This is a genomic window from Streptomyces sp. CLV115 (genome assembly GCF_038448545.1).
Taxonomy (GTDB): Bacteria; Actinomycetota; Actinomycetes; order Streptomycetales; family Streptomycetaceae; genus Streptomyces; species Streptomyces sanglieri.
In genome coordinates, this window is record NZ_JBCEWQ010000013.1 from 1 (window position 1) to 56512 (window position 56512).

Here is a 56512-nt window from a genome sequence, read left to right on the forward strand (position 1 = left end):
GAGGGTGGGCTTCCCATCGGCAGGGAGGACGGGCTGCTGGAGCTGCGCGGTTGGGTGCTGGCCGGGCACTGGTTCGGATACGGCGTGACAGCCACCCCCGATGGCCCGCGTCGCGTCGTGATCCTCGCCCGACGCGCGTTCACCCGCCCGCCCGGTGTCGAATGGGTGGCGTTGCTACGGGAGGCCACCGGGTGGACCGAGCCCGACCGGTGCGGCGTCGACTGGGCCGCGACGGAGACAGCGCTGTGCACCGCCCTGCCCGGTGACTACAAGGACATTGTCGACGCCTTCGGCGCGGGCAGTTTCGACGAGTACCTGGACCTGCTGGTACCGGGCGCGCTGGGCACGGATCTGATCTCCTGGGGCCAGGACATGGCACGGCACGCCGACCTGTACCGGCCATACCCAATCCACCCCGCACCTGGCGGCGTGCTCCAATGGGGAACCTCCGAGCAGGAGCTGACCTTCCACTGGCTGACCGGACCGGCCGATCCCGACAACTGGCCGGTTCTGGTGCAGTACCTGGGCGGTGAGTGGCAGCGCTTCGACTGCGGAACCGGCGAATTCGTGCTGCGCCTGCTCACCGACCGCACCTCGCCGTTCGCGTTCCCGCCCTCCGCCGGACCGTTCCCCCATTGGTTCGCTTCATGGGAGCTGCCGGAGCGCTGAGCCCTTTCCAACCCGGATGTCAGCGCCGCTGACCATGCTCGGCGAAGCGTCTGGGCCGACAGGACCGACTGCGGATCTGCTGGTCATGACCTCGCTACAGATTGGTGCGTGCAGTCATCAGCAGGCCGAGAAGCAGCGCAGGTATGAGGCTGGAAAAGGCTCACTACTACAGCCTTTCCTTCGGATCGAGGTAGATGGTGGCTGCCTCGTCGTAGGTCGGCGGTCCTTCTGGCGTCAGGGAAGAACTTTGTACTTCAGCTTGTAGAGAGCCCCTGCACCTTCAAACTGCTTCTGAAATTCCCCTTGACCGGCTTCATCAGCCCGGAGGAATACTGTCCCGAGAGAGAAAGAAGTCCCATCATTCACTGCATGTAGGGCAACTTCAACTTCGCCGTGGGCCTCGGCGAACGGCAGGAAGAGATCCATGTCTTCCAGGTCCCACACTTCGCCTTGCTGCACGGTAACTGTGCCATGGTCAGGCAAGAATTGGACGCCCCCAACTCGACTCATGACTACCCGGTCTTCCCCGTCAGGGTCCTGGGACTTCACCACGCTGAGCTGCAAGAGCTTACCGAGGGGAAACGACATGAGATCCTCCAACTGATCTCGAACGATTCTCTGGCTGTTTCGAGCAGCAGCTTGGCATAGATCCGCGATCAGGGATTCAGAGGAGTTGCAAGTGGCCGCTTCGACGGCTCCGCACAAGATGTGACGGAGCACCGTCGAGTTCCGTACTGGGACGATCCCGCCCTCCGAGGTGCGGCCGTCGCCTTCGCTCCTCTCCCCATATTCCCTCTGCAATCCCCTCCCGGCAACTCGCCATCGGCCTGAAAATGAATCACCCGCAGGAACGCGACGGAAATGGTGCTCCCGCGCAGGCATTGCCCATCATTTGCAGCGTGTGACGGGACCTCACTCTTGCCGCCGGCCTGGTCCGCTCCACCACGGCGGACATGCTGGTCCTGGCCGGCCGGGAGCTCCTCTGGGTGCCGCTGTGGAGAGCCTTCACCTCCACCGGCGCCCATCACCCAATACCGTCGGGTCAGAACTGCCGCCGTCCGCAGTCTCGACCCCGACCGGCTTTCGTTCACCGACACTCTGCGCGCGGCCCGCCGCAGCGTCACCGCCGCACCCGGCGTCTTTTCCCCCTGAGCACCTGATCACGGCCCTGACCCGGCTCCGCGACGACCTGCTGACCGCGCTTCTGCCACCACGCCGGCTCGGCAGCCAGACCCGTGGCGTCAAACGCAAGATGTCCAACTACCTGCTCAAACGGCCCGAACACCGTACCTGGACCCAGCCCGTCGGAGCAGTCGCCGACGCCGTCACCATCACCCGGCCGGATGACCGGCATCGCAAAGCAACGGCATGCCTCTGGGTGTCGTCCCGCGGCGGTGCACGGGAAGGTGCAGAGAGTTACTCCAGGCACCACTCGTAACAGTGGCCATGGTGCCACTCGCAGCAGGCGTGGTGTGCCGAACGCACTACGTCGTCGTCTCGGTCGTAAAACTCTGTGATGATCCGGCCGTCCTCAACCCGTGACAGCCCCACTTGCTTGGTGAAGTCGACCTTCAGTATTTCAAGTTCGCGCCTCATGCAACGCACCGAATATCTGCGGGCGGCTTCGGGGTATTGAGTGAAGACCTTGTCGATCTCGGCAAAGAATTCAGGGTCGCGCTCAGGTCCGCATGCAGGCTTCGTGTTCACGGTCACCCTCCGTACCAGTAAGTACTATCCTGTGATCTCTCGGCTTTGAAGCAGGTGCCACTTCGCCCATTCGGCCCTGTGACGGCCAGGCTTCAGATGGGCAGGTCGTGGTCGATGAGTGGGTGCCGGCAGCTGACTCGTTTGCATCTCCCCTGCGGGCCGCCGCCCTGAAAGTCGGGGCACGGGCAGGACAGACAGGGGATGGCGCCGTCTGGATCGGGATCCCAGCCGTTGTTCGTCAGTCGCGCTCGGGCGGCTTCTTGGATCCTGCGTATGTGGTCGTCAAGTCTGCGGAAGTCGACCTCGTTTTCTTCGAAAGCGTTCTTCTGGGCGTCCGTTGGGTCGTACTGCTGCACGTTGCCCTCCCACGGTGAGTGGCGGCGACGGGTGTTTCGCCCCTACCTCCACGTGGCCCGGCGGCGCCTGCTCGCATGTCGTGCTTGGTCGGCAGGCCCGCAGCGGGCGCGCCGGGTTCAGCCCGGCAACCTGTAGCTGAGTGTGAATTTGCCGTGGTGCTGCGGGATCTTGCTGCGGAAGAATGCATCTTGGAAGTTGGGGCTATCTTGGGTGATAGCAATCTCCAAGGCTTCGAGCTCCTCGACCACAAAATTCCCCCCGGGGTCCAACTGCTGATAAAGGAAGGGTTGGAACGGGTCCTCGGTGCCCAGCTCGATCGTCAGGGTCGTCTGGATCGGTACCTTCAGGTCTATCGCGGCAGTTTCGTTGCTTTCGACCCTGTCCTCGAAGACCTTCTCACCGTCGACTCGGAGGACGATCGGCTCCTCCACCTGTTCGAGGAACTGAGCGAACACATCTGAGAATTTTATGTTCGTCATCAGGTTCTCCTCTTGTGACTATCGCCGCTCGCTGGGGGGATTTGCGGCGTGAACGATGTCAGCAAGGCCCTGCTCTTTCAGCATCGCGCAGGGGGGCATGCCCCGCAACGCAAGGTCCCTCGCGAGGGCGGCCAAGAGTGCGGGTCCGGGGATTGCCCATGTCTGTACTCCGGGCCTCGCCCAGATCGCCCGCCGGCTTCGGCACGCCCAAGGACGGCGACATTGAACAGGCCGCTTTCTTCCCTCTGCCTGACGCACTGAAGCTGCTCGGTGAGCTGGACAGCGCGACGCAGCGGGATCCCATCGTTGGCTGTCTGCCCGGGGCCATCGCGCCGGGGACCACCTGGCTGTACCGCAACCGGGGTAAGGAAGAGACGCTCGTCGCCCGCTGGTGACGCAGACAGTGGCCACCACATGAAGATCACGATCTGCAGCTGGAGCAGTAGGACTCAGGGCCCGCACCGGCGCGCCTCGGTGCGGGCCGAAGTCGTCGGCTCAGGCCCCCACGGTCACCGTGAAGCGGTGGGGATTGCCGTCGTTGGCGGCGCCCGAGACGTCGGGTTCGCCGTCGGGGCGGACGTCGTCGTAGGGGAAGGCGTAGCCGATCGGGGTGTTCGCGTGGACGACGCGGGACCAGTGGTTGGTGGCCGGGTCCTGGTAGTAGTCGGCGGTCGAGGTGCCGTTGGGCTGGTCGGGGTGGGTGAGCATCAGGGAGCGGTTGAAGCCGGAGGCCAGGCGGGCCAGGAGGGCCTTCTTGTCGTCCGGGTCGCCCGGGTTGTTGGCGAACGGGCCGTGGTTGCAGGTGAAGACGTCCTTGGAGACGGGCTTGGTGAAGGTGTGGCCGCCCTCGAAGGTCAGGACGTCGCCGTTCACCCTGCCGGTGCGTACTCCCCGGCCGCCCTGGAGGTCGATGCGCAGGTCGGTGGAGCGGTACTTCTCCCAGACCCGGTCGATGTACGACGTGAACACGTCCCGGAACGGCATCTCGTCCGGGCGGTCGAAGAACGGTGCCATCAGGTTCTGCGGCGAGATCACCCGCAGTACGTTGCCGTCCGCCCCGCGGATCACCAGCTTGTCCCACGGCTGGCCGTCGGCGGCGGCCTGGGCGGTGAGGCCGTCCGCGATCCGCTGCACCGCGCCGTCCGGGAGCGGCGCCACCGTGTGCGTCGCGTCGCCGGCCAGGGTCAGGCCGATCGGCAGCGCGGTGACCAGGTCGACGTAGCTGATGTTCGCGTACAGCTGTTGCGGGTTGAAGGTGAACTCGCAGAACGACCACGTACGGCCGTAGTTGGCGTCGGTGGACGTCGCGAACGCCGGCTCGACCAGGGCGGGGCCCGGGTTGAGATAGAACGTGAGCGTGTCGTCACGTACGAAGTACACGCGGGCGCCGTACATCTGGGGGAGTGTGAGGACCACCGGAGCCCCACCCGCCGGGTTCAGGGGGATGGCGCAGTCGACGGGCAGTGGGGTCTGCGGCGCGGCGGGGGAGTCGGGGTGGTAGACGCTGCCGTCGGCCCGCAGCAGGACCCAGCGGTCGGTGCCCTGCTCATGGCCGGTGACGTAGGCGTTGACCCTGCCCGGCAACGAACGGTTCTCCAGGGCGAGTTCACAGGTTGCCGGGGCGGCGGAGGCGCTCGGGCTCAGGGCGCTGCCCCAGGCCGGGTAGGTGAGGGCGGTCGCGGTGGCGGCGGCGCCGCCCGTCAGGAACAGTCTGCGCGAAATCACGAGAGGACTCCCGAGGTGTGTGGGGGGTCAACCACTCTCGTGAGGGCCGCATCCGGCGTCAATACTTATGACTGAGAGCGCTCTCAGAAACGGGAAGTCTTCACAACTCGACGTAGTACGGGGGAGGTTGTGGCCCGGCGCACCGGGCCGCAACGCGATCAGACCGTAGCGTCCAGGAACGCGGTCCAGGCAGCGGGGGGAACGGTGAGGACGGGGCCGTCGGTCACCTTGGAGTCGCGGATGTGCACGGCGGCGGGGTGGGCGGCCACCTCTACGCAGTCGCCTCCCTGGTCGCTGCTGTAGCTCGACTTGTGCCAGTCGTAGGCGACTTCGAGGCAGGCGCCGCCCTGGTCGCTGCTGTAGCTGGACTTGAACCAGGCGAGGGTGGTGGTACGTGCGTGGGTCATGTCTCTCCAAGCAGTTCGTCCAGTAGGCGTGCGCTCGCCTCGACGGAAAGCGCCTGCGAACGCAGCATCCCACATTTCTGCTGGAGCACACTGACGACGGCGGGGTCGTCGTGCAGGTAGCTCGTCAGCTGCCCCTCCACGTAGGCCAGGTGGTCGTGATCGGGGGTTTCCAGCAGGACCATCGGCCCCGCCAGCCCGGCATGCTTCGGGAGTGTCATCGGCATGATCTGGAGTCCCAGGAACGGGAGTTCCATGCACTGACGCAGATGCCGGATCTGCTTCCGCAGCATGGCGGGGTCGCCGATCTGGCTGCGCAGAATGCTCTCCTCCAGCAGGAAGTGGAGCATGGGGCGGGGTTTGCGGTTGAGGAGCTTCTGCCGATCGAGTCGGTCTGCTACCCACTCCTCCCGCTCGTCCTCCTCCAGTGGCGGGTAGAGGCAGGAGAAGAGGAACCGGGCGTACTCCTCGGTCTGGAGCAGCCCCGGCACCACCTGGTTCTCGTACCAGAGCAGCGTCACCGCCTCCTGTTCGTAGTCCACGAAGTCCTGAACGAATGCCGTGAACCGCTCCTTCTGCGGCACCTTCGACACCGCGACCTGCAACGCCCCTTTCGTGTCCAGCAGTTCGTCCAGCTGGACCGCGAAGTCCCATTGCAGCGCTCGGCGCCCCTGCTCGATCGACGCGATCGTGTCGTCGCCCACCGAGCACCGCTCGGCCAGTGCCGCCTGGGTCAGTCGGGCCGCCTTGCGGAACATCGCCAGCTGGGCGCCGATCAGGTGCCAGGACGTGATCCGCTTGCTCTTCATCTTTGCCGGTTGCATGAACTGCCTCTCCCCGTCACGAACCTCGAATGACCCGTCAGGAGTCGTACAACGGAGATGTACGACTCCACGCGCTGCTCAACCGTAGTGACTATGTGTGACTTTGGAAGCGTGAACGAGACAACCCAACTCCCCCACTGCCGCGAGGTGTTCCACCGTCGCGAACGCCGGTCCGTCCCGCTCGTACGACAGTTCGTGCGGGACGCTCTCGTCGACTGGGCGTGCGAGGCCCGGATCGACGACGTGTTGCTCTGCGTGAGCGAACTCGTCACCAATGCCCTGCTGCACGGCGTCCCGCCCGGCCGTGGGTTCCGCCTCCGGATCCGCCTGGAGCCGGCCGACGGGGCCTTGCGCATCGAGGTCCACGACAGTGGCGACGGGGAGGTCCGGGTCGCGGATTCCTGGGCGGCCTCCGACGAGGAAGGGGGCCGTGGGCTGCTGCTGGTTGCGGCGCTCGCCGACAAGTGGGGGGTGGGGGAGCGGAACCCCGGCAAGGTGGTGTGGTGCGAGTTCGAGGTGCCGACGGGGGCGGGGTGCGGCATGTCGGCGAGATAGACCCGGGGGCCGAGATACAAGATCGGCGCGGTCTACCGGTTCCGGTCGTGCGTGGGCTATTCCTGGAACTGCGGCCCTCGACGGGGTCGTTTCCCGTGGAAATGAAGGAGCTCTGCCGTGGACGGCTGGTACGTGGACGACCGCTGCACCAACTGCCACGTCGCCCGACAGTTCGCACCCGAGCTGATCATCGAGGAGGAAGGGGCGTCGCGGATCCTGCGGCAGCCGGACGACGATTCGGAGAACCGGCGCTTACACGCCGCCGCCTTCGCCTGCCACACCCGCTCGATCCGGCCCGCGTCCGGACAGCCGGACCCCTCGCTCGACCCGTTCCCGATGGCACTGGACGACGGTGTGCTGGTGTGCGGGCACAACTCGACGCACACCGCCGGTGCCAACTCCTATCTGCTCCGGCGGCCCTCCGGCACGGCCATGATGGTCGACACCCCGCGCTGGAGCCCCGGGCTGGCCGAGCGGTACGTCGCGGCCACCGGACCCGTCACCGACGTACTGCTCACCCACCGCGACCACGTCGCGCACGGGCGCCGCTACGCCGACCACTTCGGTGCCAGGCTGTGGATCCACGAGGGCGACCTCGACGCGGTTCCGGACGCGGACCAGGTGATCCGGGGGCTCGACCCGGTGGAGATCGGCGAGGGCGTCGTTGCTCATCCGCTGCCCGGTCACACCCGGGGGAGCGTGCTGTACCTGGCGGACGACCGGTACTGCTTCAGCGGCGACAGCTTCTACTGGTCGCGCACGACCGAGGACCTCGAAGTCGCGGAGAGCGTGACCTGGTACTCCATCGAGGAGCTGGCCGCCTCGCTGGCGCGGACGGCGGGGAAGCTGCGGTTCGAGTGGGTGCTGCCGGGGCACGGCGACCGGTGCCGACTGGACGCCGACGAGATGTCCCGGCGGCTGGAGGCGCTGGCGGAACGTACGGGACTTCTGCGGCCCCGGCCGATTGATTTCACGGCTCTGCGCTGGTGAGGACGTTCACTCGCCCGGCGTCCACAGGCGCAGCTTCTCCGGGTTGCGGACCACCCAGATCCGGGTGGCGCGGCCGTCGCAGATGTCGAACGCGGCCACGGTGGCGGTGATGCCCGCGTGCTGGGCGACCAGGCCGGGCGCACCGGCCACCGTACGTTCCAGGAGCCGCAGCCCCGGAGCCCTGTCGGCGATCGCGATCATGTACTGGGCGATGAGCGCGCCGCCCTCCACCGGGCGCAGCACGGTGCCGACCAGGCCGCCGCCGTCGGCGGTCATCACCGCGTCGGGGTCCAGGATGCCGACGAGAGCCGTGATGTCCTTCGCCTCCCACGCCTCCTTCACGTGCCGCACCACCTCGGCCTGTGCCGCAGCCGCGCCCACCGGGGCGCGCTCGGCACGTACCCGCCGCCGGGCCGAACTCGCCAGCTCCCGGCAGGCGCCCGGGGTGCGGCCGACGATCCCGGCGATCTCGGGGAAGGAGTAACGGAACACGTCGTGCAGCACGAAGGCGACCCGCTCGGCGGGCGTCATCGACTCCAGGACGACGAGGAAGGCCATGGTCACCGACTCGTCCAGGGTGATCCGGTCGGCGGGGTCGGCGGCGTCGCCACCGGCCCCGCCGGCCCACTCCCCGCGGTCGGGCAGCGGCTCGGGCAGCCAGGCGCCGACATAGCGTTCGCGCCGGGCCCGCGCCGAGCCGAGCACGTCCAGACAGATGCGCCCGGTCACCGTCGTCAGCCAGGCGCCGGGAGAGACGATCGCCTCCCGTTGGCTCCGCGACCGCGCGTACCAGCGGGCGTACGCCTCCTGCACGGCGTCCTCGGCCTCGGCCAGCGTTCCGAGCAACCGGTAGGCGATGTTGATCAGTTGGCGCCGTTCACCGGCGACCTCCGCCGCGCCCCACTCCGGTACAACCCCGGCCATGACCACTCCCCCCGAGCCCGTCGCCGTTCTCGCCTTGCATTTCGCGGCGCTGCGTCGTCGGGCTGGTGAGACCTTATCGATCCACTGCCTGCGGGCGGACAAGGGGACGGCATCATGACCACGCGGACGACGACCGGGGCGACAGCGACGACAGCGACGACAGCGGCAACAACGGAGACGACGGACGTGGCACCGCGCGGTGCCCGGTTCCTGCGGGTGGCGGTCGCGTTGCAGACCCTGACCATCTTCCTCCAGGCGGTCAGCGCCGGGGTGCTGCTCTCCTCGTCGCACGGTGAACTGCTGCACGGCATCGGGGCGCGCGTGATGTACGGGGCCTCGATGCTGTACCTGCTCGCCGCGGTGCTGGCCTGGCGGCCGGGCGGCGGCTCGCCCCGGCCCATCGCGTACGCGTCCGGCTTCCTCGTCCTCGCCTCGGCACAGGTGGTGCTCGGCATCGCGCACATTCCGTCGGTCCATGTCCCGCTGGGCGTCCTGATGTTCGGCCTGAGCGTGCTGGTGCTCGCCCGCCAGGACACGGGAGCGGCACGTGGCAGGGGCCTGTCCGGCGGATCGGGGCAGGACAGGATCTAGCACCCCGGCCGGACCCCGATCTTCGCGGAATCGACCGTTCCTCGGGGGACCGGCCGCACTTCCGCAGCGATCGGCCGTCCGGCATTGCGGTCCATGACGCGCGAGTCCGCCCGCCGTGCCGGGCGCGGTCACCCCGTGGAGGCCATGATCGGGGCGAGACAAGGGGGCGGCCCGAGCGAGCACCTGGAGGAGCGATCGTGGGCACGAACGAGCGGAGGGACACGGCAGGGCTGCACTGCCTGGTCACCGGGGCGTCCGGGTACATCGGCGGGCGTCTCGTACCGGAACTGCTGCGGGCGGGCCACCGGGTGCGCTGTCTGGCCCGCACTCCCCGCAAACTCCGGGACCACCCCTGGGCGGGTGACGTCGAGACGGTACAGGGCGACGTGACGGACACGGGCTCGGTCGCCGCCGCCATGCGCGGGATCGATGTCGCGTACTACCTGGTGCACGCACTCGGAACCGGATCCGCGTTCGAGGACACCGACCGCCGTGCGGCCCGGATCTTCGCCGAACAGGCACACGCCGCCGGCGTACGGCGGATCGTCTACCTGGGCGGGCTCACCCCACCGCACGTGCCCGAGAAGTCGCTCTCCCCGCATCTGCGCTCCCGGGCCGAGGTCGGACGGATCTTCCTCGACGCGCCCGTGCCCGCCACCGTGCTGCGAGCGGCGGTCGTCATCGGCTCGGGCTCGGCCTCCTTCGAGATGCTGCGCTATCTGACCGAGCGACTGCCGGTCATGGTCACCCCCAGCTGGGTGCACACCCGCACCCAGCCCATCGGGGTACGCGATGTCCTGCGTTATCTCGTCGGCTCGGCCACCATGCCGGAAGACGTCGACCGGGCGTTCGACATCGGCGGGCCCGATGTCCTCACGTACCGGGAGATGATGTGCCGTTACGCCACCGTCGCCGGACTTCCCAGGCGGCTCATCGTGCCGGTTCCGGTGCTCACGCCGAGACTGTCCAGCCACTGGGTCGGCCTGGTCACCCCGGTGCCCGCCGCCCTGGCCCGCCCGCTGACGGAGTCGCTGCGCCACGAGGTCGTCTGTCAGGAGCACGACATCGCCCGGTACGTGCCCGATCCGCCGGGAATGCCGCTGCCGTTCGACGAGGCACTGGCCCTGGCACTGCGGCGGGTGCGGGAGGCCCAGGTCGCCACCCGCTGGTCGTCCGCCGCCGTACCGGGGATGCCCAGCGATCCGCTGCCCACGGACCCGGACTGGGCCGGAGGAAGTCTCTACCAGGACGAACGGCAGCTGTCGGTCGACGCGTCCCGAACGTCACTGTGGAAGGTGATCGAGGGGATCGGCGGCGACAACGGCTGGTACTCCTTTCCGCTCGCCTGGGCGGTCAGGGGGTGGCTGGACCGTTTCGTCGGCGGCGTCGGCCTCCGCCGCGGACGGCGCGACGCCGAGCACCTGCGGGTCGGGGACTCGCTGGACTTCTGGCGGGTCGAGGAGATCGAGCCCGAACGGCTGCTGCGGCTGCGTGCGGAGATGCGGCTGCCGGGCCTGGCCTGGCTGGAGATGTACGCCGAGACGGACTCCGAGGGCCGTACCCGCTACCGGCAACGCGCGCTGTTCCACCCTCGCGGTCTGCTGGGCCACGCCTACTGGTGGTCCGTGTCCCCCTTCCATTCCGTGGTCTTCGGCGGCATGGCCCGTAACATCACCCAAGCGGCCGCCAAGGGCATGAGTGCGCACGGAGGCCCGTCGCACGGTGACCACGCCCGGAGCTCCCGTCGATGAGCCGGGTGGCGCCGATCGGCACCACCTCATGCCACCAGGAGTGACGCCATGACCGTCGCGGTCGTCCTGTTCACCTCGGACCTGCGTCTGCACGACCACCCCCCGCTGCGCTCCGCGCTCGCGGCGGCGGACGAAGTGGTGCCGCTGTTCGTACGCGATCCGGGTGTTCACGCGGCCGGCTTCGACACGCCCAACCGCAACGCCTTCCTCGCGGAGTGCCTGACCGACCTCGACGCCTCGCTGCGCCGGCGCGGCGGCCGGCTGGTGGTGCGCACGGGGCCGGTCGTCCGGGAGGTCCGTGCGCTCGCCGCCGAGTGCGGTGCCTTCGAGGTGCACATGTCCGCGGGCGTCACCGGATTCGCCCAGCGCCGGGAGGAGCGGCTGCGTGCCGCCCTCACCGAACAGGGCGTCGCGCTGCGGGTGCACGACGGTGTGGTCACCGCCGTCGGCGCGGGGGTGGTCACACCGGCCGGCTCCGACCACTACGCCGTGTTCACCCCCTACTTCCGGCGCTGGTCGCAGGAGCAGCTGAGGAATCCCTGCCCGGCGCCACGCACGGTGCGCGTCCCCGACCCGGTGCGCGGCGAACCGCTGCCGTCCCGTGACGGGCTGTCGGACGTCTCCCCCGGTCTCGCGGCCGGAGGGGAGACGCGGGGGCGTGAGCGGTTCGCCCGGTGGGTGCGCAGCGACCTGTCCGGGTACGAGGACGGCCACGACGACCTGGCGGGCGACGTGACCTCGCGGCTGTCACCGTACCTGCACTTCGGATCGCTCTCGCCGGTGGAACTCGTCCAGCGGGCCCGCACGCACGGCGGGCCCGGCGCCGACGCGTTCGTGCGCCAGCTGTGCTGGCGCGACTTCCACCAACAGGTACTCGCGGCGCGTCCGGCGGCGTCCGCCGAGGACTACCGCACGCGGCACGACCGGTGGCGGACCGAGGACGAGGCGGCCGACGACATCGCCGCATGGCGTGCGGGCCGCACCGGATACCCGGTCGTCGACGCGGCGATGCGTCAACTCCGGTACGAGGGCTGGATGCACAACCGGGCGCGCCTGCTGGCGGCCGGCTTCCTGACCAAGACCCTCTACGTGGACTGGCGGATCGGCGCCCGGCACTTCCTCGACCTCCTCGTGGACGGCGACATCGTCAACAACCAGCTCAACTGGCAGTGGGTCGCCGGAACCGGCACCGACACCCGTCCCAACCGGGTGCTCAACCCGGTCGTCCAGGGCAAACGCTTCGACCCGCAAGGAGCGTACGTACGCCGATGGGTGCCCGAACTGCGAGACGTGGCAAGCAATCGCATCCATGAACCGTGGCGGCTGCCCGAGCGCGAACGGGCGCACCTGGACTACCCGGAGCCGCTGATCGGCCTCGCGGACGGCCTGGCACGGTTCAGGCACGCCCGGGGCCTGGACTGAGCCGCCGGGGGCGTCGCCGGACAGCGGGTTCCGAGGCCTTCCCGGCGATCGGCCCCACAGTAGCCAGGAACCGTCCCGGTTGTCGCGGATCAGCCCGGGGACGGCGGGGAGGCCGCCCTGTGGCGGGTGCGGTACGCGCGTGGTGTGGTGCCCGTCAGCCGGGAGAAGTGGTGGCGCAGGCCGGCCGGGGAGGTGAAGCCGCAGCGGGCCGCCACCTGCTCCACCCCCTCGTCGGTGTCCTCCAGCAGTTCGCGGGCCCGCTCCAGCCTCCGCCGCAGCAGGTACTGGGCCGGAGTGGCGCCGGTCTGTGCGTGAAAGCGGCGGTTGAGGCTGCTGACGCTGATACCCGCGTGTGCGGCGATGTCGGCCGGGGTCAGGGGGAGGTGCAGCCGGGCCTCCAGCCAGCGCAGCGTCGGTTCGATACCCGCGCTCTCCGCGAGTTCGCGGTCGATGGTCTCCTGGACGCGGTCGCCGTGGGACAGGAGCGGGGTGAGGAGTTCCCTGGATGTCTCACCGGCCACCCGCTCACCGTGGTCCTGGGCCAGCAGGCGCAGGCAGACGTCCATGCCGCCGAAGATCCCGGCCGAGGTGAGGAACCGGCCGTCGGTCACGACCGTGCCGATCGGGTCGACCTCGATACGGGGGTGGCGGTGGGCCAGCTCCTCGGTGTGGCGCCAGCCGGTCGTGGCGCGGCGGGCGTCGAGGTGCCCGGTGGTCGCGAGGGTGAAGACCCCGGTGCCGATCGCGCCGATGCGGCAGCCCCGTGCCACCGCGGCCCGGAGTGCCGCGAGCACCTCGGGCGCGGGCTCGTCGCGGGGGCCCTCGTCGTCCTGGCCGGGGATCAGGACGACGTCCGCGTCGGCGAGGCCGTCGAGCCCCCACGGGACGGCGATCCGGAGCGGGGCCGGTGCGCCCGTGGTGGTGAGGCCGGGGGCGGCGCAGAGGCGTACCTCGTAGTCGGCGCCGGGGTGGCAGGCCGTCGCCGTCCCGAAGACCAGCCCGGGGGTGGTGAGCTGGTGTCCGGGGAGCCTGTCGGGCACCAGAACGGCAATTACGGACATATTTCAGAATCTATCCGAGAGCGACATCAGGACGGGGCCCGGGACGGCCGGGGCGTACCCGGGCGGCCGGAGGAAACTCCGCCCGCCCGGGTACGTGGCGCGTCAGCGGTGCGCGTGGATGGTCTTGTCGATCCACTTCGAGTACGCGGGAACGTTGGTGTACATCCCGGGGCCGGTGCCGCAGGTCGGGTCGGTGTCGCCGTCACCCGACGTGGCGCCGGCCAGCTCCCAGCGTCCGTCCCGGCCGCGCTGGATCTGCGGGCCGCCGGAGTCGCCGAAGCAGGCCATGGCGCCCGGTGTCTTGCTGATCGTGCAGATCCGGGTCCTGTCGGCGCGGCCGGGTGAGCACTCGTTCACGGCGCCGATGCGGGTGTCCAGCTGCTTGAGCCTGTCCGGGAACACCGCGTCGGGGAGGTGGTCGGTGTCCAGGACGGTGCCGAAGCCGAGCAGGCGCGTCGGGGTGCCGGGAGCGCCCACCTTCTTGGCGATGCGGATGGGCTTCTCCTTGACCGGGCGGTCCAGCTCGACGAGCGCGATGTCGTTCGTGCTGGGGTCGGACTCGACGTCGTAGGCGGGATGCGTGACGGTCCGCTTGATGTGGCGCACAGTGCCGCCGGACTCGCGGTCGGCGGACCCGATGCGGACGATGCCGTCCAGCGCCTTCGGGTTGACGCAGTGGGCCGCCGTCACCAGCCAGCGTGAGGTGATCAGCGAGGCGCCGCACTGGGCGTGCACCTCGCCGGCCCACTGCGGCAGCGTGGCCATGAACGGGTAACGCTCCGTGGCCTCCTGCCCGTTGACGATGGCGTTGGCGCTGCCGGACATGGCCGTGACGCAGGCCGTCGCGGCCAGGGCGACGGCGGCGAACCGTCCCGCACGGCGGGAGCGGGACTTGCGGGGCCGGGACGGGCCGGGGGACGATGAACTGCGTGTGAACACGGGTGATTCCTTCGTTCCGATGCGCGTCGTGCGCGTGATGGAGGTGCGAAACCGGCGTCCGGGAGCTCTCTCGCTTCCCGTGCCGTGCGACACTCATCCTCCGGAACGGCACCGTCCGGAAAAAGCGGTCCTGATGTCACCCTCGGCTAAATTCTGGACATGTCAGTGATCGCCGTCCTCGCGCTCGACGGGGTGCCGGGCCATGAACTCACCGGGCCCGGAATGTGCTTCGGCACCGCCGCCCGGCACCACCCGCATGTCGCGTACGAGCTGCGGTACTGCACCGCTCCCGGCTTCCGCGGTACCGGCTCCCCGGCGCCCTTCGGCATCGACACGCCCTGGGGCCCGGAAGGGCTGGTGGGCGCCGACACCGTACTGCTGCCCGGACACGCCGGGTTCCGCGACGAGCCGGACCCCGAGGTCGCGGACGCGCTGAGGGCCGCCGCGGACCGGGGCAGCCGCATCGGCGCGATCGGCACCGGGACGTTCACCCTCGCCGCCACCGGGCTCCTCGACGGACGCGGGGCGGCCACCCGGCGACAGTACGCGGCGGAGCTGGCGCGGCGCCATCCCCTGGTCGACGTCGATCCCGAGGGGGCCGTCGTGGACGCGGACCCGTTCCACAGCGCAGCCGGGGTGCTCGGCGGCCTCGACCTCTGCCTGCACCTGATCACCCTGGACCACGGCACACCGGTCGCCATCGAGACGGAGCGGCAGGTCTTCATGCAGCTCCACGCGCCCGCCGGTGCCGAGGAGACCCCGGCCGTCGCATCCCGGCACCGGGCCGGCCCGCACTCCTTGGGGCCCACACTCCGGTGGATGGACGCCCACCTCGGCCAACCCCTGACGCTGAGCGACATCGCCGGCCACGCGGGGCTCACCGTCCGCGGCCTGAACCGGCGCTTCAGGGCCGAGACCGGGCTCTCCCCGCTCCAGTACCTGCTGCGCGCCCGCGTCCAGGCCGCGCAGCGCCTGCTGGAACGCGGGGACGAGCCGGTGGAGCGGATCGCCGCGCGGACCGGGCTGGGCACCCCCGCCAACCTGCGCCACCAGTTCCAGCACCACACGGGCACCAGCCCGCGGATCTACCGCACCGCGTTCCGGTCCCTCGTGGCCGACCTGACCTGGGCGGAAGGCAGGAAGCCCGAACCGGCGGAGCCCGAAGGGCCGGGCGGCGCCGACGGTCCCCGCAGCTGAAGACGCGTACCCGGCAGGACACTTGCCGTCCACTTGGACTTACGCGACGCGGTTGTTGGACTGGAGCGCTCCGAGTCGTCGCAGGTCGTTGACGGTGTCCGGTCACGGGGACTACTCAGAGCACATGTCGCGAAGATTCACTTCGGCGGGCGCTGTCGCCGCCGCCTCAGCCGCCGTCCTGGCACTGGTGGGGACCGCGCTCCCCGCCACTGCCGCCGCTCCCTCGCCCGCCGCGGTCGGGCCGTCCGTGCCCGCGGGTGCCACCGTCATCGGGTCCGCGCAGCTCTCGGTCGCCGTCGCCGACGACTTCCCGCGCGTCCTCGCGTACACCGACCGGGCCACGGGCAGCCAACTGTTCGGCAGCACCCGGCCGGTCACCGCCGTGACCCTCAACGGCACCGCGCACCCGGTGAAGCTCAAGGGCGCCCCCCGGGTCACCGCATCGGCCGCCCGCTACACGCTGACCTTCACCGACCTGCCCGGCATCGAGATCGACGCCTCGCTGTCCGTCTCCGGCCGCGCCACCACCTTCAAGGTGACGGCGGTCCGCGACACCGAGGCGTTCCGCGTCGGCACCATCGACATCCCGGGCCACGACCTGGTCTCCGTCGGCTCCACGGACACCGGCGGGGCCACCGCCTTCACCCGGCTGGACAACGACTCGACGAAGACCGCCGACGTCTTCGCGAAGGTCACCGCGGACACCGCCGCCGACAAGGCGCCGGTCGGTGCCTCGTACGCGTTTCTCAACACCGGTTCGCTCGCCGCGGCCGTGGAGTCCAACTCCTCGTACGACAAGCCGTCCGGCGCCACCGGCGGCGACGACGCCCGGTTCTGGCACCAGGCCCGCAAGGACGACGACGGCGGCGTCCGGGTCGGCGTCTGGTCCGGCCAGTGGACCTACCGGGGCGACGGAGCACCCCGGCCGGAGAGCGGGAACGACCTCCCCTGGGCGAAGGTCGTCGTCACCCCCGACGCCAACGGCGACAAGTCGGTCGACTGGCAGGACGGCGCCGTCGCGTTCCGCACCATCGGGGTCGAGGCGCCCGGCAGCAAGGACACCCCGGACCGGGTCGTCACCCACATCCCGTTCAACTTCGCCAGCCAGGCCACCCACCCCTTCCTGCGCACCCTCGACGACGTCAAGCGGATCTCCCTGGCCACCGACGGCCTCGGGCAGATGGCGCTCCTCAAGGGATACGCCTCCGAGGGCCACGACTCCGCCCACCCCGACTACGGCGGCGACTACAACAAGCGGGCCGGCGGGCTGAAGGACCTCAACGAGCTCCTGAAGGACGGCAAGAAGTGGGGCGCCACCTTCGGCGTCCACGTCAACGCCACCGAGGCGTACCCGGAGGCCAGGGCCTTCGACGAGAAGCTCGTCGACAAGACCAGGCCGGGCTGGAACTGGCTGGGCCAGAGCTACTACATCGACCAGCGCCGCGACATCAACAGCGGTGATCTGGCCAAGCGCTTCCAGCAGCTGCGCGACGAGACGGACCCCAATCTCAGCCTGCTCTACATCGACGTCTACTACTCGCACGGCTGGATCGCGGACAAGACCCTGCAGTCCGTACAGAAGCAGGGCTGGAACGTCGCCACCGAGTGGGCCGACAAGTTCGAGCGCGGCTCGCTCTGGTCGCACTGGGCCAATGACCTCGACTACGGCGGCGCCACCAACAAGGGCCTCAACTCGAAGATCATCCGGTTCATCCGCAACGGCGAGAAGGACGTCTGGAACAACGACCCGGTCCTCGGGCAGAGCGCCATCGAGGAGTTCGAGGGCTGGACCAACGAGACCGACTGGAACGCCTTCTCCAGCAACATCTGGCAGCGCAACCTGCCCGCCAAGTACCTCCAGCACCAGAAGATCACCCGCTGGGACGGCAACGACATCACCTTCACCGGCGGTGTCCGGGGCACGGTCGAGGACGGCAGGCGGACGTTCTACGACCACGGCCGCAAGGTCCTCAGCGGCACCGACTACCTGCTGCCGTGGGACGGGGGGAAGAAGCTGTACCACTACAGCGAGTCCGGCGGTACGAGCAGCTGGGCGGTGCCGTCCAACGGCACGTACACCGTCTACCGGCTCACCGACAACGGCCGGGTCAAGACCGGCACGGTCAAGCCCGTCGACGGGAGGATCACGCTGACCGCGAAGGCGGGGCAGCCGTACGTCCTCTACCCGAAGCAGGCCCCGAAGGCCGCCGACCCCAAGTGGGGCGAGGGCACCCCGGTCGACGACCCGGGCTTCAACGACAAGGCTCTGACCGCCTGGTCGAAGACCGGCACCGTCGCACGTGAGACCGACGCCAAGGGCCTCACCAGCGCCCAGCTCTCCGGCAGCTCCACCGCCGCGCTCTCGCAGCGCATCGACGGCCTCGCCCCCGGCAGGCGCTACACCGCGTCCGCGCTCATCGAGGTCGAGCCCGGCAGGAGCCGGCACACCACGCTTTCGATCGGCGGGAAGTCCGTCTCGGTGGACCGCTCCACCGCGAAGGACTACGTCGCCGCGTCCGAGCGGCACGGCACGTACTTCCAGCGGGCCAAGGTGAACTTCACCGCCCCCGCGAACGGCCGCACCACCCTGCGCATCGAGGCGGCCGACGGCAGCTCGGCGAGCGTCCGGGCCGATGACGTACGCATCGTCGCCAACGCACCGGAGACGAAGAAGAACACCGTCTCCTACGAGGACTTCGAGGCCGTCGACCAGGGCTGGGGCCCCTTCCTCAAGGGCGACGCGGGCGGCTCCACCGACCCCCGCACCGTCATCTCCCAGCTGCACGCCCCGTACACCCAGGCCGGCTGGAACGGAAAGCTGATCGACGACGTGATCGGCGGCAAGGAGTCCCTCAAGTCCCACGAGGAGAACTCCGGACTCGTCTACCGCACCGCCCCGTGGACCGTGCCGATGACCGACGGGCACCGCTACAAGGTCGAGTACGACTACCAGTCCAGCCACGCGGGCGCCTACGAGTGGGTCGACGGCTACGACCGGATCACCGCCGACGGCAAGCCCGACCAGGTCGAGACCCGGACCACCGCCATCGGACAGCAGCGCACCACCGGCCACTTCGCCGAGACCGTCACCGCGGGCTGCGGCGACACCTGGACCGGGCTGCGCAAGCGCGACGACGCCCCCGACGGCGCCGACTTCGTGCTCGACTCCTTCACCGTGACCGACCTCGGCCCGGCCCCCGACTCCGAGCAGGCCGCCTGCGGCACCCTCGGCGTCGAACCGGCCGCCGAGACCCTGGAGCCGGGCACGGCCAACACCGTCAAGGTCTCGTTCACCAACTACGAGGCGACGGCGGCGACCGGTGTCGCACTGAGCCTCACCGTCCCCGAGGGCTGGCAGTCGCAGCCCACCGGCGCCGTCTCCTTCGACTCGGTCCCGGCGGGCACCGAGGTCACCGGCAGCTGGCGGGTCACCCCGCCGGTGGACGCCAAGTACCAGACGTACGGCCTGAGTTCCGAGGCGAAGTACACGGTCGGCGGCGCTCGGCGCACGCTCGGCGCGCAGACCTCCGTACGGACCCTGCCGCCGCCGCCCACCACCGACAGCTGGGCCAGCGACCTGGACTGGACGGCCTCCGAGAACGGCTGGGGCCCGGTCGAGAAGGACCTCTCCAACGGTGAGACCGGGACCGGTGACGGCACCCCGCTGACCGTCGGAGGCACCGTCTACACCAAGGGTCTCGGCAGCCACGCACCGGCGAAGGTCCGCTACTACCTGGGCGGGAAGTGCACCTCGTTCACCGCCCAGGTCGGCGTGGACGACGTGCAGAAGAGCGCCGGCAGTGTGCAGTTCTCCGTCACGGCCGACGGCACCGAGAAGGTGAAGTCGCCCGTGCTGAAGGCGGCCGACAGCGCCTGGTCGCTGACGGCGGACGTCACCGGAGCCAAGTACGTCGAACTGGTCGTCGGTGACGGCGGCGACGGCAACGGCAACGACCACGCGGACTGGGGCGACGCCCGCTTCCACTGCGGCGGCTGACACGACGCGACGCGGGACGGGTGCGGCCGAGGGCCGGCCCGTCCCGCATCACGCGTGCGGTGGCGCCCCACCGCTCCGTGATGCCGGATGGACATTGAGTCACCGCAAGTGTGTCCGAGGACTGGGATCCGTCCCCGCCACGCGCGTATTCTCGTGCGGCATGGGGGAGCTGAGGGCGGACTGGCGAATCCGATTACGGCGGGGCGACGCGAACGGGCCGGTCTGCGGCGCCGGTGTGCTGCTCACCCGGGACCGGGCACTCACCTGTGCCCACGTGGTGGGGGAGGAGGACGCCAGGATCTGGGTGGAGTTCGCCGAGAACCCCGCCATCGCCCCGGTCGGAGCACGGGTGGCCGAGGGCGGCTGGCTGCCCGGTCTCGGCGCCACCCGCGAGGACATCGCCGTGCTCGCCCTGGACAGCCCGCGCCCGCACGCCACCCCCGCGACGCTCGACCGGAGCCTGGAGCGCGGCCGTGAGGTGTGGATCGGCGGGTACGCGCGGTCCTTCGCCGACGGGATGTGGCTGACCGGGCGGATCAGCGGGGTGCACGGCGCCTGGATCCAGCTCGACGCCGGACGCAACGAGCAGGTGGTGAAACCGGGGTTCAGCGGGGCCGCCGTGCAGGTGCGCGGCGAGGCGTCCGGATCGCCCGAGCGGGTCGTCGGGATGGTCGTCAGCTGGCGCGGCGACCGCGATCTGGCGCTGCCCACCGACAACGACCTGGCGTTCTCCTACATGATCCCGATCGACAAGATCGCCGAACTCGTGCCGCTGGTCGCCGAGTTGAGCGGGCCGGACGGCTGGGACCAGGGGCTGGACCGGCGACTGCGGCGATGGTTCGCCGGCGGCGACGAACCCGCGGTGCGCTTCAGCGTCGTACCGCACGGCGGTGGCCGCGACCGGACCCTCGGACACCATCTGCACCGCGCCCACCTCGTCTACCGGGGCGGACGCACCACCCCCGAGGACTTCGTCGCCGAACTGGTGACCCGGCTGCGCCCGCCCCGCCACCAGGCCCGGGCCTACCGCGACTGGCTGCTCACCGGCGGCACCCCGCCCGAACGGCCGGCGGGCGGCACGGCCGGCGGCGCCGGGCCCACCCTCGCCGTGATCGGCCTCGACGAGGACCCGCAGCCGCACCTGCTGGTGCCCCTGCTCGCCCGGGTACGGACGCTCGGCTTCCGGCTGCTCGTCGTCGTGCGGGACAGCGGCGGAGACGAAGTGACGGAGGTGGCACGGCAGCTGCTCCTACCCGCCCTCGACGAGCGGGCCGCCGAACTGGTCGGCCGGGTCGAGGACATCGAGAGGCAATGGGTGGGACTGAGCGGCCTGGTGGAATCGGGCTCCCTGGGGCCCGTGCCGCACACCGGGGCGTCCCGCCACCGGCGGCGGCTGTCGCAGCTGCGCACCGTGGCGGACCCGCGCGACCGGCTCAACGCCCTGCGCGACCTGCTGCGTGAACTCCGGACGGAGCTGCGACGGCACGGCCGGGCGGACGTACCCGGACCGCGCGACGAGCAGGGCCGGACCGGCCACCGATGAGGATTCCCTGCCCGCACCGCCGGTTCACCGGAGCGCCCTGCGAAGGAGCGGTGCGGCCCACCGGCTACTGCGACACCTGCGGGCGTTCCGAGGACGGCCCGGGACTGCCGCCGCTGCCCGCCTCTCCTGACCTGTGCGGCCCCAGGGGACTGCTGGAACTGCCGCCGCTCGACCCGAGCACCCCCGACCAGCGGCTGGGCGCCGCCGTCACCCGGGCACACGTCCGGATGAGCTGCTCGTCCAAGTCCTGCGCCACCTACTTCGTCGCCCCGTTCACCGCGGCCCCGCCGCCCGAGGAGGGCCACTGCCCCCGATGCGGCGCCCCGTACTCCTACCGCCCCGAACTCGACCGGGACGGGCCGCTGCTCCAGGACCAGTACCGCATCCTCGGGCCCATCGCGCACGGCGGCCAGGGCTGGGTCTACCTCGCCCGCGACACCCACCTCGAAGACCTCGTCGCCGTGAAGGGAATGCTGAACCGGTACGCGGAACGCGGCGCCGTCCAGGCCGCCGAGGAGCGCCGCAGCCTGGTCGCCATCCGGCACGAACGCATCGTCCAGATCCGGGACTTCGTCAGCACAGGCAGCGCCGACGGCACGGTCTCCGGCGGCTACATCGTGATGCAGGACGTCGGCGACCGGACCCTGTCCGCCGTCGTCGAGGCGACCCGGCAGGGCAACTTCGTCCTCGACATCGAGCACGTCATCACCTACGGCTGCCAGATCCTCGAAGCCCTCGCCCACCTGCACGGCATGGGATTCCTGTACGGGGACATGAAACCCTCCAACGTCGTCCACCAGCACGACGGCGTGAAGGTCATCGACCTCGGCGGCGTCCGCAAACAGGGATCCACCGAACCGCCGCCCGTCATCACCCCCAGATACGCCGCGCCCGAGATGGTCAGCGGCAGCCCGCTGACCATCGCCCACGACATCCACACGGTCGGCGCGACCCTGGCCGAGCTGGCGGGCTGGGCGGTCGGCGACGACGTGCCCGGCCTCGGCACCAGCTCCTTCCGGCTGGTGGTGGAGCGGGCGACGGACCGGGATCCGGAACGCCGGTTCGCCGACGCCGAGGAGATGGCGGGCCAGCTGCGCGGAGTGCTGCGCGAGATCCGGGCGCTGCGCGGCAAACGGGACCGCACCGAACCCTCCGCCTGTTTCACCCCGTCCACCGAACTGCTCGGCGCGCGGCTGGGCTCCGTACCCGACTACGCGCACTGGCTGGAGCGCACTCCGCACCGCCGCGACCGGACACCCGAAGCACCCGCCCTGGACAGCGGACTCCCCACCCCCACCGAGATCGCCCGGCGGCTGCCGGTGCCCCGGCCCTACCCGGCGGACCCCGAGGCCGCCCGCTTCCTGGTGAGCAGCTACGACCCCGGCCGGCTGCTGGCCCAGCCCGCCGAGGGCGAACGCTCGGTGGAGATCTGCCTGCACAACGCCCGGCTGCTGCTCGGCCGGGAGGGCGCCGAGGCGCTGACCCGGGCGCGCGAACAGGTGGAGGCCGCGAACGCCATTCCCGGCCCCGGCCCGGTGCGGCAGTGGCGGCTCAGCTGGCACCGGGGACTGGTCGCGCTGCGCAGCGCGGAGGTACTGGACGACCGGCGGCAGCTGCTGGAGGCGGCCCTGGAGCACTTCGCCGCCGTCCACCGCGCGTTGCCCGGCGAGTACGCCGCGAAGCTGGCCCTGGCCTATGTCGCGGAGCAGCTCGGCCCGGACCGCCGGGCCGGTCCGATCCCGTCGGCGTACGAACTCTTCCGGGCCGTGCACGCCCGCAATCCCTCCCACGTCGGTGCCGCGCTGGGCCTGGCCAGGCTGGCCCTGGAACGCGGCGACCGGGACGCCGCCGCCGAGGTCCTGGACCTGGTGCCCGACGAGTCGCGGGACCACACCGTCGCCCGGATCGCCGCGCTGCGCATCCGGGCGGCCCGGCTCGCGGCGGGCGGACGGCCGCTGCCCGGGACACGGCGGATCGACGCCGTGCTCGCCGCGGTGCCGCTGCGCGAGGGCGGCCCCGGACGGCATCCGGCGTCCGTGGTCACCGGCGACGAATCGGCCCGGCTGCTGCGCACCGAACTCTACGAATGGAAGCTCGACGCGGTCCGGGCCGCGGCCGGCGAGCCGCCCCCCGACGACCGCTGGTGGCGGCGCGGACTGCCACCGGCACCGGTGCCCGGGGAGCGGGCCGTACGGGAGGAACTGGCACGCTGCTACCGCTGGATGGCCCGGCAGTGCCGGGACACCGCCGACCACGAGAAGCTCATCGACCTCTCACACGCCGTCCGCCCGCAGACCCGCTTCTGGTTCCCGCCCCGACGCCGTACCCCCGGAGGCAGCTGATGGGCCGCACCGCCGCGACGCCCGGACTCGGGATCGGCCTCACCGTCCAGGTCGCGAAGAAGCAGCGGCCCGACCGGGACGCCCGGATCGACGCCCATGTGCGGGTCCGGGCGTTCGCCGCCGGGCCCCGCGACCGGGTGCCGGCCGTCGACATCGCGCTGGTCGTCGCGGTGGACGTGAGTGCCGAGCGCCGTGACGCGGCCGTCGCCGCACTGTCCGGGACAGTGGACGCACTGCCCGACGGGCTTTCGTACACCGTGCTGGGCGGTGGCGCCGAGCAGTGCTACCCGCTGCGCGGCCGGTGGGCGCTGGCCGGCCCCGACGACCGGCGCCGGGCCGCGTTCAGCGTCGGCCGGATCGCCGCGTCCGCCCAGGGACGGGCCCCGGCCGGATACACCACCTGGCTGGCCAGAGCGCGCGAACTCTTCGCCGAACGCGCCCTCCCGGTACGGCACCTGATCCTCGTCACCGACGGCGGCAGCCGGGGCGACGGCGACGACGCGACCCGCCCGGACAGTGCCCTGAGCCTCGAACTCGCCCGGGGCGAAGGCAAGTTCACCGCCGACGTCATCGCACCCGGAGCGGGCTGGGATCCGGTCCCGCTGCTCGCCGTCGCGACACGGCTGCACGGCACCGCGGCCTCCTCGCCCGACGACTTCGCCCCCGCCATGGCCACCGCCCTGGACCGGCTCCGCAGGGTCCGCAGCCCCGAACTCCCCATCGAGGTGAGCGTGCGCCCGGCGGTACGGGAAGTGACGCTGACCGAGACCGCGCCGCACCAGCAGCGGCTGGAGCCGGACCGGGTCCGCAACGGCCCGCACCGGCTGGAGTTCCGCACCCACCAGTGGCAGCCGGAGTCCCGCGATTACCTCCTCACCCTGCGGGCCGACGCCGGCCACGACCCGCTGGGCGTGCCCCTCCAGCTCGCCGAGGTCGCCGTCGGCGGAGCCGTCGAACCGGTCGTGGTCCGCTGGCTGCCGGCGGGCACCGCCGCGGACACCGCACGCGTCTCCGGCGCGGTCGGCCGCGACATCCACACCATGAACGTCTCCACCCAGATGCGGACCGCCCTCAACCACGGGTACACCGCCCTCGACCTGGACAGCCGCGAACGGGCCGAGGCACAGCTCGGACTGGCCGTCCGGCTCGCCACCGAGATCGCCGCCGACTGGGTGCTGGACGAGGTCCGCAAGGTCGCCCGGATCGTGGACGGCCCGCAGGGACGGGTCAGGATCGGACCGGCCGTCGACGCGGGCACCGTCCGCCGGGGGCTGCTCAACATCACCTCCGGGCACCCGGTGGAACTGCCCGGACTCCCGGTGTCCGGCCCGGAGCCCCGCTGCCCGGACTGCCACCACCCGGCCGGGCCCGCGGCCGGGTTCTGCATCGACTGCGGGAGGCGGCTGTGAGCCCAGGACCGGCCCGGACGGACGGGAACGCCTACCGCTCCCGGACCCGGCGGCTGCTGGAGCGCCATCTGGCCGCGATGCTGGCGGCCGCGCTGGTCTCGATGAGCGCCCTGCTCGTCTCGTACCGCGAGGTCCAGATCTCGGCGGGCGAGATGCGCACCCGCGGTGCCCCGGCCGTGCAGGGCGTGGCCGCCACCCAGCTCGCCCTGCTGCGCGCCCACAAGGAGGCCGTGGCATCCCTGGACAACGGCATCGCCGACGTGGTCGGCGCCGGTGCGCGGTACGAGAACCAGCTCGCCGCCGCCGACCAGGGCCTGTCCCGGCTCTCCGACGTGCAGATCGACGGGGACCGCGGCCGCGGGGTGCTCGAAACGGTGAACGGGGTGCTCACCTCGTACAGCAGCTCCATCACCCCCGGCGCGGTGAAGTACGTGACGGACCCTCTGATGCAGCAGGAGAAGTTCGCGGAGGCCGAGACACTGCTCACCCGCGAGGGCACCGGGGTGGTGCCGCGGCTGGACGTCCTCCAGGGGCACCAGATGGCCAGGGTCGGCACCCTCAGCACGATGAGCCCCGTGCAGTGGTCCGGCTGGGTGGTCGCGGAACTCGGCCTGCTGGCCATGGTCCTGATCACGCTCTCCGCGCTGTGGGTGCTGCGCACCCGCTGCGGTCACAGCCTCGATCTCTGCCTGCTGGTCTCGCTGCTGGCCGTCGTTTTCCTGGCCACGGGCCCGCTGATCGCGACGAGCGAGACACAGGACCGGCTGGAGGCGGCCCGCGACGGGCTGGTCCGGATCGAGCAGCAGGCCGGGCACCACACCGATCTGGCCGGATCCCAGCAGGCCGTCACCGACATGGGGACGCGGGTGCGTGCCGGGCTGGCCGCCCGGGACTGGCAGAGCGGTATGTACTACGGGGCGCTCGCGGCCGCCGCCCTGGTCGTGCTGCTGCCCGCGGTAGGCATCGGCCGGCACCTGAACGCCGACTACTGGAGGACCGGATGAGGGTGCCCGCCCGAGCCGTTCTGCTCCTGCTGTGTCTGGCGCTGGCCGCGGCGGGCTGCGGTCTCGCCGCACCCGGCAGCGGCGACGAACAGCCGAGGGTGACGATCCTCGGCCCGTGGACCGACGACCAGGAGAAGCAGTTCAAGGCGGTGCTGGACACCCTCGGCACCCCCTACACCTACCAGGGCACCGCCGCCAGCCGGGAGGTCCTGCTCGCCGCGGTGCAGGCGGGCAACCCGCCCGACATCGCGATCCTGCCGGGCGTCGGGGACCTCGTCGAGTACGCCGCGGAGCGGCGGCTGCACCCGCTGGGCGCGAAGGGCGCCGCCGCGAAGTACGGCAGGCCCTGGCAGCCGGAGGCCAGGGGGATAGAGGCCGACCTCTGGGTGCCGCTCAAGGCCGACCTCAAGAGCATCGTCTGGTACCGCAAGGACCGCCCGCCCCCTGCCGGCCCCGCCCCGCTGGCCTCCTGGTGCGTCGGCATGGGCGACGACGGCGCCTCGGGCTGGCCGGGCAGCGACTGGATCGAGGACCTGATCCTGCAGACGGCGGGCCCGGTGCTGTACGAGCGATGGGCGACCGGAACCATGAAGTGGACGGACACCCCGGTGGTCAACGCCTGGAGCCTGTGGGCCGGACTGCTGGCCCAGGACCCCGACACCGCCGGCCGGTCGATGCGCCGCGACCACCGGGGCCGGTCCGGCGGCCACGGACTGCTCTTCGACGGCGGCTGCGACCTGGAGCACCAGGGCTCCTTCGCCCGCTCCTTCTATGGGGCGCGCGGCGGACGGGCCGCCTTCACGGACTCCGCGCCGCTGCTGCCCTCCGGTCCGAGGATCAAGGGCCGCGAGGTGTCCGCCGACTTCGCGGCACTCTTCAGCGGCTCCGCACCGGCCCGCGACCTGCTCACCCGGCTCACCTCGCGCCCGGCCCAGGAGGAGTGGGGCCGCAGGGCCGGGGTATTCTCGCCGGACTCCGACGTGCCGGCCCGGAAGGGCACGGTCGAGAAGCAGATCAGCGACCGCCTCACCGACCAGCGGGTGCCGCTCTGTCTGGACGCCTCGGACGTGATGCCCGCCGCCGTGCGGGACGCCTTCTACGAGGCGGTGCTGCTGACCATGGCCCACCCCGGGGCCCCGGTGCAAGACCGGCTGGACGACGTCCAGCGGGTCCAGAACGCCCAACCGGCCCACACCCCGAGGCTGACCGGGGTGTGCAGCAGACCACAGTGAGCTTTTGTCGGACTCGCACAAAGACTGACCGGTACCGGCTGGTACTTCGCCTGCACGCCCTCCGGATTCTGTCGGGCTCCGCCAGGAAACCGGTCAGGAGACTGTACGGAGTCGACGGCAGGGTTTACTTGCCCGGCTTCGTAGGGTCGGTACATGACCGTTGTGGACGAAACCCCGGGCGAGCCGAGCGACACCCGTGGCCGGGTGGCCGAACTGCTGGCGCTGCGTGAGCAGGCCCGTCGCGGACCGAGTGACCGGGCGACCGAGGCGCAGCACGCCAAGGGCAAGCTGACGGCGCGTGAGCGCATCGCGCTGCTGCTGGACGAGGGTTCGTTCAAGGAGGTCGAGCAGCTGCGCCGGCACCGGGCGACGGGGTTCGGCCTGGAGGAGAAGAAGCCGTACACCGACGGTGTCATCACCGGCTGGGGCACGGTCGACGGCCGCACGGTCTTCGTGTACGCGCACGACTTCCGGATCTTCGGCGGTGCGCTGGGCGAGGCCCACGCCACGAAGATCCACAAGATCATGGACATGGCCATCTCGGCCGGTGCGCCGCTGGTCTCCCTGAACGACGGCGCCGGCGCCCGTATCCAGGAGGGTGTCTCCGCGCTCGCCGGTTACGGCGGGATCTTCCAGCGCAACACCCGGGCCTCGGGCGTGATCCCGCAGATCAGCGTGATGCTCGGCCCGTGCGCGGGCGGCGCGGCCTACAGCCCGGCGCTGACCGACTTCGTCTTCATGGTCCGCGAGACCTCCCAGATGTTCATCACCGGACCGGACGTGGTGAAGGCGGTCACCGGTGAGGAGATCACCCAGAACGGGCTGGGCGGCGCGGACGTGCACGCCGAGACCTCCGGCGTCGCGCACTTCGCGTACGACGACGAGGAGACCTGCATCGCCGAGGTCCGCTACCTGATCGGGATGCTGCCCTCCAACAACCGCGAGAACCCGCCCGCCGCCGAGAGCGACGACCCCGCCGACCGGCGCGGCGACGTCCTGCTGGACCTGGTCCCGGCCGACGGCAACCGCCCGTACGACATGCACAAGGTCATCGAGGAGCTCGTCGACGACGGCGACTACCTGGAGGTCCACGAGCGCTGGGCCCGCAACATCGTCTGCGCCCTGGCCCGGATGGACGGGCAGGTCGTCGGCATCGTCGCCAACCAGCCGCAGACCCTCGCCGGCGTCCTGGACATCGAAGCCTCCGAGAAGGCGGCCCGCTTCGTCCAGATGTGTGATGCATTCAACATCCCCATCATCACTCTTTTGGACGTACCCGGCTTTCTGCCCGGGGTCGATCAGGAGCACGGTGGAATCATTCGGCACGGTGCGAAGCTGCTCTACGCGTACTGCAACGCCACGGTGCCGAGGATCTCGCTGATCCTGCGCAAGGCGTACGGCGGTGCGTACATCGTGATGGACAGCCAGTCCATCGGTGCGGATCTGACGTACGCCTGGCCGACCAACGAGATCGCGGTGATGGGCGCCGAGGGCGCCGCCAACGTCATCTTCCGTCGGCAGATCGCCGACGCCGAGGACCCGGAAGCCATGCGCAAGCGCATGGTCAAGGAGTACAAGGCGGAACTGATGCATCCGTACTACGCAGCCGAGCGCGGCCTGGTCGACGACGTCATCGACCCCGCCGAGACCCGCGAGGTGCTGATCGCCTCGCTCGCCATGCTCCGTTCCAAGCACGCCGACCTGCCGTCCCGCAAGCACGGCAACCCCCCGCAGTAGTCCGCACCGCGCAGCACCCCTGCCGAGCCCGCGAAGACCTGCCGAGAAGACGGAGAAACAACCCATGAGCACTGCCGCCGAGTCCGTGCTGCGCGTCGAGAAGGGTCTCGCCGACCCCGAGGAGCTGGCCGCGATAACCGCGGTCCTGCTCGCCCGCGCCGCGGCCCAGCCCGCCGCACCCCCCGCCCACCGGGGCCGCAACACCGCCGGCTGGCGCCGCCTGGAGCGCACGCCGGGCTTCCGCGCCCCGCACTCCTGGCAGGGCTGACGGACGACGCGCGAAAGGGCCCCGCACTCCTTCGGGAGTGCGGGGCCCTTTCCGTATGTCCGGACCGGGGGTCCTACCGCAGGCGCGCCATGAGGGCGTGCTCCACGAGCGTGATCAGCGCGCTCTTGGCGTCCGCGCGGTGCCGCGCGTCCGTCGTCAGGATCGGCGTGTCCGGGCCGATCTGGAGGGCTTCGCGGACCTCGTCGGGGGTGTAGGGCTGGTGTCCGTCGAAGCCGTTGAGGGCGATGACGAACGGCAGGCCGCTGTTCTCGAAGTAGTCGACGGCGGGGAAGCAGTCGGCGAGGCGGCGGGTGTCGACGAGGACGACGGCGCCGATGGCGCCGCGGACCAGGTCGTCCCACATGAACCAGAAGCGGTCCTGTCCGGGCGTACCGAAGAGGTACAGGATCAGGTCCTGGTCCAGGGTGATACGACCGAAGTCCATCGCCACCGTCGTGGTGGTCTTGTCCCCGGTGTGCGTCAGGTCGTCGATGCCCGCGGACGCGGACGTCATCACGGCTTCGGTGCGCAGCGGATTGATCTCCGAGACGGCACCGACGAACGTGGTCTTACCCACGCCGAAGCCCCCTGCCACCACGATCTTCGCCGAGGTAGTGGAGCGGGCTGCTCCGCCGCTAGAGCTTGCGAAGTCCACTGAGCACCCTTTCGAGCAGTGTCACATCTGGCTGGCCGCCGGCGGACTCGTCGCCGCCGGGCTGATGGATAGCGACGAGTCCGGCCTCTGCCAGGTCGGCTACGAGGATCCGGGCAACGCCGAGCGGGATCGAGAGCAGTGCCGAAATCTCGGCGACCGACTTGATCTCGAAGCACAGCCGGCAGATCCGCTGGTGCTCGGGCAACTGCCCTTGCAGCCGGGACGGATCGGCCGTGGTACTGACCAACGCCTCAATGGCGAGTTGGTAGCGCGGTCGGGTCCGGCCGCCGGTCATGGCGTACGGACGAACCAGCGGATTGTGCGCGGAGGGCGCGGCAGGCTCGGGGGTCTGCCGCGGCTGGACCGGCTGGATACGGGGCGCCCGGGGCGAGTCGTAGCGGTGCGGACGCTGCGTCGGCCACCCGGAACCCTGCTGGGCGTCGTGCGGCGGCCGCGGAGGCTGCTGCGGCTGCTGCTGATAGGGCCGGTAAGGCTGCTGGGCGCCCTGTCCGCTGGGTGCGGAGGGGAAGTTGAACCGGTTGTCGCCGTGCTCACCCGGTACCTGTCGGCCACCGTCGTACTGGTGCCCGCCTGTCGGTGTGTCCACGATTCCTCCTCCTGCCGGTCCCGGTCTCAGTGGGCCGCGCCACCGCACCTTATGGCCCGGTGGCGTGAAACGCACTGTCTGTCTACTAGTTAAGAAGACTTCCTTGCAGTTCGGCACGGAGGTCCGGGGTGAGGACACTGCCGGCACGGTCGACGAGAAGAGCCATTTCGTACCCAACCAGACCGATATCGGCATCCGGATGTGCAAGAACGGCAAGAGATGATCCGTCGGAAATGGACATGATGAAGAGGAATCCGCGCTCCATCTCCACAACGGTCTGATTCACCGCGCCGCCCTCGAAGATCCGCGAGGCACCCGCGGTCAGCGAGGTCAGCCCGGAGGCGACGGCCGCCAGCTGGTCGGCGCGGTCACGGGGGAATCCCTCGGACATGGCCAGCAGGAGTCCGTCGGCGGAGACCACCACCGTGTGCGACACCCCGGGGGTGTTGTCCACGAAGTTGGTGATCAACCAGTTCAGATTCTGCGCCGCCTGGCTCATCGGGCTCACACTAACGCTCCTGGTTGTAGGTATTACTGTCGTCCGAACCCGCGCTGCGTCCCCGGAGCACACCCCGCCGCAGGTTGCTCAACCTGCCGCGGACGTCCTCGGGGGCGCGGGAAACCTGAGGGCCGCCCTGCAAGGTCTGCTCGGCCGTGCCCTCGACCAGGTTGGCCTTGGGCACCCGCCGGGGGAGACCGGACGGGGTGATCCCGCCCGCCTTCGGCTCCCGGAGCTTCTCGGCCCGCTCCCAGCGCTCGTCGTTGGCCGAGCGCCAGTCGTCGGAGCCGTCTCCGTCCTGCTGCGCGGGCGACGGCTGCTGCGGCACTTCCTCCTGCTGCGGCTGCTGCTGCGCGGCGACGGGCCGGCTGTTCCCGCGGCCGGTGGGCTGCCAGTGCTGCTGACCGCCCCGGCGCGGCAGACCGGCTTCGGTCAGCTCGTGACCGGAGTCGGGCGTGGGCCCCGGACGGTCGAAGCCTACGCGCTCCTGCGGCTCTGCGGGGGCGCTCGGGGCGGATTCCGCTTCCACCATTGCCGGGGGCTCGTACGTCCCCTGGTAGGCGCCCTGTTCCGGCCAGTCGTCCTGCTGGGGCCGGGGAGCGAACTGCTCCTCGTAGGACGGCTGCGGGACCGCACCGGCGGCGTACCCGCCCTCCGCATAACCACCGGGCAGATCCTGTCCGGGCTGCCGGGCGACGCCCGCGTCGGCGGGGTAGGGCTCGTAGCCGCCCTGGTACGGAGCCTGCTCGTACTGCTCCTGCCGGATGTCCTGCTGCGGCTCCTGGCCGTACCCGTTCCCGGCGTACCCGCCGTCCGCGAACCGGCCGTCGGTGAACCGGCCTTCGGCGTACTGGCCGTCGGTGTACGGATCCTGCGGGTGCTCGCCCGCCGTCTGCGCCCCCAGCGCCGCCCGCCGCTCCTCACGCATCAGCGAACGGCCCACCGGGTCCAGCTGGGAGGAGTCCGCCGAGGGCTGCTCGTAGCGCGAGTCGTCGAAGCCCAGCTCCGCCGCCGTGCGCAGGTGCGGCTGGGACGGCGGCTGCTCGAAGCTCTGCTGCTCCGGAATGATCGAGGAGACGGTGAAGTCGTCGGCCGGGGCGGACGGTTCGCCACCGCCGCCGTGGGTGATCGCGTCCGGCAGCATGACCAGCGAGGTGGTTCCGGCCTGCTCGCCCGAGGGGCGCAGCTGGACCCGGATGCCGTGCCGGTCGGAGAGCCGGCCGACCACGAACAGACCCATCCGCTGCGACACCGCGGCGTCCACCGTCGGCGGGTTGGCCAGCTTGTGGTTGATGTCGGCGAAGTCCTCGGCGGTGAGGCCGATGCCCTTGTCGTGGATCTCGATCATCACGCGGCCGTCGGGCAGCCGGGTCGCGGTGACCCGCACCTTGGTCTGCGGCGAGGAGAACGTGGTGGCGTTCTCCAGCAACTCGGCCAGCAGATGCACGAGGTCGGTGACCGACTGGCCGTGGATCTCGGTCTCGGGCACCCCGGCGAGCTCGATGCGCTCGTACGACTCCACCTCGGAGGCGGCGGCACGCAGCACGTCGACCAGCGGGACCGGCTGGTTCCAGCGGCGGCCCGGCTCCTCGCCGGCCAGCACCAGGAGGTTCTCGCCGTTGCGGCGCATGCGGGTGGCCAGATGGTCCAGCCGGAAGAGGTTCTCCAGCTGGTCCGGGTCGGCCTCGTTGTTCTCCAGGTCGGTGATGAGGGTCAGCTGGCCCTCGATCAGCGACTGGTTGCGGCGCGAGAGGTTGGTGAAGATCGCGTTGACGTTGCCCCGCAGCATGGCCTGCTCGGCCGCCAGCCGGACCGCCTCGCGGTGCACCTGGTCGAAGGCGCGGGCGACCTCACCGATCTCGTCGCGGCTGTGGATCGGGATCGGCTGGACCCGGGTGTCCACCCGGCCCGGCTCGGCCCGGGAGAGCTGGTCGACCAGCATCGGCAGCCGCTGCTCGGCGATCCCGAAGGCGGCGGTACGCAGCCGGCGCATCGAGCGGCTCATCTGCCGGGCCATGAGCCCGGCCAGCACGAAGGCGGCCAGCAGGGAGACGATCACGACCGCGGCGTTGACGACGGCGTCGGTCCTGGCGCCGGACGAGATGTCCGCGGCCTCGGCCACCGCCTTGTCGACGAGCTCGTCCTGGACCGTGGTGTAGCCGTCGAACTTGGCGGTGGCGGCCGCCATCCAGGTCTCCGGGGTGATGCCCTTCGCGGCCAGCTTCTCGGGCGACTTGCCCTGCCCGATCTGCTGGGCCATGCCGTCGAAGACCGAGCCGTCGATGCTGGGCGGGGCGACGAACGGGGTTCCCGCCGCGTCCGCCTCCTTCTCGGCCTGCTTCAGGTCCCGCGCGCCCTCGTCCGCCTTGGCGGACATGACCTGCTTCAGCCGGGCCGCGTCGGCCTCCGTACCGCCGGAGACGAACTCGCCGAGCGCGATCTGCTCCAGGTAGTTGTACGAGCCGAAGGCCTTGACCTGGGCGTCGAACTTGGCCTTCTCCTGGCTGGGACGCACCAGCAGGTGCATGCCGATGGAGCGCTGAAGCGATTCTGCAGCCTTGGCGAGCTCGATCGCGTAGACCGTACGGCCGTAGCTGGTGATGTTGCCGGTGCCCAGCCCCAGCTCGTTGCTGAACTCCATCAGCGAGTGCTGGACCTTGACGTAGCCCTCCTCCGTCTTCACCGGGTCCATGGCCTCGGCGAAGGCGGCCTTGCGCAGCTCGGGAAGGGTGGGCTCCTCCAGCCGGAGCAGCTGGAGGCGCCGCTCCAGGCCCTGCTTCCCGGGCATGCCCTTCACGGCCGCGTCGAACTTCTTCGCGGCCGCGTCGGTGGTGGCCCGGGCCTCCCCGATGATGTCGGCGTCCCGCTTGTTGGACAGCAGCGGCTGGGCGGAGAGGTCGCGCTCGTTCAGCAGCGCCTGGCCGTACTCGGCGGCCGCGCGCACGATCAGCGCGGTCTTCTCGGCGTCCTGGGCCTCGCGCCAGGTGTCGATCGACCCCTTCACCTGGAATCCGCCCATGACCAGGCCGACCAGGACGGGGATCAGGAGAATCGCGTTCAGCCGGGTGGGCACCCGCCAGTTGCGCGGCGACAGCCGGCTGGTGCCGCCGTCGGACACCGCCGTACCGGACGCGTCCGCAATGGACGCCGCGGCGCGCGGCGGCGGGGTGAAGTTGCCCCGCTCCTGCTGCGCCGTGGAGCCCGCGTTGCCTCGCCTCACTCGACCAACAACCTCTCGGCGTCGGCACCTACGTTGTGCCGTATTTCGTTCAGGGCCGTACTACTCGGGAGTTCGTCGAATTCCAGCACGGGGACCGGTCGCGTTCCAAACAGTCGGAATCTGTCATTCCGAGTGGCGCAGACCTCAGATAAAACGGGCATAAAGAACGAGCCCCGTCAAAAGGCGGGGCTCAGGTGAGCGCAGTGGCACCGTTCGGATGCGGCGGGTGTCGAACGCTGGGCAATTCTCTTTCGAAACGTTATGAATACGGGGGTGGATCGTGTCAAAGGACACAGTCCACCCCCGTCCGACTACGGTAACTACCGTATGGCAATACCGACTTGTGCTTACTTGAGCCGGGCCATGAGGGCGTGCTCCACGAGCGTGATCAGACCGCTCTTGGCGTCCGCGCGGTGCCGCGCGTCCGTCGTGATGATCGGCGTGTCCGGGCCGATCTGGAGGGCTTCGCGGACCTCGTCGGGGGTGTAGGGCTGGTGTCCGTCGAAGCCGTTGAGGGCGATGACGAACGGCAGGCCGCTGTTCTCGAAGTAGTCGACGGCGGGGAAGCAGTCGGCGAGGCGGCGGGTGTCGACGAGGACGACGGCGCCGATGGCGCCGCGGACCAGGTCGTCCCACATGAACCAGAAGCGGTCCTGTCCGGGCGTACCGAAGAGGTACAGGATCAGGTCCTGGTCCAGGGTGATACGACCGAAGTCCATGGCGACGGTCGTCGTCGTCTTGCCCCCGGTGTGCGTGAGGTCGTCGATGCCCGCGGACGCGGACGTCATCACGGCCTCCGTACGCAACGGGTTGATCTCCGAGACGGCACCGACGAACGTGGTCTTGCCCACGCCGAAGCCCCCGGCCACCACGATCTTCGCCGAGGTGGTGGCCCGGGCCGCACCGCCGCTAGAGCTTGCGAAGTCCACTGAGCACCCTTTCGAGCAGTGTCACATCCGGCGCGCCGCCGGCCTCTCCATTGCCCGGCTGGTGGATGGCCACCATGCCGGCTTCCGCCAGGTCCGCGACGAGAATCCGGGCCACACCGAGCGGCATCGACAGCAGCGCCGAGACCTCCGCCACCGACTTGACCTCGCGGCAGAGGTGGCAGATCCGCTGGTGCTCGGGGAGCAGTGTCCCCAGATGCGCGGGGTCGGCCGTGGTGGAGACCAGGGCCTCTATGGCGAGCTGGTAGCGCGGCCGGGTCCGGCCACCGGTCATGGCGTACGGGCGGACCAGTGGCTGGTCGCCTTCACCGTCGTACGACGCGTGGTGCAGTGCGCCGTACGGATCGGGTGAGGCGGGTGGCGGGGTCATGAATCCTCCGGGCGTGACAGCAGTACGTCGGCTTGCCGTCTGAAGGGGCCGGTGGGGGGCTCTAAGCGGCCGGACGGGCGAGGGATGAGGGCATTACCTGGGGCAATCGAGTCTGTCATCGATCCGGGGCCGCCTAGTGGAGCAGGCTGCCCTGGAGCTCGGCACGGAGGTCGGGGGTGAGGACACTGCCCGCACGGTCGACCAGCAGGGCCATCTCGTACCCGACCAGGCCGATGTCGGCGTCCGGGTGGGCGAGAACGGCCAGTGAGGAGCCGTCCGAGATGGACATCAGGAAGAGGAACCCGCGTTCCATCTCCACCACGGTCTGGCTGACGGCACCGCCCTCGAAGATCCGGGAGGCGCCCGCGGTCAGCGAGGTCAGCCCGGAGGCGACGGCCGCAAGCTGGTCGGCGCGGTCACGGGGAAATCCTTCGGACATGGCCAGCAGGAGTCCGTCGGCGGAGACCACCACCGTGTGCGACACCCCGGGGGTGTTGTCCACGAAGTTGGTGATCAACCAGTTCAGATTCTGTGCGGCCTGACTCATCGGGCTCAACTAACGCTCCTGCTGGTGAGTGGGGCCGAGTGGGAAACTGCCGGTCGACTGGCCGTTGTTGGCCTGCCGCCCTTGCTGGATGCCCCGGCGGAGATTGGTCAACCGCCCGCGTACATCATCGGGGGCACGTGACACCTGCGGACCGGACTGGTGGTTCTGCTGCTGAGCGGTGCCCGGCACCAGGTTGGCGCGAGGCACTCGGCGCGGCAGTCCGGAAGTGGTGACTCCGCCTGCCGCGGGCTTCTTGACCCGCTCCGCCTGCCGTACGAGTTCGTCGTTCGGCGAGGGGCGCCAGGAACTTGTGGTGCTGCCCGGGTCGTCCCCGGTGCGGCGCGGCGCCGCGGGAGCGGAGGGCTCCTGGGCCGGCTGCTGCTGGTGGACGGGCGCGGGTGCCTGCGGCTCGGCGGGCGGCTGCTGGCCGCCCGGCTGCGGGCCGTGGAACCAGTTCGTCTCCAGGGTGTCGTACAGCGGCGTGCGACCGTCCCCGGGGCCGGCCGCCGGAGGCAGCGCCTCGGGCTGCGGCTGCGGGGGCAGGACCGGGCGGTACTGCGCGTCGCCGCCGGGCGCGGCGGTGGGACGCGGGGCTCCGAAGTCCTCGTCGTCCCGGCCGCGCTGACGCGGCGCCGGCAGACCCTGGTCCTGGGACCGGGCGGGCTGCTGCTGTCCGAAGTCGGGGCGGGCGAACTGCCCGGTGCTCGCCGGGTCCTGGCCGGACCGGTCCTGCGAGCCGTAGGGCTGCGGGGCCGGGGCGGAGAAGTCCGGGCGGGCGAACTCGGCGGTGGAGCCGGGGCCCTGCCGGTCGTCCATGGGCATCCGCGGCGTGAGCGGCGGGTTCATCGGCCGCTGGAACTGGCCGGTGGACTCGGGGTCCTCGTGACCGCGCGGGGCGTCCAGCGGAGTCTGCCGCGGCGCGGACGGCTCCTCGGTGCCCCAGCTGGTGGTCTGCGGACGCTGCGGCTGCGGATTGCCGCCGGGCAGCTCGGCGCGCGGGCCGCCGACCGGGGGCAGCTGACGGCCGGGGCCGTCCTGGCCGGCGGGCGGCTGGAAGCCGCCCTGGCCGACCGGGTTCTGCCGGGCCTGCTGCGGCTGCTGGGAGGGCTGCTGCCACGGGGCGGGGCCGTTGCCCTGCGGGCCGTTCTGGTCCTGGCGATCCGGGGTCTGGCGGTTCTGGCCGAACAGGTCGGGGCGGCCCGAGTCCGTACGGCCCGGTCCGTCGCCCTGGCCGCGGGCACCGAGGCGGGCGCCGTTGCCGAAGGCGCCGGCGAGGCCGCCGCCGTGACGCTGCGGCTCCGGGCGGGAGGTGTCCTGCGGACCGGTGCCGGACAGCCCGGCGGACTGGAATCCGGCGTTCTGCTGACCCTGTCCCTGCTGGTTCTGCTGGGCCGCCTGGTGGCGGGGGCCGCCGTCGCGGGAGGGCAGCGCGGCGCGCGGCGCGGAGCCCGCACCGACCTGGCCGCGCGAGGCGTTCGGACCCGAGGCGAGCCGGCCGGCCGGGCCCGAGGACGGGCCGCCGAGGCCGGGACGGGAGCCGTTGCCCGTGCCCGGGGCGCCGTTGCCGGCGAGCAGACCGCCGGGGGCACCGGACTGCTGTCCGGGTGCCTGCTTGGGAACCGGCTGCTTGCCGCCGTGCGCGACATCGACGGGCAGCATGACCAGCGCGGTCGTGCCACCGGAGTCGGAGGGCCGCAGCTGGATCCGGATGCCGTGACGCAGCGACAGCCGGCCGACCACGAACAGACCCATGCGGCGGGAGACCGAGACGTCCACGGTGGGCGGCGAGGCGAGCCGCTCGTTGATCGCGGCGAGGTCCTCGGGGGAGAGGCCGATGCCGGTGTCGTGGATCTCGACCAGCACCCGCCCGTCGGGCAGCGCGTGGCCGGTGACCCGGACCTTCGTCTGCGGGGAGGAGAACGACGTGGCGTTCTCCAGCAGCTCGGCGAGCAGGTGGACGAGGTCGTTGACCACGCGGCCGGCGACCTCGGTGGCGGGCACCGCCGCCAGCTCGATGCGCTCGTACTGCTCCACCTCGGAGGCGGCGGCACGCAGCACGTCGACCAGCGGGACGGGGCGGGTCCACCGGCGGCCCGGCTCCTCGCCCGCGAGGACGAGGAGGTTCTCGCCGTTACGGCGCATGCGGGTCGCGAGGTGGTCGAGCTTGAAGAGCGAGGAGAGCTGGTCCGGGTCGGCCTCGCGCGACTCCAGTTCGGAGATGAGCGAGAGCTGACGCTGGATGAGGCCCTGGCTGCGGCGCGAGAGGTTGGTGAACATCGCGTTGACGTTGCCCCGCAGAAGGGCCTGCTCGGCGGCGAGGCGGACGGCCTCGCGGTGCACGTCGTCGAAGGCCGCGGCCACCTTGCCGATCTCGTCCCGGGAGTGCACACCGACCGACTCGACCGAGGTGTCCACGTCCTGCGGGTCGGCCTCGGAGAGCTGCTTGACGAGCTCGGGCAGACGGTCCTGCGCGACGCGCGTAGCGGTGTCCTGGAGGCGGCGCAGCGAGCGGATCATCGACCGGGCGACGACGAAGGCGCCGACCAGCGAGACACCGAGCACCAGCAGGATGAGCGCACCGCTGATGATCGCTTCGCGCTTCGACTCGTCGCGGAGCTCGCGGGCCTTGCCCTCCATGTCGCTGAGGAGGGTCTCCTCGATGGTCTTCATGGCCTGGATCTTGGTGGAGCTCTGGTCGTACCAGTCCAGGTAGGAGCGGCGCGCGGTGCCGGTCATGCCCGAGGGGCTGTCCAGCACCTTCTTCGCGTAGGTGTTGGCGGCCTTGATCTCCGGGTTGCCCTCGTCGAGCGTGGCGGTCAGCTCCTCGGCGTTGTTGCCGGTCGCCTTGTACACCGCCTTGAAGGAGCGGAGGGCCGAGGCCTCCTTGCGCAGCGCGGCGCGGCCGAACTGCTTGTCGTTCTCGTCGAGGTGCGGCTGCTTGTCGTTGCCGCCGGGCAGCGCGGCGGCGATGATCGCCCGCTGGACCGAGGCGTACTCCTTGGCGGAGGAGAAGGCCGCGAGCGCCCGGGTCCGCTTGATCATCTCGGAGTTGCTGGTCGCCTGCGCCATGTCCTGCGAGAGGCTCAGCAGCGAGGTGATCAGCTGGCTGTACTGGTCGACGGTCTGGAGGCTCGGGGTGCCGTCGGCGTACGCCGTCTTGCGGATGTTGCGGATGTCGGCGAGCTGGCTCGCGATCTGGGTGACGCTCGAATAGATGCCTTCGAGGGCCTCGTCGCCGGTGGGGTCGCTGATCGAGGTGGTCGCGTCGAGGAAGGCCGTCTTCGCCCGGTCGGTCTTCTTGCGGGGCTCGGTGACCTTGAAGTCGTCGGCCTTCACCCCGTTGGCCAGCGGACCGGCCGAACGGTCGCGCTCCTCCTGGAGCGCCTGCGCCAGCGACGTCGCCTGCTTGGTCATCCGGGTCAGCAGCTGCATGTGGTCCAGCTGCTGGATGTCGTTCATGGACTCGTTGATCCGCAGACCACCCAGCGTGGTCGCGGCGACCACGGGGAGGGCGAGCAGGGAGACCAGACGGGTGCTGATGCGCCAGTTGCGAAGAGCGACTCGGGAGCCGGTGCTGACGGACCCCCGGGACTTGGCCGACGTGCTCGGATCCGTGTCGCCGCCCGCCGCTGCACCGGGGCGCTGGGCGCGGTCGCCACTGTCACCGGCCGCGGCAGGCCCGGGGTTCTGGGCGTGCTGGGCCGAGGAGCCGCGGTCGGTCCCGCCGTGCGGCTCCTGCTCCGCCGCAGCGCTGCCATCCCTCTTGAAACGTCCCTGCACTAGCGTCGCAACCTCTGGACCAGGCGTCCTCCCGCTGGGCGGTAGGACGGTGTCGGCGTCGTGGAGCGTTGTACCCGCCCCATGGTGGTCGTGAGTGACCGGCGTCCTTCCCCTTCCCGCCGCCACTCGGCGCTCCGTTGCGCCCCCTGCGCGCCGGCTTGAAACCCGCGGCGGTGCGTGGAATTCCAGCACAGTGCCGGATCTCCAACAAGGGCCCAACGCCGGGCCGTGACATGGGTGACGCGTTGTGATGATTGAGTAACAAGCCGTGGAGCGTGATCATGGATAAAACGGATGATTACGGGCGAATCAGTGAAGCGTGAAGGGTGTCCCAGTCGACATGATCAGGAGCGGAATGGCTGATTCAGTTACGTAATGTCCGTTTCTGTCGACATGATCGACCGCCCGGAATGAGGGAATTGTCTGCCCGGTCGTGAGGAAACTCACATGATGATCGTCGTCTCTTCCGGGCTTCCGGAGGGAATTGGATGTTTAGCCTGACGCTTTACAGGGATGGCAAATCCGACAACCGGCGCCCCTTCGGGCGGCGCCCGAACCGACAGGGTCCGATCGGCAGATGAAGACGACGATGATGTTCCGCAACATTGCCAACCCCCGGCGCACCACGCTGGCGCACCTCAAGGACGCCGACGGACCGCGGACGCCGGAGCAGCCGGAGCACGCCGTGGACCTGCCCACCCAGACGGCCAACCCCCGGCGCACCATCCTGATGGAAGCCCCGGTCGCCGCCGTCGCCGCGGAGTAGCCCGGACGCCGTCCCCCTCGGAGCTCGTCGGGCCCGCGCCGCCCGGTGATCGGGCAGTTCCCGACGGGCGACGCGTTAGCCTGGAGCGTCAGTCTTCAGCCAGCAAGTGAGGGGCGACAGCATCCCGTGCGCATCGCCAGGTTCTCCATCGACGGCAATGTCGCCTTCGGCGCCGTCGAGGGCGAGGGGCCCGATGGTCTCGTCCTCGACATCATCAAGGGCATCCCGTACGCCGAGTTCGAGCTCTCCGGCACCAAGGTCCCGCTGAGCAAGGTCCGCCTCCTGCCCCCCGTGCTCCCCAACAAGGTCGTGGCCATCGGCCGCAACTACGCGGAGCACGCCAAGGAGCTGGGCAACGAGGTACCGGACGTCCCCGTCGCCTTCTTCAAGCCCACCACCTCGGTGATCGGCTCCGGCGACGCCATCGAGTACCCCTCCTTCTCCAACGAACTCCACCACGAGGCCGAGCTGGCCGTGGTCATCGGCCGCATGTGCCGGGAAGTTCCGCGCGAGCGCGTGAAGGACGTCATCTTCGGCTACACCTGTGCCAATGACGTCACCGCCCGCGACGCCCAGAAGCGCGAGAAGCAGTGGGCCCGGGCCAAGGGCTTCGACACGTCCTGCCCGCTCGGCCCCTGGGTGGAGACCGACCTCGACCCCCACGACCTCACCATTCAGGCGACGGTCAACGGAGAGCAACGGCAACTCGGCCGTACGAGCGACATGATCCGCTCGATCGAGGATCTGGTCGTCCACATCACGGAAGCCATGACGCTGCTCCCGGGCGATGTGATCCTCACCGGCACTCCCGCAGGGGTCGGACCCCTCCATGTCGGCGACGAGGTCGCCGTCACCATCGAAGGCATCGGCACTCTCACCAACAAGGTGATCAAGCGTGGTTAACGCACCAGTCCGCGTACGTTTCTGTCCCTCCCCGACCGGCAACCCCCATGTGGGCCTGGTCCGCACCGCCCTGTTCAACTGGGCCTTCGCCCGGCACCACGGCGGCACCCTGGTCTTCCGCATCGAGGACACCGACGCGGCCCGCGACTCCGAGGACTCCTACAACCAGCTCCTGGACTCGATGCGCTGGCTCGGCTTCGACTGGGACGAGGGCCCCGAGGTCGGCGGCCCGCACGCCCCGTACCGCCAGTCGCAGCGCATGGACATCTACCGGGACGTCGCCGAGAAGCTCCTGGCGGGCGGATACGCCTACCACTGCTACTGCACCACCGAGGAGCTCGACGCCCGCCGCGACGCCGCCCGCGCCGCCGGCCGGCCGTCCGGCTACGACGGCCACTGCCGCGAGCTGAGCGCCGAGCAGATCGCCGCGTACGAGGCCGAGGGCCGGACCTCCATCGTCCGCTTCCGGATGCCCGACGAGGCGCTCACCTTCAACGACCTGGTCCGCGGCGAGCTGACCTTCCAGCCGGAGAACGTGCCGGACTACGGCATCGTCCGCGCCAACGGCGCGCCGCTCTACACGCTGGTCAACCCGGTCGACGACGCGCTGATGGAGATCACCCACGTCCTGCGCGGCGAGGACCTGCTCTCCTCGACCCCGCGCCAGCTCGCCCTGTACAAGGCGCTCATCGAGCTGGGCATCGCCAAGGACACCCCGGCCTTCGGTCACCTGCCGTACGTCATGGGAGAGGGCAACAAGAAGCTCTCCAAGCGCGACCCGCAGGCCTCGCTCAACCTCTACCGCGAGCGCGGCTTCCTGCCCGAGGGGCTGCTCAACTACCTCTCCCTGCTGGGCTGGTCCATCGCCGAGGACCGCGACATCTTCTCCATCGACGAGATGGTGGCCGCGTTCGACATCGCCGACGTCAACGCCAACCCGGCGCGCTTCGACCTGAAGAAGTGCGAGCACATCAACGCCGAGCACATCCGCAAGATGGACGTGAAGGCGTTCACCGAGGCGTGCGGCCCCTGGCTGAAGGCCCCGTTCGCCCCCTGGGCCCCGGAGTCCTTCGACGCGGCGCAGTTCGCCGAGATCGCCCCGCACGCCCAGACCCGCGTCACGGTCCTCTCGGACATCACGGCCAACGTCGACTTCCTCTTCCTGGACGAGCCGGCGACCGACGAGGCGTCCTGGAACAAGGCGATGAAGGAGGGCTCCGACGCCCTGCTCACCACGGCCCGCGCCAAGCTGGCCGAGGCCGAGTGGAACGCCGACGCCCTGAAGAACGCCATCCTCGCCGCGGGCGAGGAACACGGCCTGAAGCTCGGCAAGGCCCAGGCCCCGGTCCGCGTGGCGGTCACCGGCCGCACCATCGGCCTGCCGCTCTTCGAGTCCCTGGAGATCCTGGGCCGCGAGAAGACCCTGGCCCGGGTGGACGCGGCGCTGGCCAGGCTGGCCGCGTAGCACCCGCACCACGCGCCCGGAGGGGGCGGCCGCCGGTTCGTCCGGAGGCCGCCCCCTCCGCGCCGTTCACGGCCACCGCGCAGGAACCTACGCTGGTCCGTATGACGATCCGCGCGGTCCTCTGGGACATCGACGACACGATCTTCGACTACACCACCGCCGACCGCATCGGCATGCACAAGCACCTCGAACACGAGGGCCTGCCCGACGGATACGAGAACGTCGAGCAGGCCCTCGTCGCGTGGCGGGAGCTCACCGACACGCACTGGGCGCGGTTCGCCGCCGGGGAGGCCGACTTCCAGGGGCAGCGCCGGGACCGGGTCAGGGAGTTCCTCTCGCGGCCGCTGGGCGACGCCGAGGCCGACGACTGGTTCGCCCGGCACATCGCCCATTACGAGGCCGCCTGGGAGCTCTTCCCCGATGTGCTGCCGGTGCTGGACCTGCTGGCGGACGGGTTCCGGCACGCGGTGCTGTCGAACGCCAGTATCCAGAACCAGGACCGGAAGCTGCGCAGACTCGGAGTGCGGGACCGGTTCGAGGCCATGGTGTGCGCCGTGGAGCTGGGCATCTCCAAGCCCGAGGCCGGCGCCTTCCACGCGGGCTGCGAGGCACTGGCGCTGGAGCCCCGGGAGGTCGCGTACGTGGGGAACGAGCCGGACATCGACGCCGGTGGGGCGGTTGCCGCCGGGCTGATGGGGATCTGGCTGGACCGGGGCGGGCGCGGTGGACGGCCCGAGCTGATCCGTATCAGCGGGCTCGACGAGCTGCCCGGACTGCTGGCGGGCAATACCCGTTTTGGAGCGCCGGACACCTTCGGGTAATGTTCTTCCTGCGCCGCCCGAGCGGAACGAAAGAACCGAACGGGAAGCGCAAGCCGAACAAGACCCCTCACAGGGGTTGAGTTTTGGTGGGCTATGGTGTAATTGGCAACACTACGGTTTCTGGTACCGTCATTCTAGGTTCGAGTCCTGGTAGCCCAGCGCAGAAATGCAACAGCAGTAATCAGTAGTAACAAGCCCCCGTTGTGTAGCGGCCTAGCACGCTGCCCTCTCACGGCAGTAGCGCCGGTTCGAATCCGGTCGGGGGTACAGATCCTTCCCGCGAGATCATCTGGGTCGCACCCACGCTCTCGATGCAGGATCGCTAGGGCCCCCGTTGTGTAGCGGCCTAGCACGCTGCCCTCTCACGGCAGTAGCGCCGGTTCGAATCCGGTCGGGGGTACTTGTAACACCATGGGCTATGGTGTAATTGGCAACACTACGGTTTCTGGTACCGTCATTCTAGGTTCGAGTCCTGGTAGCCCAGCGCAGAAATGCAACAGCAGTAATCAGCAGTAAACAAGCCCCCGTTGTGTAGCGGCCTAGCACGCTGCCCTCTCACGGCAGTAGCGCCGGTTCGAATCCGGTCGGGGGTACAACAGCAGGACGGACAAAGGCCCTTCACCCCGGTGGAGGGCCTTCGCCGTTGCCCCTGCGGCCCGTTCGGGCCGCGGACCCGTTCAGAGACCGTAGCGGCGGGCCGACTCCTCCTCCTGGGCCATCCGCCGCAGGGACATCAGCAGCGGCTCGTAGAGCACGGCCGACGCGACCGCGATCTCCACCTGCTCCGACTCCGTGGGGTGCGTCTCCATCATGTCCAGGTCCTGGACGGCGACTTGGTGCATCAGCCGGGCCTGATCGGCCAGGTAATCGACGTCACAGGGGTAGCCGAGGCGGATCAGTGTCGCCACCGACGACACCAGTGAGCGATGCGCGGGGGAGAGGGCGCCGATCTCCTGCGACGTCGCCCAGCCGATCCGGTCCAGGAGCCGCTCGACGGCCTCGCGGGCCTCGGCCGTCTCCGGCGCCTCCTCGTCGGGGTCCGGACCGTGCGGGAGCGCCCACAGTGCCGCGCCCAGCCGGATCGTCCGGCCCAGGGACTCGTCGTCGATGTGTGAGAGGACCTCGCGAGCCGTCGCCACGGGAAGGCGGCCCACCTGGATCAGGGCCCGCACCAGGCGCAGCCGGCGCAGATGGCTCTCGTCGTACTCGGCCTGTGTGGCGGTGACCCGGCGGCCGGGGTGCAGCAGCCCCTCGCGCAGGTAGTACTTGATCGTCGCGGTCTTCACGCCGCTCTGCTCGCTCAGTTCCGAGAGTCGCATGTTCCGTGCCTTCCCTTGCGCCTCCTCTTGGGCAGTGCCACTATCCAATCATTGGATAGTGGCACTCTCCAACGATGAAGGGGCAGTCATGTTCACGAAGCCGATACCGGGACGGACCACCGCCGCGGCAGAGGGGGAGGTGGTCGTGCTGCTGATCGGGATGCGCATCAACCACTTCCGGGGCGTGCACCACTGGCTGCCGGTCCTCGCCGCGATGCCGCGCATGCTGCGGGAGTTGGCCAGGGACAAGGAGCGCGGCCTGCTGGGCTGGACGCTGCTGACCGGCTCGCCGCGGACGTACTACGTCGTCCAGTACTGGGAGTCGAAGGAGAAGCTCTACGCGTACGCGAGCGCTCCCGACATGTTCCACCGGAAGGCCTGGGCGATCATGAACCGGAAGGAGAGGAAGTCCCGGCAGCACGTGGGGCTGTGGCACGAGACCTACGTGGTTCCCGAGGGCGGATACGAATCGATCTACGCCGACATGCCGGCCTACGGACTGGCCGGGGCGACCGGCGTACTGCCGATCGAGGAACGGGGGCGCCGCGCGGCGGACCGGCTCGCGCACCGCTCGTCCGCGAAGTGAGGCGCTGGAAGGGGGCCGCCACGACGCTGGGGCGGCCGGGGAGGGGTGCCGGGCGGGTCAGCCGGTGCGGCGCAGGGCCTCGCTGAGCCTCGCCGCCGAGTCGATGACCGCCTGGGCGTGCATCCGGCCCGGGTGCCTGGTCAGCCGCTCGATCGGTCCGGAGACCGAGACGGCGGCGACCACCCGGTTCGACGGGCCGCGCACCGGCGCCGAGACCGAGGCCACCCCCGGCTCGCGCTCGCCGATCGACTGGGCCCAGCCCCTGCGCCGCACGCCGGAGAGCGCCGTCGCCGTGAAGCGGGCGCCCTGGAGGCCGCGGTGCAGGCGCTCCGGCTCCTCCCAGGCCATCAGGATCTGGGCCGACGAGCCGGCCTTCATGGTGAGCGTGGAGCCGACCGGCACGGTGTCCCGCAGACCGGACAGCCGCTCCGCCGCCGCCACGCAGATCCGCATGTCGCCCTGCCTGCGGTAGAGCTGCGCGCTCTCGCCGGTGATGTCCCGGAGGTGGGTGAGCACCGGTCCCGCCGTGGCCAGCAGGCGGTCCTCGCCCGCCGCGGCCGCGAGCTCCGCCAGCCGGGGGCCGAGAATGAAACGGCCCTGCATGTCCCTCGCCACCATGCGGTGGTGTTCCAGTGCCACGGCCAGTCGATGGGCCGTGGGTCGTGCGAGCCCGGTCGCCGCGACCAGCCCGGCGAGGGTGGCCGGACCGGACTCCAGGGCGCTCAATACCAGAGCCGCCTTGTCGAGAACGCCGACGCCGCTAGAGTTGTCCATACGACGATACTCCCGTCTCACTCTGTGAAACGCAAGTTCAATATTCGGCGGAAGTTGCGAACCTGTACGGGCGGCCACACAACGGCCCGTAGCCACCGCCCCGCACGGGGGTCCGGACGGCGGCGCACCGAATCTCTAGTTGGGCCGGCGAAGACGCCGGCCGGAGGGAAAGCGATGGGTAGGACACTCGCGGAGAAGGTCTGGGACGACCACGTCGTCCGGCGCGCCGAAGGTGAGCCCGACCTCCTCTTCATCGATCTGCACCTGCTGCACGAGGTGACCAGCCCCCAGGCCTTCGACGGCCTCCGGCAGGCCGGCCGCCGGGTGCGGCGCCTCGATCTCACCATCGCCACCGAGGATCACAACACCCCGACCCTCGACATCGACAAGCCGATCGCCGACCCGGTCTCCCGTGCCCAGTTGGAGACCCTGCGCAAGAACTGCGCGGAGTTCGGCGTACGACTGCACCCCCTGGGCGACGTCGAGCAGGGCGTCGTGCACGTGGTCGGCCCGCAGCTGGGGCTGACCCAGCCGGGCACCACGGTCGTCTGCGGCGACTCCCACACCTCCACGCACGGTGCCTTCGGCGCGCTGGCGTTCGGCATCGGTACCAGCCAGGTCGAGCACGTCCTGGCCACCCAGACGCTGCCGCTGGCCCGCCCGAAGACCATGGCCATCACCATCGACGGCGAACTGCCCGACGGCGTCACGGCCAAGGACCTGATCCTCGCGATCATCGCCCGGATCGGCACCGGCGGCGGCCAGGGCTACATCCTGGAGTACCGCGGCTCCGCCATCGAGAAGCTCTCGATGGAAGCCCGGATGACCATCTGCAACATGTCGATCGAGGCGGGCGCCCGCGCGGGCATGATCGCCCCGGACGAGACCACCTTCGAGTACCTGAAGGGCCGCGACCACGCCCCGCAGGGCGAGGACTGGGACGCCGCCGTCGCGTACTGGAAGACGCTGCGCACCGACGACGACGCGGTCTTCGACGCCGAGGTCGTCATCGACGCGGCCGAACTGGCCCCGTTCGTCACCTGGGGCACCAACCCCGGCCAGGGCGCGCCCCTGTCGGCCAACGTCCCCGACCCTGCTTCGTACGAGGACGCCTCGGAGCGCAACGCCGCCGAAAAGGCCCTGGAATACATGGGGTTGACCGCCGGGCAGCCGCTGCGCGAGATCAACGTGGACACCGTCTTCGTAGGTTCCTGCACCAACGGCCGGATCGAGGACCTGCGCAACGCGGCCGCGATCCTGGACGGCCGCAAAGTCGCGAGCGGCGTACGGATGCTGGTCGTCCCGGGCTCCGTCCGGGTCGCCCTGGAGGCCGTCGCGGAGGGCCTGGACAAGGTCTTCACCGCCGCGGGCGCCGAATGGCGGCACGCCGGCTGCTCGATGTGCCTCGGCATGAACCCCGACCAGCTGGCCCCCGGCGAGCGCTCCGCCTCCACCTCGAACCGCAACTTCGAGGGCCGGCAGGGCAAGGGCGGCCGTACCCACCTGGTCTCCCCGCAGGTCGCCGCCGCCACCGCCGTGCTGGGCCACCTGGCCTCGCCCGCCGACCTGTCCGACGTCCGTACGCCCGCCGGAGTCTGAGAACCATGGAAGCTTTCACCGCACACACCGGCCGGGCCGTCCCGCTGCGCCGCAGCAACGTGGACACCGACCAGATCATCCCCGCCCACTGGCTGAAGAAGGTCACCCGGGACGGCTTCGAGGACGGGCTCTTCGAGGCCTGGCGCAAGGACGAGAACTTCGTTCTCAACCGTCCGGAGCGCAAGGGCGCCACGGTCCTGGTGGCCGGCCCCGACTTCGGCACCGGCTCGTCCCGCGAACACGCCGTGTGGGCTCTGCAGAACTACGGCTTCAAGGCCGTCGTCTCCTCCCGGTTCGCCGACATCTTCCGCGGCAACTCGCTGAAGAACGGGCTGTTGACCGTCGTGCTCGACCAGAAGGTCGTCGACGCGCTCTGGGAGCTGACCGAGGCCGACCCCACCGCCGAGATCACCGTCGACCTGGAGGCGCGCCAGGTCCGCGCCGGGGGCCCCGGCGGATCCGGGCTGACGGCCGACTTCGAGCTCGACGAGAACGCCCGTTGGCGACTGCTCAACGGGCTGGACGACATCAGTCTCACCCTTCAGAACGAAGCGGACATCGCGACTTATGAGGCGGCCAGGCCGGCCTTCAAGCCGCGTACAATTAACGCCTGAGCAGCGCGTTTCCAGGACTGCGCCCCCTGCCATCTGGTAGGGGGCGCAGTCGCTTGTTGAGACCCCGTCGGGCGACAACTCGCCCCAGATGGCACAATCGGTGCATGGAACGCGACAGCCAACTCAAGCTTTACGGCCAAGTCGCCGACCGATTGAAGGAAGCGCACACAAGAGTGCGCGCACTGCAAGTCCCGGAGGGCGTAAGGATGGCGCTGTCCCGGAAGCTGTTGGTCATCACGGCCGCGGCTAAGCACGATCTCCCGGATGCGGCAAGGCGTCTGGACCGGTTGATGAAGGACCTCGATGAGGGCCGATTCCCCGAAGGTGACTGACTCTGCGGAACTGCGCAGCGGTCGACTTCGTTGCGGCACTAGGGTGATTAGCCCGTTTCGTGTTTGATTTGCGGTATATATCTGCCTAACGTGCGAAAACGCTTGAACACTTTCGTTCTGGCAATGTCTCCGAAGGGGAAGACGTGAACAAGGCGCAGCTCGTAGAAGCGATTGCCGACAAGGTCGGAGGCCGCCAGCAGGCCGCCGACGCCGTCGACGCGGTACTCGACGCGATCGTCCGTGCGGTTGTCGCAGGGGACCGGGTCTCGGTCACCGGCTTCGGCTCGTTCGAGAAGGTCGACCGCCCGGCCCGCTACGCCCGCAACCCGCAGACGGGTGAGCGCGTGCGGGTCAAGAAGACCTCGGTTCCCCGTTTCCGTGCGGGACAGGGCTTCAAGGACCTGGTGAGCGGCTCGAAGAAGCTCCCCAAGGGCGGCGAAGTGTCCGTGAAGAAGGCGCCCAAGGGCAGCCTCTCGGGCGGTCCTTCCACCCGTACGACGACCAAGGCCGCCGCCAAGAAGGCCGCCGCGAAGAAGGCCACGGCGAAGAAGACCACCGCCAAGAAGACCACGGCGGCGAAGACCACCGCGGCCAAGAAGACCACCGCGAAGAAGACCACCGCGGCGGCCAAGAAGACCACGACGGCCGCGAAGAAGACCACCGCGGCGGCGGCGAAGAAGGCGACGGCCACCAAGAAGGCCACCGCCAGCAAGACCGCGCCCGCGAAGAAGGCCACGGCGAAGAAGGCGCCCGCCAAGAAGACCACGGCGCGCAAGACCACGGCGAAGAAGGCCACCGCACGGAAGAAGTGAGACCGAGCAGCACAGGGCTACTCACACGCGCCGGGCCGGGCTCCCCTCGGGGAGCCCGGCCCGCGGGCTGTTGTGGGCGCTCTGCGCGCGGTCCCCGGAAGGTTCGCGGACCTCAGAAGGTCTGGAGGGTCACCAGGGTGATCCGCAGCCCGGCACCCTCGCCGCTGCCCTCGATCCGCACCCGCTGCCCCGGGCGCAGCAGCCGCAGACCGCCCGCGTCGAAGGCCCGGGCGTCGAATTCCACCGGGGTGCCGTCGTCGAGCAGCACGCTGCCGGTGCGGGTCTCGGGGTCGTAGGTGTACGAGGTCGCCTGCATGGAAGGCAGCCTATCGGTCGGGGCGGCTCTCAGGGGCTCGTCGCGGGCTCGGCGCCCGGGGCTCCGGCGGCCCAGCGCGCCGCCGTGTGCGCGCCGACGCCCAGGGCCAGCGCCGCCCGCAGATCGTCGCCGGTGTCCACGTCCTGGCGGACCGAATCGATGCCGGTCAGATCGATTTCCACCGCACCGGACTCCAGGTGCCGGGCCCGGGAAGGCCCGCCGAAAGCCGGGCGCAATTCCACCCCCGGCCGGGCCGACAGAAATGTTGTACCGATTCCTGCCGCATCGGTCACAAATGCGCGGGGGAATTCGGCGGAATAATCGAGTACCCGGGCCAATTCCGCGGGGCGCAGCGCGGGCAGATCCGCGTTGAGTGCGGCGACCGCGGCCCGGGGCCGCCCGGCCCGCGCCGCCCGCTCACCGTGTGCCAGCGCGGCGTTGAGCCCGCGGCCCGGTGCGTCGGGGACGATCCGGGCCCCGGCCGCCGTGAGGGCCGCCCCGGCCTCCGGGTCGTCCGTGACTACCACCACATCCAGCACCGCCGGGCAGGACAGGACGGCGGCCACGGTGTCCCGGGCGAAGGCGAGGGCGAGCCGGGGCCGCAGTTCGGCCCCGGTCGCGGGCGTCAGCCTGCTCTTGGCCCGCGCCAGCGGCTTCAACGGGACGACCAGGGACCAAGGACCGGCCGGGTCGGTGTTCGTGGCGATCTCCCCCTCGGTGCGCGTCGCCGCCTATTCTCGCCTGTCCGGTGCGAGAACCCGGAGGGTCGGTCCCGAAAGCGGGGCGTACGGTGTTCTCGACAGAGCAGGGGCCTGGGGCGAGACTTGACCGTCGGTAGCCAGGCAGAGTTCAGGTCCTTAGAGGAAGGTGTCCGAGTGTCCCGCCGCAGAATCGGCTTCTGGTACCGCCTGGCGGCGGTCATCGCAAAACCGCCGTTGGTGGTTCTGTTCAAGCGTGACTGGCGGGGGATGGAACACATTCCGGCCGACGGCGGATTTATCACCGCGGTCAATCACAACTCCTATCTGGACCCGCTTTCCTACGGTCACTTCCAGTACAACACCGGACGGGTGCCGCGGCTTCTCGCCAAGGCGGGCCTGTTCAAGACCCCCTTTGTCGGAATGATGCTGCGCGGCACCGGACAGATCCCGGTCTACCGCGAGACGACCAATGCGCTGGACGCCTTCCGGGCCGCCGTCGACGCCATCGAGCGCGGCGAATGCGTCGCCTTCTACCCGGAGGGCACCCTCACCCGCGACCCCGACATGTGGCCGATGGCCGGCAAGACCGGTGCCGCCCGCGTCGCGTTGATGACCAGGGCCCCGGTCATCCCCGTCGCCCAGTGGGGCGCCAACTTCGCGATGCCGCCGTACGCCAAGGAGGACAAGCTCCGGCTGTTCCCCCGCAAGACCCTTCAGGTGCAGGCCGGACCGCCCGTGGACCTCTCCAGGTTCTACGACCGGGAGCCGACGCCCGACGTCCTGCGCGAGGCGACCGAGGTCATCATGGCCGCGGTGACCGCGCAGCTGGAGATCGTGCGGGGCGAGCAGGCCCCCGCAGAGCCCTACGACCATCGCAAGGCCCGTGCGGAGCAGCGGCGCAAGGCAGAAGGAAAGGGACCCAAGTGACGCACCCCGCAAAGGCGGCCGTCTTCGGAACCGGCTCATGGGGTACGGCCTTCGGCATGGTCCTCGCGGACGCGGGCTGCGAGGTCACCCTCTGGGGCCGCCGCGCCGAGATCGCCGAGGCCGTCAACACGACCCGTACCAACCCGGACTACCTGCCGGGAATTGAGCTCCCCGAATCGGTGCGCGCCACCACCGACGCCGCCGAGGCACTGGACGGCGCCGACTTCGCCGTCCTCGTGGTGCCTTCGCAGACCGTGCGTGCCAACCTCGCCGACTGGACCCCGCACCTCGGTTCCGACACCGTTCTCGTCTCGATGATGAAGGGCGTCGAACTCGGCACCGCGAAGCGGATGAGCGAGGTCATCGAGGACGTCACCAAGGTCTCCGCGGACCGGGTCGCCGTCATCACCGGCCCCAACCTGGCCAAGGAGATCGCCGAACGCCGCCCGGCGGCGGCCGTCGTCGCCTGCCGGGACGAGTCCGTGGCCCAGCGCCTCCAGGCCGCCTGCCACACCTCGTACTTCCGCCCCTACACCAACACCGACGTGGTCGGCTGCGAGCTCGGCGGCGCGGTGAAGAACGTCATCGGTCTGGCGGTCGGCATCGCCGACGGCATGGGCCTCGGCGACAACGCCAAGGGCTCGCTCATCACCCGCGGCCTCGCCGAGACGACCCGCCTCGGCCTGGCCATGGGCGCCGACCCGCTGACCTTCTCCGGACTCGCGGGCCTGGGCGACCTGGTGGCGACCTGCTCCTCGCCGCTCTCGCGCAACCACACCTTCGGCACCAACCTCGGCCGCGGCATGACGCTCCAGGAGACCATCGCCGTCACCAGCCAGACCGCCGAGGGCGTCAAGTCCTGCGAATCGGTGCTCGATCTGGCGCGCCGGCACGGCGTCGACATGCCGATCACCGAGACGGTCGTCGGCATCGTCCACGAGGGCAAGCCCCCGATGGTCGCGCTGGCCGAGCTGATGTCGCGCAGCGCGAAGCCCGAGCGGCGCTGAGACCGGCCGCCCCGGCCGCGCTGACTCAAGTGGTACCAGCAGGTACGCTCAACGCGATATGAGCAGCGAGAACCTCCCCCAGAGCCCGGAGCAGCAGCTCCGCAAGCCGCGTGTGGCCGTCGTGTTCGGCGGCCGCAGCTCCGAACACGGCATCTCGGTCGTCACGGCCGGCGCCGTCCTGAACGCCATCGACCGGACCAAGTACGACGTCCTGCCGATCGGCATCACGACGGACGGCCGCTGGGCGCTCACCGTGGACGAACCCGAACGCATGGCCATCACGGACCGGAAGATGCCGGAGGTGGCCCAGCTGGCCGAGTCCGCAGAGGGCGCCGTGGTGCTCTCCGTCGACCCCGGCAGCCGCGAAGTGGTGTACAGCGAGCCCGGCTCGGTCCCCAAGGCGCTCGGCGAGGTCGACGTCGTCTTCCCCGTGCTGCACGGCCCGTACGGCGAGGACGGCACGCTCCAGGGGCTGCTGGAGCTCTCCGGTGTGCCCTATGTCGGCGCGGGTGTGCTCGCCTCGGCGGTCGGCCAGGACAAGGAGTACATGAAGCGGGTCTTCATCTCCTTCGGGCTGCCGGTCGGCCCGTACCTCGTGGTCCGTCCCCGCGAATGGGACAACGACCCCTCCGGCGCCCGCAAGCGCATCGTGGACTTCGCCGGCGAGCACGGCTGGCCGCTCTTCATCAAGCCCGCACGCGCCGGCTCGTCCTTCGGCATCACCAAGGTCGACGACCTCTCCGGGCTCGACGAGGCGATCGAGGAGGCCCGCCGCCACGACCCCAAGTTCCTGGTCGAGTCGCTGCTGCGGGGCCGCGAGATCGAGTGCGGGGTGCTGGAGTTCGAGGACGGCCCCCGCGCCAGCGTGCCCGCCGAGATCCCGCCGGTGACCTCGCACGACTTCTACGACTTCGAGGCCAAGTACATCGATTCGGCCTCCGGGATCCTGCCCGCGCCGCTCACCGACGAGCAGACGGCCGAGGTGCAGCGGCTCGCGGTCGAGGCCTTCGAGGCCACGTCCTGCGAGGGGCTGGTCCGTGCCGACTTCTTCCTCACCGAGGACGGCACCTTCGTGATCAACGAGATCAACACCCTGCCGGGCTTCACCCCGATCTCCATGTACCCGCGGATGTGGCAGGAGAGCGGCGTCAGCTACCAGGAGCTGGTGGACCGGCTGATCCAGGCGGCGTTGAGGCGCCCGACCGGACTGCGCTGAGCCCGGTTCCCGCGCCGCAGGGCGTGTGCTCCCGGGCGGGAGCACACGCCTACAGCCCGGGAACGGTCTTGCGGACGGCCGGGCCGAACGCGGCCAGCGGGCTCGCGTCATGCGCGTACGCCGCCGACAGCGTCACCTCGACGTACGCCTTGCGGTAGGTCGTCGTGAAACGCGGACCGGCGCCGTCGGACTGCTCCAGCAGCCAGTTGACGCCGTCCGCCTCGGTGCCCTTCGCCATCGGGTCGTCCATCTTCGCGGGCCGCGGGACACCGCAGCGCAGTACGATCTCCCCGTCCCCCCACTCGGCGGTCAGTTCGGACTTCGGCCCGGCGTCACCGCGGTCGAGCCCGGCAACGGTCCTCGGCAGTTCCTTGTGCAGCGCACGGCAGTAGGCCGCGGCTTCCGGGGACGGCGTGGGAACCGTGATCGACACCGCGGCGTCCGTTGAGGAGCAGCCCGTCGCGGCCAGCAGCAGCGCGGCGACGGACGTACCGAGGAAAACGGGGTGGCGGAGCCGGCGCGATGATGTCACCGGCCCAGCGTAGACGGGGACTACAGATGGACGACCGGGCAGGTCAGGGTTCGGGTGATGCCCTCCACTTGCTGGACCTTGGCGACCACCATGCGGCCGAGTTCATCGACCGTGTCGGCCTGCGCGCGCACGATCACGTCGTAGGGGCCGGTGACGTCCTCTGCCTGGATCACTCCCGGAACGCTGGCGATGGTCTCGGCGACGGTCGACGCCTTGCCCACCTCGGTCTGAATAAGGATGTACGCCTGTACCACGGAACCTCCAGGACGGCCACGAGGATCATGTGGGGGAGAAAGGGACGCCACGGTATCGCGTTGCCGCGTGCCGCGGGGAGACCTGGGGATCGTTGACGCCCGCAGCGTGGCGTACACAGGACACAGGTTGACGTATCTCTTGACAGTACCGACAGCAGTGACGGCCCGCGACCGCAAGCGCAGCGGTCCGGAAGGGGGACGGGCATGGCGTTGACCAGCGGTGCGGACCGCTCCCCGGGGCGGCGGCCGGTCCATGGCGCGGACCCCCGGCCGCCGAAGCAGCCCGGACGACCGTCCGGCGCGACAGATGAGAGGTGAGACTCGGTGAAGGGAACCGTGGGCGAGTTGGGGGAGTTCGGGCTCATCAGGGAGCTCACTTCCCGGCTCACCACCACTCCGGCGGTACGGCTCGGCCCCGGCGACGACGCCGCGGTGGTGACCGCTCCCGACCGCAGGGTCGTGGCCAGTACGGACATCCTGTTGGAGGGCCGGCACTTCCGCCGGGACTGGTCGACGGCGTACGACGTCGGCCGCAAGGCCGCCGCCCAGAACCTCGCCGACATCGCCGCCATGGGCGCGGTGCCCACCGCGCTGCTGCTCGGCCTGGTCGTCCCCGCCGAACTCCCGGTCACCTGGGCCGGCGAACTGATGGACGGCATCCGTGACGAGTGCCAGGTCGCGGGCGCGGCCGTGGTCGGCGGAGACGTGGTGCGCGGCGAGACGATCACCGTCTCGATCACCGCGCTGGGTGATCTGCGCAACCACGAGCCGGTCACCCGCTCCGGCGCCCAGCCCGGCGACGTCGTCGCCGTCACCGGCTGGCTCGGCTGGTCCGCCGCCGGATACGCGGTGCTCTCCCGCGGCTTCCGCTCGCCGCGCGCCTTCGTCGAGGCCCACCGGCGCCCCGAACCGCCGTACCACGCCGGCCCCGCGGCCGCCGGGCTCGGCGCCACCGCCATGACGGACGTGAGCGACGGGCTCGTCGCCGACCTCGGGCACATCGCCGAGGCCAGCAAGGTCCGGATCGATCTGCGCTCCGGGCTCATCGACATCCCCTCGCAGATGTCCGACATCGGCCAGGCCGTCGGCGTCGACCCGCTCCAGTGGGTACTGACCGGCGGCGAGGACCACGCGATCGTCGCCACCTTCCCGCCGGACGTGAAGCTGCCCGCCCGCTGGAAGGTGATCGGTGAGGTCCTCAACCCCTCCGCGCTGCCGCAGGTGACGGTCGACGGGGCGCCGTGGACCAGCAAGAGCGGCTGGGACCACTTCGGGGACATCGAGGACGCCCAGTAGATTCGGCGCATGCCCCTTTCTGCTGCTGTACCCGCCCGTGTGCTCACCGTCGCCGGATCCGACTCCGGCGGCGGTGCGGGCATCCAGGCCGACCTGAAGACGATGCTGGCGCACGGTGTGCACGGAATGAGCGTGCTGACCGCCGTCACCGCCCAGAACTCGCTGGGGGTGCAGGGCGCCTGGGAGCTGCCGGCCGAGGCGGTGCGCGCCCAGTACCGCAGCGTGGTGGACGACATCGGGGTGCAGGCGGTCAAGACCGGAATGCTGTCGTCGGCCGTCCTGGTGGAGACCGTGGCCGAACTCCTCGCGGCCACCGACGCCCCGGCCGTCGTCGACCCGGTCGGCGTCTCCAAGCACGGCGATCCGCTGCTGGCCGCCGAGGCGCTCGATTCCGTACGGACGAAACTCCTGCCCGTCGCCGCGGTCGCCACCCCCAACCTGGACGAGGTGGCACAGCTCACCGGAGTCCGCGTCGAGGACGAGGCCGGAATGCGGCGGGCGGCCGCCGCGGTGCTGGAGT

53 protein-coding genes and 5 tRNA genes (1 of these 58 cut by a window edge) are annotated in these 56512 nt (G+C 70.5%); 35 read left to right on the forward strand and 23 right to left on the reverse strand.

Annotated elements, in window-relative coordinates; all coding sequences use genetic code 11:
• Window positions 1–669: hypothetical protein (locus AADR41_RS07215; RefSeq protein WP_342280535.1), on the forward strand; the 669-nt coding region annotated here is incomplete at its 5' end.
• Window positions 670–903: 234 nt separating this feature from the next.
• Here AADR41_RS07215 and AADR41_RS07220 read toward each other — a convergent pair.
• From AADR41_RS07220 to AADR41_RS07230, 3 genes are all read right to left on the reverse strand, one after another.
• On the reverse strand, window positions 904–1257 hold the full coding sequence (locus tag AADR41_RS07220; RefSeq protein WP_342280536.1) for a hypothetical protein: 354 nt from the start codon (window positions 1255–1257) through the stop codon (window positions 904–906).
• Between the two features lie 828 nt (window positions 1258–2085).
• Window positions 2086–2376 (reverse strand): hypothetical protein, encoded by a 291-nt coding sequence (locus AADR41_RS07225; RefSeq protein ID WP_342280537.1) that lies wholly within the window; start codon window positions 2374–2376, stop codon window positions 2086–2088.
• A 473-nt stretch (window positions 2377–2849) separates the two neighbouring features.
• Complete coding sequence (locus AADR41_RS07230; RefSeq protein WP_342280538.1) at window positions 2850–3212, reverse strand: hypothetical protein; 363 nt, start codon at window positions 3210–3212, stop codon at window positions 2850–2852.
• 158 nt (window positions 3213–3370) lie between these two features.
• On the opposite strand from AADR41_RS07230, the gene AADR41_RS07235 reads away from it, so the two are divergent.
• Window positions 3371–3607 (forward strand): hypothetical protein, encoded by a 237-nt coding sequence (locus AADR41_RS07235; RefSeq protein WP_342280539.1) that lies wholly within the window; start codon window positions 3371–3373, stop codon window positions 3605–3607.
• Window positions 3608–3707: 100 nt separating this feature from the next.
• Here the strand turns inward: AADR41_RS07235 and AADR41_RS07240 are convergent, their stop codons facing one another.
• The 3 genes from AADR41_RS07240 to AADR41_RS07250 form a co-directional block, all read right to left on the reverse strand.
• The gene (locus AADR41_RS07240; RefSeq protein WP_342280540.1) at window positions 3708–4937 is read right to left on the reverse strand and encodes a glycoside hydrolase family 64 protein; all 1230 of its coding nucleotides are present in this window, start codon (window positions 4935–4937) and stop codon (window positions 3708–3710) included.
• A gap of 158 nt (window positions 4938–5095) precedes the next feature.
• Window positions 5096–5344, reverse strand: coding sequence for a DUF397 domain-containing protein (locus AADR41_RS07245; RefSeq protein WP_342280541.1), 249 nt, complete (start codon window positions 5342–5344; stop codon window positions 5096–5098).
• Window positions 5341–6165 carry a helix-turn-helix domain-containing protein gene (locus AADR41_RS07250; RefSeq protein WP_342280542.1) on the reverse strand — a complete coding sequence of 275 codons (825 nt, stop codon included), beginning with the start codon at window positions 6163–6165 and terminating at the stop codon, window positions 5341–5343. Before AADR41_RS07250 ends, AADR41_RS07245 begins: the two co-directional genes overlap by 4 nt.
• Window positions 6166–6276: 111 nt before the next feature.
• Between AADR41_RS07250 and AADR41_RS07255 the strand changes: the two genes are divergently transcribed.
• Both AADR41_RS07255 and AADR41_RS07260 read left to right on the forward strand, forming a co-directional pair.
• A complete protein-coding gene (locus AADR41_RS07255; protein WP_342280543.1) occupies window positions 6277–6720 on the forward strand; it encodes an ATP-binding protein in 444 nt (147 codons plus the stop codon).
• A gap of 117 nt (window positions 6721–6837) precedes the next feature.
• A complete protein-coding gene (locus tag AADR41_RS07260; protein ID WP_342280544.1) occupies window positions 6838–7710 on the forward strand; it encodes an MBL fold metallo-hydrolase in 873 nt (290 codons plus the stop codon).
• A gap of 6 nt (window positions 7711–7716) precedes the next feature.
• On the opposite strand, the gene sigJ is transcribed toward AADR41_RS07260, so the two are convergent.
• A complete protein-coding gene (sigJ, locus tag AADR41_RS07265) occupies window positions 7717–8634 on the reverse strand; it encodes an RNA polymerase sigma factor SigJ (RefSeq protein WP_342280545.1) in 918 nt (305 codons plus the stop codon).
• Window positions 8635–8748: 114 nt separating this feature from the next.
• Here sigJ and AADR41_RS07270 point away from each other — a divergent pair, with 114 nt between their 5' ends.
• From AADR41_RS07270 to AADR41_RS07280, 3 genes are all read left to right on the forward strand, one after another.
• Window positions 8749–9225 (forward strand): hypothetical protein, encoded by a 477-nt coding sequence (locus AADR41_RS07270; protein WP_342280546.1) that lies wholly within the window; start codon window positions 8749–8751, stop codon window positions 9223–9225.
• Window positions 9226–9422: 197 nt separating this feature from the next.
• The gene (locus tag AADR41_RS07275) at window positions 9423–10976 is read left to right on the forward strand and encodes an SDR family oxidoreductase (protein ID WP_342280547.1); all 1554 of its coding nucleotides are present in this window, start codon (window positions 9423–9425) and stop codon (window positions 10974–10976) included.
• A 48-nt stretch (window positions 10977–11024) separates the two neighbouring features.
• Window positions 11025–12398 (forward strand): cryptochrome/photolyase family protein, encoded by a 1374-nt coding sequence (locus tag AADR41_RS07280; RefSeq protein WP_342280548.1) that lies wholly within the window; start codon window positions 11025–11027, stop codon window positions 12396–12398.
• Window positions 12399–12487: 89 nt separating this feature from the next.
• Here the strand turns inward: AADR41_RS07280 and AADR41_RS07285 are convergent, their stop codons facing one another.
• Together AADR41_RS07285 and AADR41_RS07290 are read right to left on the reverse strand one after the other, a co-directional pair.
• The gene (locus AADR41_RS07285; protein WP_342280549.1) at window positions 12488–13459 is read right to left on the reverse strand and encodes a GlxA family transcriptional regulator; all 972 of its coding nucleotides are present in this window, start codon (window positions 13457–13459) and stop codon (window positions 12488–12490) included.
• A gap of 102 nt (window positions 13460–13561) precedes the next feature.
• The gene (locus AADR41_RS07290; protein ID WP_342280550.1) at window positions 13562–14398 is read right to left on the reverse strand and encodes a S1 family peptidase; all 837 of its coding nucleotides are present in this window, start codon (window positions 14396–14398) and stop codon (window positions 13562–13564) included.
• A 159-nt stretch (window positions 14399–14557) separates the two neighbouring features.
• Between AADR41_RS07290 and AADR41_RS07295 the strand changes: the two genes are divergently transcribed.
• The 9 genes from AADR41_RS07295 (at window position 14558) to AADR41_RS07335 (ending at window position 29127) form a co-directional block, all read left to right on the forward strand.
• The gene (locus AADR41_RS07295) at window positions 14558–15595 is read left to right on the forward strand and encodes a GlxA family transcriptional regulator (protein ID WP_342280551.1); all 1038 of its coding nucleotides are present in this window, start codon (window positions 14558–14560) and stop codon (window positions 15593–15595) included.
• 124 nt (window positions 15596–15719) lie between these two features.
• Window positions 15720–19592 (forward strand): endo-alpha-N-acetylgalactosaminidase family protein, encoded by a 3873-nt coding sequence (locus AADR41_RS07300; protein WP_342280552.1) that lies wholly within the window; start codon window positions 15720–15722, stop codon window positions 19590–19592.
• A gap of 160 nt (window positions 19593–19752) precedes the next feature.
• On the forward strand, window positions 19753–21135 hold the full coding sequence (locus AADR41_RS07305; RefSeq protein WP_342280553.1) for a S1 family peptidase: 1383 nt from the start codon (window positions 19753–19755) through the stop codon (window positions 21133–21135).
• Window positions 21132–23477: a serine/threonine protein kinase gene (locus AADR41_RS07310; protein WP_342280554.1), complete on the forward strand. Its 2346-nt coding sequence runs from the start codon at window positions 21132–21134 to the stop codon at window positions 23475–23477. The genes AADR41_RS07305 and AADR41_RS07310 overlap by 4 nt, the downstream gene beginning before the upstream one ends.
• Complete coding sequence (locus AADR41_RS07315; protein ID WP_342280555.1) at window positions 23477–24886, forward strand: hypothetical protein; 1410 nt, start codon at window positions 23477–23479, stop codon at window positions 24884–24886. Before AADR41_RS07310 ends, AADR41_RS07315 begins: the two co-directional genes overlap by 1 nt.
• Complete coding sequence (locus tag AADR41_RS07320) at window positions 24883–25890, forward strand: hypothetical protein (RefSeq protein WP_342280556.1); 1008 nt, start codon at window positions 24883–24885, stop codon at window positions 25888–25890. The genes AADR41_RS07315 and AADR41_RS07320 overlap by 4 nt, the downstream gene beginning before the upstream one ends.
• Window positions 25887–27122 carry a carbohydrate ABC transporter substrate-binding protein gene (locus AADR41_RS07325; RefSeq protein ID WP_342280557.1) on the forward strand — a complete coding sequence of 412 codons (1236 nt, stop codon included), beginning with the start codon at window positions 25887–25889 and terminating at the stop codon, window positions 27120–27122. The genes AADR41_RS07320 and AADR41_RS07325 overlap by 4 nt, the downstream gene beginning before the upstream one ends.
• 153 nt (window positions 27123–27275) lie before the next feature.
• Complete coding sequence (locus tag AADR41_RS07330; RefSeq protein WP_342280558.1) at window positions 27276–28859, forward strand: acyl-CoA carboxylase subunit beta; 1584 nt, start codon at window positions 27276–27278, stop codon at window positions 28857–28859.
• A 64-nt stretch (window positions 28860–28923) separates the two neighbouring features.
• Window positions 28924–29127 (forward strand): acyl-CoA carboxylase subunit epsilon, encoded by a 204-nt coding sequence (locus AADR41_RS07335; protein ID WP_093545194.1) that lies wholly within the window; start codon window positions 28924–28926, stop codon window positions 29125–29127.
• 73 nt (window positions 29128–29200) lie between these two features.
• Here AADR41_RS07335 and AADR41_RS07340 read toward each other — a convergent pair whose 3' ends face one another.
• From AADR41_RS07340 to AADR41_RS07375, 8 genes are all read right to left on the reverse strand, one after another.
• A complete protein-coding gene (locus AADR41_RS07340) occupies window positions 29201–29782 on the reverse strand; it encodes a GTP-binding protein (RefSeq protein ID WP_014048542.1) in 582 nt (193 codons plus the stop codon).
• Window positions 29763–30389: a DUF742 domain-containing protein gene (locus tag AADR41_RS07345; protein ID WP_266911680.1), complete on the reverse strand. Its 627-nt coding sequence runs from the start codon at window positions 30387–30389 to the stop codon at window positions 29763–29765. The genes AADR41_RS07340 and AADR41_RS07345 overlap by 20 nt, the downstream gene beginning before the upstream one ends.
• Window positions 30390–30474: 85 nt before the next feature.
• Window positions 30475–30888, reverse strand: a complete 414-nt coding sequence (locus AADR41_RS07350) for a roadblock/LC7 domain-containing protein (protein ID WP_006127847.1) — start codon at window positions 30886–30888, stop codon at window positions 30475–30477.
• A gap of 10 nt (window positions 30889–30898) precedes the next feature.
• A complete protein-coding gene (locus AADR41_RS07355) occupies window positions 30899–34108 on the reverse strand; it encodes a nitrate- and nitrite sensing domain-containing protein (RefSeq protein ID WP_342280559.1) in 3210 nt (1069 codons plus the stop codon).
• 347 nt (window positions 34109–34455) lie between these two features.
• Window positions 34456–35037, reverse strand: a complete 582-nt coding sequence (locus tag AADR41_RS07360; RefSeq protein ID WP_072487286.1) for a GTP-binding protein — start codon at window positions 35035–35037, stop codon at window positions 34456–34458.
• Window positions 35018–35425: a DUF742 domain-containing protein gene (locus AADR41_RS07365; protein WP_003966010.1), complete on the reverse strand. Its 408-nt coding sequence runs from the start codon at window positions 35423–35425 to the stop codon at window positions 35018–35020. The genes AADR41_RS07360 and AADR41_RS07365 overlap by 20 nt, the downstream gene beginning before the upstream one ends.
• 133 nt (window positions 35426–35558) lie before the next feature.
• Window positions 35559–35972 (reverse strand): roadblock/LC7 domain-containing protein, encoded by a 414-nt coding sequence (locus AADR41_RS07370; protein WP_259934900.1) that lies wholly within the window; start codon window positions 35970–35972, stop codon window positions 35559–35561.
• 9 nt (window positions 35973–35981) lie between these two features.
• The gene (locus tag AADR41_RS07375) at window positions 35982–39752 is read right to left on the reverse strand and encodes a sensor histidine kinase (RefSeq protein ID WP_342280560.1); all 3771 of its coding nucleotides are present in this window, start codon (window positions 39750–39752) and stop codon (window positions 35982–35984) included.
• Window positions 39753–40329: 577 nt separating this feature from the next.
• Here AADR41_RS07375 and AADR41_RS07380 point away from each other — a divergent pair.
• From AADR41_RS07380 to AADR41_RS07420, 9 genes are all read left to right on the forward strand, one after another.
• On the forward strand, window positions 40330–40518 hold the full coding sequence (locus AADR41_RS07380) for a hypothetical protein (RefSeq protein WP_342280561.1): 189 nt from the start codon (window positions 40330–40332) through the stop codon (window positions 40516–40518).
• Window positions 40519–40644: 126 nt separating this feature from the next.
• The gene (locus tag AADR41_RS07385; protein WP_124716171.1) at window positions 40645–41421 is read left to right on the forward strand and encodes a fumarylacetoacetate hydrolase family protein; all 777 of its coding nucleotides are present in this window, start codon (window positions 40645–40647) and stop codon (window positions 41419–41421) included.
• The gene (gene gltX / locus AADR41_RS07390; RefSeq protein WP_342280562.1) at window positions 41414–42886 is read left to right on the forward strand and encodes a glutamate--tRNA ligase; all 1473 of its coding nucleotides are present in this window, start codon (window positions 41414–41416) and stop codon (window positions 42884–42886) included. The genes AADR41_RS07385 and gltX overlap by 8 nt, the downstream gene beginning before the upstream one ends.
• 101 nt (window positions 42887–42987) lie before the next feature.
• Entirely contained in the window at window positions 42988–43707 is a 720-nt protein-coding gene (locus tag AADR41_RS07395) for an HAD family hydrolase (protein WP_342280563.1), read from the forward strand.
• An 87-nt stretch (window positions 43708–43794) separates the two neighbouring features.
• Window positions 43795–43866, forward strand: a tRNA-Gln gene (locus AADR41_RS07400).
• A 35-nt stretch (window positions 43867–43901) separates the two neighbouring features.
• A tRNA-Glu gene (locus tag AADR41_RS07405) sits at window positions 43902–43974 on the forward strand.
• Window positions 43975–44034: 60 nt separating this feature from the next.
• A tRNA-Glu gene (locus AADR41_RS07410) sits at window positions 44035–44107 on the forward strand.
• A gap of 12 nt (window positions 44108–44119) precedes the next feature.
• Window positions 44120–44191, forward strand: a tRNA-Gln gene (locus AADR41_RS07415).
• 36 nt (window positions 44192–44227) lie between these two features.
• Window positions 44228–44300 (forward strand) — tRNA-Glu (locus tag AADR41_RS07420).
• Between the two features lie 84 nt (window positions 44301–44384).
• Here the strand turns inward: AADR41_RS07420 and AADR41_RS07425 are convergent.
• Window positions 44385–45026: a MerR family transcriptional regulator gene (locus AADR41_RS07425; protein WP_342280564.1), complete on the reverse strand. Its 642-nt coding sequence runs from the start codon at window positions 45024–45026 to the stop codon at window positions 44385–44387.
• A gap of 88 nt (window positions 45027–45114) precedes the next feature.
• Here AADR41_RS07425 and AADR41_RS07430 point away from each other — a divergent pair, with 88 nt between their 5' ends.
• Window positions 45115–45612: a DUF4188 domain-containing protein gene (locus tag AADR41_RS07430; protein WP_342280565.1), complete on the forward strand. Its 498-nt coding sequence runs from the start codon at window positions 45115–45117 to the stop codon at window positions 45610–45612.
• A 57-nt stretch (window positions 45613–45669) separates the two neighbouring features.
• Here the strand turns inward: AADR41_RS07430 and ndgR are convergent, their stop codons facing one another.
• The gene (gene ndgR / locus AADR41_RS07435; RefSeq protein WP_014048551.1) at window positions 45670–46386 is read right to left on the reverse strand and encodes an IclR family transcriptional regulator NdgR; all 717 of its coding nucleotides are present in this window, start codon (window positions 46384–46386) and stop codon (window positions 45670–45672) included.
• Between the two features lie 174 nt (window positions 46387–46560).
• Here ndgR and leuC point away from each other — a divergent pair, with 174 nt between their 5' ends.
• From leuC to AADR41_RS07455, 4 genes are all read left to right on the forward strand, one after another.
• Window positions 46561–47985 carry a 3-isopropylmalate dehydratase large subunit gene (leuC, locus tag AADR41_RS07440; protein ID WP_342280566.1) on the forward strand — a complete coding sequence of 475 codons (1425 nt, stop codon included), beginning with the start codon at window positions 46561–46563 and terminating at the stop codon, window positions 47983–47985.
• Window positions 47986–47990: 5 nt separating this feature from the next.
• Window positions 47991–48599, forward strand: a complete 609-nt coding sequence (leuD, locus tag AADR41_RS07445; protein WP_342280567.1) for a 3-isopropylmalate dehydratase small subunit — start codon at window positions 47991–47993, stop codon at window positions 48597–48599.
• Window positions 48600–48703: 104 nt separating this feature from the next.
• Window positions 48704–48931 (forward strand): hypothetical protein, encoded by a 228-nt coding sequence (locus tag AADR41_RS07450; protein ID WP_072487271.1) that lies wholly within the window; start codon window positions 48704–48706, stop codon window positions 48929–48931.
• A gap of 143 nt (window positions 48932–49074) precedes the next feature.
• The gene (locus AADR41_RS07455; RefSeq protein ID WP_342280568.1) at window positions 49075–49743 is read left to right on the forward strand and encodes an HU family DNA-binding protein; all 669 of its coding nucleotides are present in this window, start codon (window positions 49075–49077) and stop codon (window positions 49741–49743) included.
• A gap of 112 nt (window positions 49744–49855) precedes the next feature.
• Here the strand turns inward: AADR41_RS07455 and AADR41_RS07460 are convergent, their stop codons facing one another.
• Entirely contained in the window at window positions 49856–50059 is a 204-nt protein-coding gene (locus tag AADR41_RS07460; protein ID WP_124716163.1) for a hypothetical protein, read from the reverse strand.
• Window positions 50060–50088: 29 nt separating this feature from the next.
• Window positions 50089–50766, reverse strand: a complete 678-nt coding sequence (gene cofC / locus AADR41_RS07465; RefSeq protein ID WP_342280613.1) for a 2-phospho-L-lactate guanylyltransferase — start codon at window positions 50764–50766, stop codon at window positions 50089–50091.
• 168 nt (window positions 50767–50934) lie between these two features.
• On the opposite strand from cofC, the gene AADR41_RS07470 reads away from it, so the two are divergent.
• Genes AADR41_RS07470 through AADR41_RS07480 form a run of 3 tightly spaced genes read left to right on the forward strand, consistent with a single transcriptional unit; the run spans window position 50935 to window position 53910 of the window.
• Entirely contained in the window at window positions 50935–51687 is a 753-nt protein-coding gene (locus tag AADR41_RS07470; protein ID WP_342280569.1) for a lysophospholipid acyltransferase family protein, read from the forward strand.
• Entirely contained in the window at window positions 51684–52694 is a 1011-nt protein-coding gene (locus AADR41_RS07475; protein WP_342280570.1) for an NAD(P)H-dependent glycerol-3-phosphate dehydrogenase, read from the forward strand. The genes AADR41_RS07470 and AADR41_RS07475 overlap by 4 nt, the downstream gene beginning before the upstream one ends.
• A 58-nt stretch (window positions 52695–52752) precedes the next feature.
• Window positions 52753–53910 (forward strand): D-alanine--D-alanine ligase family protein, encoded by a 1158-nt coding sequence (locus AADR41_RS07480; protein ID WP_342280571.1) that lies wholly within the window; start codon window positions 52753–52755, stop codon window positions 53908–53910.
• A gap of 49 nt (window positions 53911–53959) precedes the next feature.
• On the opposite strand, the gene AADR41_RS07485 is transcribed toward AADR41_RS07480, so the two are convergent.
• Both AADR41_RS07485 and AADR41_RS07490 read right to left on the reverse strand, forming a co-directional pair.
• On the reverse strand, window positions 53960–54442 hold the full coding sequence (locus AADR41_RS07485; protein WP_342280572.1) for a DUF3515 domain-containing protein: 483 nt from the start codon (window positions 54440–54442) through the stop codon (window positions 53960–53962).
• Window positions 54443–54462: 20 nt separating this feature from the next.
• Complete coding sequence (locus AADR41_RS07490; RefSeq protein ID WP_342280573.1) at window positions 54463–54696, reverse strand: Lrp/AsnC family transcriptional regulator; 234 nt, start codon at window positions 54694–54696, stop codon at window positions 54463–54465.
• Between the two features lie 324 nt (window positions 54697–55020).
• Between AADR41_RS07490 and AADR41_RS07495 the strand changes: the two genes are divergently transcribed.
• Window positions 55021–55992: a thiamine-phosphate kinase gene (locus AADR41_RS07495; RefSeq protein ID WP_259934913.1), complete on the forward strand. Its 972-nt coding sequence runs from the start codon at window positions 55021–55023 to the stop codon at window positions 55990–55992.
• Between the two features lie 9 nt (window positions 55993–56001).
• Window positions 56002–56512: the 5' portion of a bifunctional hydroxymethylpyrimidine kinase/phosphomethylpyrimidine kinase gene (gene thiD, locus AADR41_RS07500; RefSeq protein ID WP_342280574.1), read on the forward strand. The gene runs 296 nt beyond the window's last position; 511 of the gene's 807 nt are visible here — the first part of the coding sequence; its start codon is at window positions 56002–56004; the stop codon falls past the right edge of the window.

Excerpts from the sequence above, each read along its gene's own strand:
- AADR41_RS07220 (WP_342280536.1), bottom strand. The coding sequence starts at position 1,257 with ATGTCGTTTCCCCTCGGTAAGCTCTTGCAGCTCAGCGTGGTGAAGTCC.
- AADR41_RS07230 (WP_342280538.1), bottom strand. The coding sequence starts at position 3,212 with ATGACGAACATAAAATTCTCAGATGTGTTCGCTCAGTTCCTCGAACAG.
- AADR41_RS07235 (WP_342280539.1), top strand. The coding sequence starts at position 3,371 with ATGTCTGTACTCCGGGCCTCGCCCAGATCGCCCGCCGGCTTCGGCACG.
- AADR41_RS07245 (WP_342280541.1), bottom strand. The coding sequence starts at position 5,344 with ATGACCCACGCACGTACCACCACCCTCGCCTGGTTCAAGTCCAGCTAC.
- AADR41_RS07250 (WP_342280542.1), bottom strand. The coding sequence starts at position 6,165 with ATGCAACCGGCAAAGATGAAGAGCAAGCGGATCACGTCCTGGCACCTG.
- sigJ (WP_342280545.1), bottom strand. The coding sequence starts at position 8,634 with ATGGCCGGGGTTGTACCGGAGTGGGGCGCGGCGGAGGTCGCCGGTGAA.
- AADR41_RS07270 (WP_342280546.1), top strand. The coding sequence starts at position 8,749 with ATGACCACGCGGACGACGACCGGGGCGACAGCGACGACAGCGACGACA.
- AADR41_RS07280 (WP_342280548.1), top strand. The coding sequence starts at position 11,025 with ATGACCGTCGCGGTCGTCCTGTTCACCTCGGACCTGCGTCTGCACGAC.
- AADR41_RS07285 (WP_342280549.1), bottom strand. The coding sequence starts at position 13,459 with ATGTCCGTAATTGCCGTTCTGGTGCCCGACAGGCTCCCCGGACACCAG.
- AADR41_RS07295 (WP_342280551.1), top strand. The coding sequence starts at position 14,558 with ATGTCAGTGATCGCCGTCCTCGCGCTCGACGGGGTGCCGGGCCATGAA.
- AADR41_RS07300 (WP_342280552.1), top strand. The coding sequence starts at position 15,720 with ATGTCGCGAAGATTCACTTCGGCGGGCGCTGTCGCCGCCGCCTCAGCC.
- AADR41_RS07305 (WP_342280553.1), top strand. The coding sequence starts at position 19,753 with ATGGGGGAGCTGAGGGCGGACTGGCGAATCCGATTACGGCGGGGCGAC.
- AADR41_RS07310 (WP_342280554.1), top strand. The coding sequence starts at position 21,132 with ATGAGGATTCCCTGCCCGCACCGCCGGTTCACCGGAGCGCCCTGCGAA.
- AADR41_RS07315 (WP_342280555.1), top strand. The coding sequence starts at position 23,477 with ATGGGCCGCACCGCCGCGACGCCCGGACTCGGGATCGGCCTCACCGTC.
- AADR41_RS07325 (WP_342280557.1), top strand. The coding sequence starts at position 25,887 with ATGAGGGTGCCCGCCCGAGCCGTTCTGCTCCTGCTGTGTCTGGCGCTG.
- AADR41_RS07330 (WP_342280558.1), top strand. The coding sequence starts at position 27,276 with ATGACCGTTGTGGACGAAACCCCGGGCGAGCCGAGCGACACCCGTGGC.
- AADR41_RS07335 (WP_093545194.1), top strand. The coding sequence starts at position 28,924 with ATGAGCACTGCCGCCGAGTCCGTGCTGCGCGTCGAGAAGGGTCTCGCC.
- AADR41_RS07350 (WP_006127847.1), bottom strand. The coding sequence starts at position 30,888 with ATGAGCCAGGCGGCGCAGAATCTGAACTGGTTGATCACCAACTTCGTG.
- AADR41_RS07365 (WP_003966010.1), bottom strand. The coding sequence starts at position 35,425 with ATGACCCCGCCACCCGCCTCACCCGATCCGTACGGCGCACTGCACCAC.
- AADR41_RS07370 (WP_259934900.1), bottom strand. The coding sequence starts at position 35,972 with ATGAGTCAGGCCGCACAGAATCTGAACTGGTTGATCACCAACTTCGTG.
- AADR41_RS07380 (WP_342280561.1), top strand. The coding sequence starts at position 40,330 with ATGAAGACGACGATGATGTTCCGCAACATTGCCAACCCCCGGCGCACC.
- AADR41_RS07395 (WP_342280563.1), top strand. The coding sequence starts at position 42,988 with ATGACGATCCGCGCGGTCCTCTGGGACATCGACGACACGATCTTCGAC.
- AADR41_RS07425 (WP_342280564.1), bottom strand. The coding sequence starts at position 45,026 with ATGCGACTCTCGGAACTGAGCGAGCAGAGCGGCGTGAAGACCGCGACG.
- AADR41_RS07430 (WP_342280565.1), top strand. The coding sequence starts at position 45,115 with ATGTTCACGAAGCCGATACCGGGACGGACCACCGCCGCGGCAGAGGGG.
- ndgR (WP_014048551.1), bottom strand. The coding sequence starts at position 46,386 with ATGGACAACTCTAGCGGCGTCGGCGTTCTCGACAAGGCGGCTCTGGTA.
- leuC (WP_342280566.1), top strand. The coding sequence starts at position 46,561 with ATGGGTAGGACACTCGCGGAGAAGGTCTGGGACGACCACGTCGTCCGG.
- leuD (WP_342280567.1), top strand. The coding sequence starts at position 47,991 with ATGGAAGCTTTCACCGCACACACCGGCCGGGCCGTCCCGCTGCGCCGC.
- AADR41_RS07450 (WP_072487271.1), top strand. The coding sequence starts at position 48,704 with ATGGAACGCGACAGCCAACTCAAGCTTTACGGCCAAGTCGCCGACCGA.
- AADR41_RS07460 (WP_124716163.1), bottom strand. The coding sequence starts at position 50,059 with ATGCAGGCGACCTCGTACACCTACGACCCCGAGACCCGCACCGGCAGC.
- AADR41_RS07480 (WP_342280571.1), top strand. The coding sequence starts at position 52,753 with ATGAGCAGCGAGAACCTCCCCCAGAGCCCGGAGCAGCAGCTCCGCAAG.